The organism is Alteromonas profundi (assembly GCF_010500865.1).
Classification (GTDB): domain Bacteria; phylum Pseudomonadota; class Gammaproteobacteria; order Enterobacterales; family Alteromonadaceae; genus Alteromonas; species Alteromonas profundi.
This window is the reverse complement of sequence record NZ_JAAAWN010000003.1, coordinates 57,672-115,342: the sequence shown is the minus strand read 5'-3', so window position 1 is coordinate 115,342 and position 57,671 is coordinate 57,672. Positions and strand designations below refer to the sequence as shown.

Genomic DNA, 57,671 nt, shown 5'->3' with positions numbered 1-57,671 from the left:
TATTTTGCGCCAAAAGCCCTCCGAACCAAGCTCCAAACATTGCGCCCACGTACGGTACCCATCCATAGATACCAATATCGGTGACGTTCATACCGTACACTTCATTAAGATAGATTGGGATCCAGAACACAAATAACCACCAAATAGGATCGATAGCTGCTGAGGCGATAATCACCCCCCAGCTTTGTTTGTGAGATAAAATTTCGGTAGTAGAAGGGGTATATTCTTCTTCTTCATCTACCTCGTTTTCAGTTACCCGACGTTGGCCGGTAAGTATATATTCACGTTCTGCATCTGTTATCCATGAGTGCATACTCGGCGGAGCCTTTACCAATATAACCCACGGCACCAACCAAAGTAGACCGATGGCACCGACTATTACGAAAACCATCTGCCAACTGAAATGAAGAGTAAGATAAGCAATTATAGGGAAGGCAATAATTCCGCCGATAGCCGCCCCTGAATTAAACAAACCTTGCGCTAAAGCCCGCTCTTTTGTGGGGAACCATTCTGCATTGCCCTTAGTGGCACCCGGCCAGTTACCTGCTTCAGCTATACCGAGTATCCCTCTAAAAATGCTAAAGCTTAATACGCCTTGAGCAAAAGCATGGGCGATAGTGGCAAGAGACCATACACCGATAGAAAGGACAAAACCTACGCGCGTACCTAGCCAGTCAAAAATTTTACCGAAAATGGCCTGACCGAAGGCATACGAGAACACAAAGACAATGGAAATGTTGGCGTAAATCTGTTTACGTTCTAATGCACTTTTATCAGGAAATAAGTCTTCGACAATTGCTGGCCAAAGCACACTAAGTGCCTGACGGTCGATGTAATTAATAATGGTCGCTAGGGCAATTAAGGCAATCACCCACCAACGTAAACCTTGTATTTTCACGATATCACTTCTCTATGTCGTTGTTTACCTTTCGGCTATTTTTTAGTTATGGTGGTGTTGGTACCAATTGAACAGCCAGTTTGTCGAAGCGGGTGAATGGCACAATTGTGACCCATTCTCCTCAAGACAAGCAGGTGTCGTAAACAATAAAAAATAGGGCGTAGATGATATGAGCAGGGCCAGGCGTTACTTGCGTCTTAGGATACTCATATCATCATGATTGTTGTTACTATTTGTTTAGTTTAAGAAAGTAATCGAAAATCTCAGGAACGTTGCCGTTACCCATACCGGCATCAAATGCCGCTTGTAAGTTTGCCGACGACCCTTCTGCAATTTTAGACTCGGTACCAAGATCTTCCACCATCTTCAAAAAGTAACCCAAATCTTTGTTAGCATTGGCAATGGAAAAGCCGAGATCACTTACATTGTCTACTGCATAGTTTTTACAAAATTGCATAAATGGCGAACTAGAGGGGCCGGTAGACATAATGTCGAACAGTTGTTGACGGTCGACACCTGCGCGGTCAGCCACCGCGAAAGCTTGCGACATTGCACACACTGTGGTCATACCCATAAAGTTATTTATAAGCTTGGTAGTATGTCCTGCGCCCAATGCGCCTAGGTGGAATACATTTTCACCTTGGTCTTCAAGTACCCCTTTTACTTTTTCAAATGTGTCTTTGTCGCCTGCGGCCATAATGTTAAGTAGGCCGTCTTTCGCGTGGGCGGGGGTTCTGCCAAGTGGCGCATCAATCATACCCACGCCTTTTTTCGCTAAATCTTCACCAATTTTACGGGTTGAAGAAGGGATAGAGGTACCAAAGTCGATGACCACAGCACCTTCTTTAATGCCAGCCATGATGCCGTCGTCAGCATACATCACCGATTCCACGATAGCGGACGTGGTAAGGCACAACATAACGATATCAACGTTTGATGCTAATTCTTGTGCAGTAGATGCCGACTTTGCGCCGCGATCGACACACGCTTTAACGGCATCTGCGTTTAAGTCCATGACAGTAACGTCGTAACCTTTCTTCTGCAGGTTTTCGACCATGTTGCCGCCCATTAAGCCCAGACCAATGAAACCGATGGTTGGTTTTGACATATCTTTATCCTCAAATACGTGTTGAACATGCTTTAAATGCATGTCGGTTACTTAAACTCACTCAGCACTTTTTGCACGACAAGTGCTTTGTTATTGCCAATTCATAGGTTAAACGGTATTAGTGGCTTGCCAATTTGTCAACCAATTTATGGTTTTTATGCTTACATTTTGTAAATTAAATGTTGTTTGCATGTTTTTTCCGCGTGTTAGTACCGTGTGGGGTGAATAGGTTTTGGCGTTCGTAAGAGAAGTACACACCATAGCGTTGAGTAAAATGACGCAATAAAAGGCATTTTAGTTACAGAAGATTGGGTTTGCGGTAAGCTACTTATTAAGGACACGCATTAATAATAGCGCACTTCGCTTATATCGTCGGTAGGGACACTACGGATAACGGCGGGAGCGAGTTACGGGGACATTGCCGGTCACCTCGCGTTATTTGACAATGTACTTGATACCAAATGAAGACAAGAATGAAGAGAAGAGTATGGCTCAACAGATTGTAATTAGCGGCGTGGGTGTTTGGCATCCTGAAGAAAGTATTACCAATGAAGAGTTGGTTAACAGTTATAACGCCTATGCAGATAACTATAATAACGAAAATGCAGATAAAATTGAGGCAGGTGTACTTACTGCGATGCCGCACTCAAGTGCAGAGTTTATTGAAAAAGCGTCGGGTATTAAAAGCCGGTATATCTATCAAAAAGAAGGGGCTTTAGATATTACACGTATGAAGCCGCAGATAGCGCCGCGTGGTGACGATATGCTTTCTCATCAAGCTGAAATAGCCCTTGAGGCAGCAAAAAAAGCCTTGGTCGCGGCGAACAAAACTGCACAAGATATCGACGCCGTTATCGTTTCATGCGCGTATACACAACGCGCCTACCCTGCTATAGCTATCGAAGTGCAAGAAGCCTTAGGCATAGAAGGGTTTGGCTTTGATATGTTGGTGGCATGTTCTGCTGCTACATTTGGTATGCACCGTGCCTATGAAATGCTTGCTGCGGGAAGCGCCAAGTGTGTATTAGTTATAAACCCCGAGTTAGTTTCGCCACAAATTAACTATACCGACCGAGATAGTCACTTCATCTTCGGGGATGTGGGCACTGCAACCGTATTAGAGCATGCAGAAACTGCCACCAGCGATCATATTTATGATGTGCTTAGCACCAAAGCGGTAACCAAATACTCCAGCAATATTCGCTCGAATTTTGGCTATGTGTCTCGCGCGGAAGACGTTGATCCCTATGGGCCGGATAAACTTTTTCACCAAGCCGGTAGAAAAGTTTTTAAAGAAGTGTGCCCGATGGCGGCTGACCATATTGCTGCTCATCTTGAAAGGCATAATCTTACCCCAGCAGATGTTAAGCGTTGGTGGTTACATCAAGCCAATATCAATATGAACACTTTAATTTGCAAAAGACTTTTAGGAAGAGAGGCGACGAAAGAAGAAGCGCCTATTGTGCTAGATGAATACGCCAATACCGCGTCGGCGGGCTCGGTAATCGCTTTTGGTTTGTATCATCAAGACCTAACATCAGGTGATATAGGTATATTGTGTTCATTTGGGGCCGGTTACTCCATAGGCTCATTAGTGGTACAAAAGCGATAGTAGGTGAAAAACCAATACAACAAGGCGAAGCGGGTGTATCCCTAATAATAATTTATAAGCTGCGGAGAAGGGATGATTTCAGACATAGGCTATGGCCTAAACAGCTTGGCGCACTTTGCGTTACTATTATTACTTTTTACGGTAAGGAAGCCGGGGCTCGCTAAGCATTTGTTAGTGCTCGCTACGGCAACTACTGTGTTTTGGTCTACCAGCATGATATCGGCCCTGTTTGGGCCGATTAGCTTGTCATGGTTACTCACTGTAGATGTGTTAAAGCAATTAGCGTGGCTATTATTTCTCGCCGGGTGTTTGCAAGATAACTTTACTAGCTTACGGCAGGTTTTGATCAGACCCGCTACTTTGGCCATCTTGTTACCCGCCGCCCTGGCGTTGGTCGTGCCTAATATCATATGGATAGATGCATCATGGCGCTACTTAGCGCTTATAGTGTTATCCCTTGAAGTCCTTATTCTATTGGAAGTGCTGTATCGCCAAGCTGATAACGATCAATGGGCTTATAAACCGTTAGTTTTGTACCTAGGCGCCACTCACCTATTTGAATTTGTTACCTATGCCAACGCCACCATGGTGAATCAGGTTGAAGTAGGCTATATAGCGGCGAGAGGTTATATATACTTTTTACTTATCCCTTTCCTTATTGTTTCAATTCGCCGAATAAGCCATTGGGGGGTAGATATCTTTATCTCTCGCGATGTGGTGCTGCATAGTTCACTGTTGCTTGTAGCAGGGGCATACCTTTTCATTATGGCCATCATAGGTTACGCCATTAATTATCTAGGTGGCAGTTGGGGGGCGATGGTGCAAATTATCCTTGTGGCCATGTCGCTAGCCCTTCTTGCGACGGTTTTCTTATCGAACTCCTTTAGAACGAAGTGTAAGGTATTCATCACCAAACATTTTTTTGCTAATCAATTCGACTATCGCGTAGAGTGGGTGAAGCTAACAAAAACGTTATCAAACTCAATGGACTCCCAATCTTCCGTTTATGAATGTGCGTTACAGGGTATTCTAAAAGCAATAAAGTACGATAGTGGTAAATTGTATAAGTGCAGTCAAAACGACCTTGAGCTTATGGCCGAAATACAGCCACTAGCGCAAGAGGATGACAATAACAATGAGCCAGAAATTCTGCGTGCTCTTACCGACTATACAAAATCGCATGCTTGGTTTATTGATATTAATGAATATATGGTAAAGCCATTTAACTACAAAGGCTTAAACCTAAACAGAGAAGCTGTGAAGCAGTGGGGTTATCAATTTTACTTACCTTTGTATAAGCATGATGCGTTATGGGGCTTTGCATTACTTGCCGCTGGGGAGAAAGAAAAAGTACACCTTAACTGGGAGGTGCGCGATTACCTTACTGCAATAACCGAGCAGGTAAGTGTATTTGTGTTTCATCATGAAGCGGCCGAAGCGGTAGCGGAAAATGCGCAATTTGCTGCTTTTAATCGTATGTCGGCATTTGTTGTGCACGACTTAAAAAATGTATTGGCACAAGTGGATTTGATCTTGGCGAATGCAGCACAACACAAGCATAACCCTGAGTTTATCGATGATACCTTTGAAACCCTAACCCATACCAAAGCTCGTATGGACAAGATGTTAAAGCAACTTACTGAGAAGAAGATAGACAATCAGGGCACGCACACTCAATGTAAGTTGTCACAGATAGCAAAAGAGGTTGTTGATAACCGCTGTGCAGGCATTCGCCCCCTTCCAACCATTCACGTTGTTCAAGAGAGTGAAGTGAAAGTTGACAAGGAAAAGGTGTCGAATGTGCTTTATCATTTAATCAGTAATGCGCAACAAGCTACCGAAGAAGGTGGCCGTATTGATATAGTATTAACGCTTGATGCACAGCATAATCAACAATTGGTACTTATTGAAGATTCGGGATGTGGAATGGATACCGACTTCGTAGATAATCGATTATTTAAACCTTTTGATACCACGAAAGGGAATGCGGGTATGGGGATCGGCGCGTATGATGCGAAAACCTATATGGACTCGATAGGCGGAAAACTTAACGTGCAAAGTGAGCCAGGCAAGGGGTCATGTTTTACCCTCGCATTTCCGGTGAATTAGGTTAGCGATAATGTGATTGATTTAGCGTTGGCACACAACAAATGAAGTAAAACAGGATAAGAAGAATGACAGATACCATTTTAGTGGTGGACGACGATTTAGGAATTCAAAAGCAGTTAAAGTGGAGTCTCACCGATTTCAACGTGGTCTTTGCTGACAACTACGACTCTGCAATTGCACAATTACGTCGCCATGAGCCTAAGGTAGTGACACTCGATCTTGGCTTACCCCCCGATCCTGCTAATGCATCTGAAGGTTTAAGAATACTGCAAGATATTATTGCGTTAGCGCCACGTACCAAAGTAATAGTAGTAACGGGCAATAACGAAAAAGAAAACGCGCTAAAAGCAGTGAATTTCGGCGCTTACGACTTTTATCAAAAACCAATTGATTCAGACACCATCAAACTTTTGGTGAACCGCGCACTTAATCTGGCCGAGTTGGAACATGAAAACAGTATACTCGCCAAAACCAGAACCGGCATGAGCCGGATTGTTGGAAATAGTGAGGCAATTCAACAGGTTGTCAAGAAAGCGGAAAAAATAGCGGCAACGGATATAAGTACCTTATTGCTGGGCGAAAGTGGGACGGGAAAAGAAGTGTTTGCGCGCAGTATTCACGAACATAGCCCGCGTAAAGATAAACCCTTTGTTGCTATTAACTGTGCATCTATCCCCGAGAATTTGTTAGAAAGTGAGTTGTTTGGCTACGAGAAGGGCGCGTTTACCGGCGCTAATAAAACCACGTTAGGTAAAATAGAAACCGCGCAAGGCGGCACCCTATTTTTAGACGAGATTGGTGATATGCCTATTGGCCTTCAAGCCAAGATGCTTCGTTTTCTTCAAGAGCGTGTTATAGAACGTGTAGGCGGGCGCAATGAGATACCCGTAGATATTCGGGTTATCTGTGCGACCCACCGCGACCTTCCCGCGATGGTAGCAAACGAAAGTTTCAGGGAAGATTTATACTATAGGGTAGGGGAAATACCTATTTTAATACCGCCGCTACGTGAACGAGATCAAGATATTATTTTACTCGCCCGTACCTTTTTGAATATTTATCGTGACGAGTTTAATGCTAAAGCGAAAAGCTTTTCAGACGCCGCTATCCGAGCAATGCTAGGGCACAAGTGGCCGGGTAATATTCGCGAAATGCAAAATAAACTGAAGTCTGCCGTTATTATGGCAGAAGGCACCGTAATACAGCCTGATGATTTAGGGTTGATGCCCGTTGACGGCGAAAGCGAACCGGAAACCTTAAATTTGCGAGAAGTACGGGAAATTGCTGAGAGTAAAGCGATACGCCGTGCTTATCAGCAATCGGATAAAAATATGTCTAAAACGGCCGAGTTGCTAGGTATTACGCGCCCCACGTTGTATTCGTTGCTGGATAAGTACAATTTAGAAGACTTAAAAAATAACGTCTAAATCTTGCGCTAGGGCAGGTTAAACTGCCCATGGTGTTCACTGAGTACATCGTGGCCGTAATACTTCACTGTTAATTCTACTTCGCCGCCCGCATTTTGAGTAAAAAGTTGCGTGGAGCATAGGTTGCAAAACACCTGTGTTTGGTTAGGGTGAAGCTGAATTTCCCCCAACGCATGTGCAGCGCAATCGATTGAAATATTACGGCGGTGAGTGGTAAGAGTAAGCGATTGGTCGTCGTTACACGATAAGGTCTCAAGGTCTAATGCCTGTTCGCAACACCCTGAAACCTTTATCTGAACTTCCTGGCAACTACAACTGCTGCGGTACATAATTTAGATCTCCTATTCTTCAGATGGCCACACAATACTGGCGACATTGTTAAATGAAGTAGCAATATGAGAGTGGGTGAATTTAAACTTCCTATCAAGGGGCATATCTGAGGATATTTGAGCAGGTTTTGTAGACGCTGATAGCACACCTACCCAACCATTGCGACCGCTTAACTTACTGGCATATAAACAATAATCCACCACCGAAAACGTTTGTTTCCAATTGTCATCAAAAGAAATGTGGTGATCGGGTGGGAGCACACTAAACCCTATGCTGCAGGTGACTTTTATTGGCTCGTCGCTATCTACGTCAAAGGAATGCTGGCTTATTGCTATACGGCAACGCTCTGCAATTTCCGGTAGTTCATTGCGGCTAGATTGCTTACATATCACTACGAATTCTTCACCGCCCCAACGAATAATCAAGTCGCTCTGGCGAAAAACCTCACGCAAAATTTGGGCAAATTTCACCAATACTTTATCGCCCGCCAAGTGCCCGTAAGCATCATTGATACGCTTGAAATGGTCGATATCAATAAGAAAACATAGTAAATCTTGATTAGGCGTTGGATGACCTTTTTGTTTATTGAGGGCGAATTGACTACGTTTAACTTCGCCAGGTAATTGAGATTCCAAATAGTGACGGTTGTACAGCCCTGTGAGTGAATCTCGAAGACTTACTTGCTCAAGCGCTTTGTAAGCGTGCTGCAATTCATTGTTTTTATTTTCTAGTTGCACCGTACGTTGTTTTACTTCTCGTTGCAGCGCAATATTTTGCTCACGTTGTTTTAGTCGGCTCCACACTAAAAAGGCACTTAATAAAGACGCCAAAAGCAGACTCCAGCCTAGCGTATTTCGAAGATTTTCTTGCTCAGCTTGGGCTAGCTCAATAGCTTTGGTTTGCTTCAACATCTGAATAGATTGCGCTTGCCGCTCAACTTCTATACCTGCCTGAAGGCGACTAATGATGGCTTGGTTTTCGGTTTGTAAAATTTGCTCTTTTATCGTTTGGACCAGCGACTGTAAGTCTAACGCTTGCTTAAAATTACCTTTCGCCGCATAAGCATTAACTTGTAGTGTTAGAAAATCTAACTGGCTTCTTACGTTGTGGATCTGCTGGGCGGTTTCGGCGCCTTCCTGCGCAAACTGCAGCGCCTGATCGAAGTTTTTTATTGCCAACATAGCATTAGCAAGCGCAAGTCGCGCTAGATTGATCAATGGGTAGTGCTTACTGCTTTGCGCAAAGCGAAGGCCCTGTTGCAGTAATCCTAACCCCTGTTGCGTATTTCCCATTTTTACGTACGCTTCGCCTAACCATACACCCGCTTGGGTAGACATAAATTTATCGTTATCATGCTCAAAATAATGGATAGCGTCTTTTAAGGACTTTATGGCATCCGCAGTATGCCCTTGTCGTAATAGCAGCGCCCCTTGTTTCATCGTAACAATAGCCGCTAAACGTCTATTGCCGGCTGTGCTCGCCATAGTATAAGCGTCATCGTAGTAGTCTTTTGCCTCGCTAAGCTGTTCAATCGATACATAGATATCACCTATGGTCGCTAAGCTTACGCCTATATCGGACAAGCTTTGTTCGTCACGAAACAAAGTGAGGGCTTTCTTTAACGTTTGAAGGGCAGTTTCTACATGACCCTGTTCTTTTTGAGCAATGCCTAGCTGCATATGAAGCTGCGCCTCAAATGCCGAATTTTCGTACATAGTGGCAATAGTAAGGGCGCGATTAAAGTAATCTGTTGCGGCCTCATAGTTCGCTAAGTTACGCGCGCTTATACCTAAATGCATTAGGGTACGCGCCATTTCTTCCAAAGCGCCCCGCCGTGTATATTTCTCAAGGGCTAAGGCTAAGACTTTTTGTGAGATGCGATATTGTCCAGCCTTTTGAAGCCATATGCCTAACTGCAAAAACTGTCCCGGCGAATAGGTTTCGCCTTGGCGAGCTTTTTCTATTACAAGCAGCGAAAGTTGCTCTGCTTCGTTGTAGGCTTGATTTTTAATATGTTCGTGAATAAGCGAAAAGGGTGCCGCGCCGTCATCGGCTTTCACAGCCACGCTAGCTAAGTACAATAGCCCAGCAAAAAGAATTGGAAACCATGCAAAGTAGCGATGCTTCATGAAATAGCGTTTAACCTTATTTACATATCGTTAGGCACAAAAGCGACACAGACAACAAAAAGAAAGCTGGACACCCACACTTTTTGTGACTGTCTAGTTATTCGTGCTGCTTAGATGGTGTTTGTTACCTTGTGCCATACACCTACCATGTTACTTAAAAAGTAGTCTCACGAATAAGGTATAGGGTATGCAATCTTAGACTAAAGTATAGAACTTCTGGGTTGCGGTGAGAGGCCGCCGTGCAATCGCAAATAACGGTATGTAAAGGGGGAGGCGAAGAAGTAGATATCGGCCCCGACGCAGGGTAAACACAGTAACACTATTATTTTGCGCCAGACTTCACTATCCTTAGCCAGAGTATTTATCTAGAGAAGAGGACAATATGTCAGACAGTCGTTTTACCAGTAAAGAGGGGCAACGTGTACCTAGTGTTTCATTTCAAGTAAGAGAAGGTGAAACTTGGGTTACTAAACGTAGCGACGAAATTTTTAATAACCGCACCGTAGTGGTGTTTTCACTGCCGGGTGCGTTTACACCTACTTGCTCTTCTACTCATCTACCAAGATACAATGCATTGGCGAACGTGTTTAAAAAGCATGGCGTTGACGAAATTGTCTGTCTATCGGTAAATGATACGTTTGTAATGAATGCATGGGGCGCCGATCAGGAAGCACAAAATATCACGTTATTACCTGATGGCAATGGCGAATTTACTGACGGTATGGGCATGCTAGTAGACAAAGCTGAACTTGGGTTTGGCAAGCGTAGTTGGCGTTACTCTATGCTAGTGAAAGATGGCGTGGTGGATAAAATGTTTATCGAGCCTGACGTACCTGGCGACCCTTTTGAAGTATCAGACGCAGACACTATGTTAAGCTATATCGCGCCGGATGAAGAAACAAAAGCACCTGTGTCTATGTTCACTAAACCTAATTGTCCATTCTGTGCAAACGCAAAAGCGCTACTTACAGAAAAAGGTTACGACTTTGAAGAAGTGGTGCTTGGCAAAGGTGTTAGCTTAACCAGTTTAACGGCAATGACCGGAAGAGAAACCGTACCTCAGGTATTTATCGGTGGTAAGTTAATTGGTGGCTCTGATGAGCTAGAAGCCTATTTTGCAGGTTAAAAAATATAGCATTGCAGCGAATTTGAAGATATAGGTGCAATGTCGTTAAGTACAAATTAAGGCCGTGTTATCATGGCCTTTTTTAGTTGTGCTGGTAGTTCCTCACATGCAGTTATGTTCAGGAGAGTGACGGTGGGTCATAAGTTTTTCCTCTATAAGGTTGTTTTACTAGCGCTATGTGTCGCAATGCCGATGCTAAGCCAAGCAGCCCCTCAAAATACTGATCAAGGCTCTGTGTCTCGTGTATCACAGCAATCTGCGTATGCGGATTTTTCTAAGCTGTACAAGGATGAATGGGGTGTACTTACGCCGTGTAAAGAAACCCGTTTAAACCGCAGAAGCGTGTGTTCACCTGTGTTACGCAGTGAGGGCAATGCCCCTTTTATACTTGGCCATGATGAGCCTAGTGAAAAAGTAGCAGTACTTATTCACGGTTTAAGCGATTCACCTTTTTTTATGCGTGAAATAGCCAATATTCTATACCATCAAGGTTTCGATGTGCTGGTTCCGCTACTACCGGGCCATGGGCTAAGAGATGCAAGCGATGATATGACCGATGGCGATTTAGCCGAGCGTTGGCAAGCACATGTCGATGAGATTGTTGCGCTTGCCGATACAATGGGTGACACCTTAGTTGTAGGCGGCTTTTCCACTGGTGGCGCATTAGCGGTAGAACATTACCTTGATGAAGGCAGTAACATTGATGGGATTATGCTTTTTTCTGGCGCTTTAGCCTTATCAGAAAATGCAGAAAGCATGTCACGTATTTGGGGAATAAAATGGGTCGCTAAAGTGATTGATGGAAGTTATGTTACGCACGGCCCAAACCCATATAAGTACCCCCACGTAGCTGGATTTGCGGGCTTAGAGTTGATGGATGTTATTGAACAAATTCGTCAGCAATTGGAAGATAGCAAACAAATAGATATTCCTTTGTTTGCCGCCCACTCCCAAGCGGATAGTACCACCCCCATTCATGGGGTAGAATCCTTGATGGAACATAGCAAGGGGCCAAATACCTTTTTCGTCATCGACGGTTCATATGAGCTATGCCATGCTGATTTAGTGGTAAATACACCCCTGCTTCACCAAATGAAATTTAATGCTAAAATGGTGGATGAAACAGAGTTGTGTGCGGTTCCTAAAGCAAACCCACTGTTTGATACCATGGCAATGATGTTGAAGAGTTATCTACAGCAGTTTTAGCGAGTAGCAACACGGCTTACTTTCTCCATTAATTTATGGGTTATTGATGTGTGCTTTTGTCACAGCCCAGACGTTATAAATAACAAGCGAGTATTATCGACACATGCATTTTGTAGGCAGTAGCATTCACTATACCAGCGTATTGCTGGTAGTGGTGTTTACGATGTTGGTGGGGCAAATTGCGCCGCCGCTTCATGCTATGCCTTTAAAACCTTCGTTAAACGGCAGTAAACAATACGAGGGGAAAGAGGGCGAATCAAACCCAAGCCATCACGCCGCTGTCTTATCGTTGTCTTCCTCAGCGCCTTGTCATACAGCCTTGAGCGCCGACAATGCCTTGAGCGGAAAAACAGCCCTGAGTGCAAAACATGCTGCCGTCACTTCTTCGTTAATATCTGCCGATAAACCCAATCATCATGGGATAATGTCTGCGCTAGATAGCAGCGAAGCTAGCGATTGCTGTGGTACTGATTGTCAGTGCCCAGAGGGCTTATGCACAGTGAGTATCGCACTTATTGAGTCTCGTTCTTCTATAACCTTTGCAACTACCGCCGGCGTTGTTGCCCACCTAAGCCTAGGTATTCCTAGTACGACTATCTTCTTCCAATATCGACCACCTAAAACAACACTTTCATAGGGTAAATCCGTCTGTAGGTAAGTATTTACTTATAGTTTAGGCGCTTATTAGCGTGTAAGTGAAGGTGTTTTATGTTGTTCTCTTTGTGTTTTCTAGCCCAAGCGCGCCGGGCATTAACTAAGGCGTGTATGGTTATTTTTCTTAGTGTGTTGCTAACTACCGAGCTTCTTACCCCAAAGGTAGCGGCCAGTACATTGTCGTTATCTCAAGCGCAAAAACACGCGCTTGAGAACGATCCTGTGTTATCCGCAAGCCGCTTGCGGGAAAAGGCTTTTCATAGTGACGCAGTGGCATTTGATACGTGGGATACGCCAACCTTATCCACCAGTGTACAGAATTTGCCTGTAGACAACTTTTCATTGCAACAAGAGCCAATGACCCAGCTACAAATTGGCATTAAACAAACCTTACCACGAGGCAATACGGCCCAATTAAAAGCAGAGGGTGCTAAAGCCCAGGCCGGTAAGGAGCAGATTAAACGCAGCGGGCGCAAACTCTGGGTTAGTCAGCAAGTCTCAATAGCCTGGTACCAGGGATATTATGCCCAGAAAAAGGCAGCCTTACTAAAGGATAAAGAAGAGGTAGTAAGTCAGTTAATTGAAGCTATGAACGCAGCCTATACCACGGGTGATGTGAACACGCAGCAACAGGACATCGTCGCCCTTGAGCTTGATAAGGTGATGTTACAAGAGGCCCAATATCGCGCAGTTGAAGATATGGAGGTAGCAAAAAGTGTGCTCACGGAATGGCTTAGCGGTGTCGACCTAAGTACTATGAATTGGCCACAATCAACCTCTCTGTCGGTAGTGCAGCAGGCGAGAGACTATGTAGAAAAAATTAACCCCATTGATATATTCTCTCTCATGCACTTTCATCCTGAGGCGCTAGCCTATGAATTTGACGAACAATATGCGCATACACAGTTAGCGATTGCGCAAGAAAGCGAAAAACCACAGTGGGCGCTGCAAGCGAGTTATGGCTATCGGCAGCACGATGTATTAAACCAACACAGAAGCGATTTCATTTCCTTTGGTGTACAGGTCGATTTGCCTTCTTTTTCTTCTACGCGCAATAGTGCCCAAATTTCCAGCAAAACAAACCGTTTAAGCGCTGTGGCCACCGACAGGCGATTGGTGATCTCGCGGTTATCCTCCCAAGCTCAGCAATACCGCACTCGGCTTACCTTTGCCAGTCAGCGCTACCATTTACTAAAAGAAAGGCTATTAACCCAAGCAGAATACGCTCAGGCAACTACACTTCGCAGCTTCGCCCAAGGCGCTCAAAATAATATGTCAAACGCATTGCAGGTGCGTATGGCAATTATCGATGCGAAATTGGCCATGCTTGATATTGAATTGCAGCTGGCTACCAGTTTACAACGCGTTAAATACTACTACCAACCCGCACTCTCTCTTCACGCTAATTACCAACGAGGCAGCTAAATTGAAAACCGTTATTATTGTAATGTTAAGTCTACTGGTGGGTGGCTTCTTGGGGTGGCAGTTAACCACGTTTGAAGGCAGTAAGGGTAATACTGGGAACGCTTTGCCTGCAGGTGCCAGCAATGAGAATAAACCTTTATATTGGGTTGCGCCCATGGATGACAGCTATCGGCGTGATAAACCGGGAAAATCTCCAATGGGGATGGATTTGGTGCCCGTGTACGCCCAAAACTCAGATGCCCCAGGCGATAGCAGTAGTGTTTCTATTGCCCCTCAGGTTCAACAGAACATGGGGGTTAAAACTGCACCGGCTATACTTGGGCAGCTAAACCCTGTGCTTCGCACCATCGGACGTGCCGCCTTTAACGAGGACAAGTTAGTGCACTTGCATCCACGTGTTGAAGGTTGGATAGACACCTTATATGTAAAAGACAACGGACAATAGGTAAATAAAGGTGACCCTATTTATACCCTATATTCGCCGCAGTTGGTCAGCGCCCAAGAAGATTATCTGATTGCTTTGAAGCGCGGTAATAGCCAGCTTATTAAAGGAGCAAGGGAAAGACTTGCCAGTCTTCAGCTAAGCGATGCGCTTATTGAAAAGTTAGCAAAAACGAACGAGGTTGCTCAGTCAGTTACTTTTTACGCTCCCCGTAGCGGCGTAGTTGAAAACCTCAATGTGCGAGAGGGGTATTTTATTGAGCCCGGCATGCAAGTTATTAGTATCGCCCCCTTAGATACCGTGTGGGTCATTGTTGATGTGTTTGAGGCCTATATGAATAAGGTTGCGGTAGGCCAGCATGTTAGCGTGTCTTTTGACGCAGTACCCGGTAAAAAGTGGCACGCGAACATCGAGTTTATTTATCCAAGGTTACACCCTAAAACGGGCACTTTAATGGCGCGTCTTACTTTGGCAAATGACCAAGGAGTATTACGGCCTGATATGTTAGGTGAAGTGATCATTCACACTGCTATGGATAAAGCAAAATCCTTTGTAAAAATACCCCGTGAAGCCGTTATTCGAACGCAGGGAGAAGAAAGAGTTGTGGTGCGTGTGGGTTCTGATCAATATCGCTCTATACCAGTGACGATGGGCCCTCGGGATGAAAACCATGTGGCCATACTTGATGGAATTGCGCCTGGGGATGAGGTAGTTACGTCAGCGCAGTTTCTCATTGACTCAGAATCTTCAAAACGTGCCGCGTTTTCCCGTATGTCTTCCCCAGACCCTCACGCTGACATGAAGCCTTCTGCTGATAACAGTAGTAGCCACCCGCCTGCAAAGTCTATGACGCACGAGCATCATAATATGAAAGGGGCATCTCATGATTGAAGCAATAATTAGATGGTCGGTTCATAATCGGCCTATAGTGCTACTTATCGCGCTGTTATTTACTGTGGGCGGTGTATTATCAGTGCGTTTCACCCCGCTTGATGCTATTCCTGATTTGTCCGATATTCAGGTAATAGTGAAAACCAGTTACCCCGGGCAGTCTCCTCAAGTCGTGGAAGACCAAGTAACCTACCCGTTAACCACAGCGTTAATGTCGGTACCTGGGGCGACAACAGTACGAGGTTTTTCATTTTTCGGTGATTCTTATGTCTACGTTATATTCGACGATGATACCGATCTCTACTGGGCCCGAAGCCGAGTGTTAGAATACGTAAACCAAGTGTCCAGTGAGCTGCCGCAAGGAGTGCAACCCGCGTTAGGGCCTGATGCCACGGGCGTAGGCTGGGTCTACTTGTATGCGCTTACCGATACTAAAGGAACCCACGATTTGGCAGATTTACGGGCCTTACAAGATTGGTTCTTAAAGTATGAATTACAAACGGTTGATGGGGTTGCTGAAGTGGCAAGTTTAGGCGGTATGGTTAAGCAGTATCAAGTGCAATTATCTGCCGACAAATTACGCGCATACCAAATTCCAATCGCCCATGTAAAACGAGCGATTACACGAGGAAACCAGGAGGTAGGCGCGTCTGTTATTGAGTTGGCCGAAGCAGAGTATATGGTTACCGCCACCGGCTATTTAAAAGGTGTTGAAGACATTCGCCAACTCCCCTTAGGGGTATACAGTCAAGGCAGCGCACTCACCATAGGCGATATCGCAACTGTAATAGAAACGCCGCAGATGCGAAGGGGAATTGCAGAGCTTAACGGTAAGGGGGAAGTGGTAGGCGGTATCGTTGTTATGCGTTACGCTGAAAACGCTAAAACTACCATAGATAAAGTGAAACAAAAATTAGCCCAGCTAGAGGCCAGTTTACCAGAGGGGTAACCGTTGTTCCCGTTTACGATCGCTCACAGTTAATCTCAAACGCAGTAAATACCTTGTGGCAAAAAGTCGTTGAAGAATTGCTTGTTGTGGGTTTGGTTTGCTTGGTTTTTTTACTTCATGTTCGCTCAGCGTTAGTGGCAATTATTAGCTTGCCTATAGGTATTCTAATTGCTTTTATAGCGATGAGAATGCAAGGACTAAACGCGAATATCATGTCGCTTGGTGGCATTGCCATTGCCATAGGGGCCATGGTAGATGGTGCAATCGTGGTGGTAGAGAACTTACATAAGCACCTCGAAAAAGAAAACAGTACGGCGTTAACGGCACAACAACGCTGGGCCTTAGTGATGCGCTCAACGTGTGAAGTAGGGCCGGCGCTGTTTTTCTCGCTACTTATCATTACGGTCTCCTTCATTCCTGTTTTTGCTTTACAGGCGCAAGAGGGGCGTCTATTTGCTCCGCTTGCGTTTACTAAAACCTATGCCATGGGAGCGGCGGCACTTCTCGCTATAACTCTAGTTCCTATACTTGCAGGCTATTTGGTTCGAGGGAAAATTCGCACCGAATCACAAAACCCGATTAATAATGTGCTTATTCGCGTTTACAGGCCAGCCCTAAAAGCGGTGCTCAACTACCCCCGCAGCGCACTACTTGCAGCCCTCCTAGCTATTATCTCCACGTGGTGGCCTTTGGCGCATACGGGCAGCGAGTTTATGCCCACGTTGGATGAAGGCGATTTAATGTATATGCCTACTACCTACCCCAGCCTTTCTATAGGTAAAGCACGGCAGCTTTTACAGCAAACCGATAAGTTAATTGCTAGTGTTCCGGAGGTAGCTAGAGTATTTGGGAAGATTGGCCGGGCGGACACTGCAACTGATCCCGCGCCGTTAACGATGATAGAAACCTTTATTCAGCTAAAGCCTAAATCCCAGTGGCGAGCTGGGATGACCACAAAAAAGCTGAAAGAGACGCTGAATCAGCAAATTCAGTTTCCGGGTATTACTAATGCCTGGGTCATGCCGATTAAAACCCGTATCGATATGCTTGCCACAGGTATTAAAACGCCGGTAGGTATTAAGGTAGCAGGGCCCAGTCTTGACGGTATAGAGCAATTAAGTGCAAAGATAGAAGCATTGCTTATGCAACTGCCTAATACCGCGTCTGCATACGCAGAAAGAGTAGCCGGAGGGCGTTATCTTACTATCGATATAGATAGGCAAAAAGCAGCGCGTTACAACCTTAATATTGCAGATGTTCAAGAGGTTATAGCTATTGCGGTGGGCGGAAAGTCGATAGCCGAGTCAAATGAAGGCCGCGAACGCTACGCAATAAGTGTGCGCTTTGATGAAACTTATCGAGATAGCCCTGAGGCCATACGCACCATTCCCCTAATAACCCCTTCAGGCAGGCATATTCCACTGTCTTCGGTAGCCGATATTCGCATTGAAGCTGGGCCCGCCGGCATTAAAAGTGAGAACGCCCGACTAACAGGGTGGGTACTCATTGATATCAACAATAGTGATCTGGCCGGCTATGTAGCAAATGCTAAAACGCACTTAAATCAACATCTCGACATTCCAGCCGGCTATTCACTTAGCTGGGCGGGACAGTTTGAATACCTAGAGCGTGCCCAACAGCGAATGAAAATTGTGGTGCCGTTAACCTTGGTTATTATCATATTGTTATTAGCGTTAAGCTTTCGACGTGCAAAGGACGTGGTACTTATCTTGGCTACGTTACCGCTATCGCTAGTGGGGGGAATATGGCTACTTTGGGTGATGAACTTTCAATTTTCGGTAGCCGTAGCGGTGGGGTTTATTGCGCTGGCAGGCGTGGCTGTGGAAACCGGTGTAATTATGTTGGTGTATCTAAACCAAACGAATAAGGCCTATTTGCAACAAGGCCCTGCAATTACCGAGTGCGGGTTAAAAGCGAGTGTTGTAGAGGGGGCAGTAAGACGGGTAAGGCCCGTAATGATGACATCAGTGTCAATTATAGCTGGGTTATTACCGGTGTTGTTTGCAACGGGCACTGGCGGTGAAATCATGCAGCGCATTGCGGCGCCTATGGTAGGAGGCATGGTTAGTGCGTTAATACTTACCTTGTTTATTTTACCTTCAACCTATTATCTGCTGGCCCGCAGACCTTTAGTTACTGGCAAGGCATAGTGTCTTGCCAGTGAGCTTACATGCCATAGCTGCGTAACAATCTAAGGGAGCTAAAAATAGCAGACAACACGCGCTGCTATTTAACCGCTGCCCTTAGAAATTTCGCAACTAGCCAAGGGGAAAACGCCCGTTGACTAAGCGCTGTGCTTAGCTGCGTAATCTTCAACCTGTTGCCACACGCGTAATAAATTACCGCTGAGTATTTTTTCAATATCTTGGCGGCTATAGCCTCTGTCTAATAGGCCCTGTACAAGATTCGGGAAGCTAGCTACATCTTTAAGGCCAATAGGAAGCGAGTCGCCTACACCGTCGTAATCCGACCCAATGCCCACGTGTTCAATACCAATCAGCTCTACTACGTGGTCAATGTGATCAAGTACCTGATCTAATGTAGAGTAGGGGTAAGGAACTTTTTCACGATACGTCGCTTCAAAATTTTCCAAATTAGGGCTGTCTTCGCCTTCTTCTGCAATAAGGGCTTTACGTGCAGCGGTTAGTCCCTTGCGCCATTGTCCTGCCGCTTTATCAACAAAGCTTGAGCCAAAGTTAATCATAATAACACCCCCATTTTCACCTAGGGCCTTTATCATGTCGTCGTTCATATTACGCTCAAACCCCGGGGTAAATTTACGTAGTGAAGAGTGCGAAGCGATTACTGGAACCTTTGTGATTTCAACAACTTGATAAAAAGCATCATCCGAAACATGAGAGATGTCCAACATAATGCCAATATTGTTCATTTCAGTAACTAATTGCTTGCCAAAGGGGCTTAAACCTTTCCATTTTCTACGTAAATCGTAAGAGGAATCAGAAATATGGTTTGCTTGGCTATGGGCCAAGGTAATGTATCGAATCCCGCGCTGGTAAAATGCCTTTAAGTTATCAAGGCTCCCTTGAATGGGAGAGCCATTTTCCATTCCCATTGGAAGTGAAATTAGCCCAGCTTCAAATTGTGCTTTCACATCACTGGGGCTTTTGGCAATTGCAAACTTATCGGGTGCGCGGGCCACAATCGCTTCTACTGAATCAATAAGCTGGTGGGCTAATTGCGTTGATTCAGGAGAATTGTCTAAACTGGCGGGTACATAAATTGACATGAAAGGGGCATTCAGGCCGCCTTTTACCGCCCGGGGGTAATCGAAGTCGCCATCTTCTGTGGCCTTAGTGACATCTACCCACCGATTTTTTACGCGATAAGGCACATCAATGTGGCCGTCAACGATAATTGTTTCTTGTGCAATCCTGTTCGCCTGCTCCGAGGCGGTGTAGGTCTTTGCGAATACCGCCGTGGAAGTGAAAAGCGCAGCAATGGTTAATGCGCAAACATTAAGAGGAAATCGCCTTGTCATGTGGTGTTCCTTATTGTTGTTGTGTAAGTAGCACGAATCCGTCGTTATTAAAGGTTCTGCGTTTTGGTTTTTTTTTGATCCCCTAAAATGCCCAAATAGCAGCGGGGGTTAAAAGACTAAGTGAAAACCGAGAAGGCCACAATGGCTGACGTTTGAAGAGAAGAATTTTTATCGCGTTTGTGCGGTGAACCACCGTTTTTAGTGATATTGCTTGTTTTTTCGCCGCTTGATGCAATTTACTTTAAGTTTACATTGCAATAAAAATTTAAAACTTGTTATTGTGATGGCGCGTGACTTCACCTCGTGAATGCGGGATACTCCCAAGCGCCTCGCCGAAGAAGGGTGACGATAAGTTCATCCGCGCGGCCTACGTAATTTTTGTGGTTACCCTCACTTTTCAGTTTTTTTAAACGGGGCCACAGCAGACAAGTATGAGAAAGAAATATGGCTATTAATTTTGTACCGCTAGATAAAGAAAAACACAAAGACCTTAAAGTCGCGGTAAGCAACTCTTTTGCATTTGCGAAAAATACGCACCTTGCAGCAGCGACCATTCGCGAATTTGCCCAGTTGGCAGCAACTATGCCTCTAGTCTTCATCGAAGACCCTCAGTCTAAGCGTCACCACGTTGTGGCTATGCTGGGTATGGAGCAAAACCAGAACTTATTCCTTACCGGTGAAAGCTGGCAGGGGCCTCACGTTCCTATGAACATTCTTCGTTACCCTTTCGATGTGCGTCCAGATGGCGACAAGCTAGGCGTGTACATTGATGAGAATAGCGACCTTATTAGTGAAGAAGGACAGCCGCTATTTACTGAAGCGGGCGAACCATCTGAGTTCCTAGATAACCGTCAGAAGTTTCTATCTGACCTTGCAAATAGCGAAATGGCGACACAGCGTTTCGTTAAAGAGGTTGTTGATCTTGACTTGCTTGACCCAATTCAAATTCGTCTAACCTACCAAAGTGGCCAGCAACGTAATGTTACTGGTATGCTTAGCATTAACGAGAAGAAGCTACTAGAACTTCCGGAAGAGAAAGTACTAGAGCTACACAAATCTGGCTTCTTAGGTGCTATGTATGCGGTAATGATGTCTGTAGGTCAGTTGAACCGTCTTGTTGAACTGTCAAATAGTACTGAAAACCCAATTCGCAATATGCAACTTTCTGTTGCAAAAGTGGAAGAAGAAGCCGCTAGCGAAGCATAATTGAATGGGCGGGGAACGAACCCGCCGCATTAAGACAAAAAAGCCCCTAGTTCAGCTAGGGGCTTTTTTATTCCACATTATTTTAGACTTTTTATTTCGCTAGATTTTCTCCTAGCGGTAAATTCCCCGTCTTTTTTTCACGCCTTATCAGCTACTTTGAAAAAACGCTGTATATACAAACAGTTCTAGCCCAGAGCTCACCTCACTTTAACTCTACTTTTTCCCTTGACAGTGGGGATCAATGATACCTAAACTGTCAACTAGTGGGTAAAAGTGGCAAATAGTGGATCGACTTATCATCGTTTTGCAGTTCAGTACTCAAAAAACAAGAAATCTAAGAGCAAAATATAAAAGGCTAGGGGAATGTTCCGCGGCGCTAATGCGATCAATCTGGACACAAAAGGCAGACTTGCGATACCTACGCGTTATCGTCAGTCGCTGCTGGATGATTGTAACGGACAACTGGTCTGCACGGTTGATAACCAACAAAGCTGTTTGTTGCTTTACCCACTTCCCGAATGGGAAGAAATTGAACTTAAGTTAATTAAGTTATCCAGTATGATCCCCGCCGAGCGCCGTATGCAGCGCTTGTTGCTAGGACACGCTGCCGAAGGTGAAATGGATAAGAGCGGACGCATTCTAATTCCTACACCGTTACGTCATCACGCTAAGTTATCAAAAGAAGTCATGTTGGTTGGTCAGCTTAATAAGTTTGAAATTTGGGATGCCGATGTTTGGGCACAACAGATAGAAGACGACATAGACACCGAACGCAAAGGCGAATTTGAACTCACCGAACGTTTACAGGACTTCTCCTTATGAGCGACACCCAACAATTCAAACACGTTTCTGTGCTGCTTGAAGAGTGCATAGAGGCCCTTGCGATTAAACCTGATGGTATTTACGTAGACGCCACCTTTGGTCGTGGCGGCCATTCTGCACGCATTCTTGAGAGCTTAGGCGAAAACGGGCGTTTAATTGCCTTTGACCGTGATCCTCAGGCAATTGAGGCAGCCAAACGATTCGCTAACGATGAACGTTTTTCTATTATTCATGCTCCCTTTGGCGACATGGCCACAGAGCTAACCGATTTAGGTTTAGCGGGTAATATTGATGGCGTATTAATGGACTTAGGTGTGTCCTCGCCACAACTCGATGATGCTGAAAGAGGCTTTAGCTTTTTACGTGACGGGCCATTAGACATGCGTATGGACACGTCTAAAGGAGAAAGCGCCGCCGATTGGTTAGCCAAAGCGGAAGAACAAGATATCACCCAGGTGATTAAAGAGTTTGGCGAAGAAAAGTTTGGCAAGCGTATTGCCCATGCCATTGTTAATACCCGTGTTGAAACGCCCATTACCCGCACCGCTCAACTGGCTAAAATTATTGATGAAGCTGTACCGGTTAAAGATAAGTTTAAGCACCCTGCAACCCGCGCTTTTCAGGGAATTCGCATTTATATTAATGCAGAGCTCGAACAACTTCGTGTGGGATTAAAAGCGGCTACAGAAGTGCTGGCTCAGCAAGGACGGCTGGCGGTTATCTCGTTCCATTCGTTAGAAGATCGCCTTGTTAAACGCTTCATTAAAGAACAAAGTCGCGGCAAAGTGGTGCCCCATAATCTGCCTATTACGCAAGCAGAGATAGATCAAGATAAAGTATTAAAAGCGCTGGGTAAGGCAATAAAACCCTCGCAACTGGAAATAGAAAATAATGTTCGTTCGCGCAGTTCTGTACTCAGGGTAGCCGAAAAGTTATGACTACAACTGCGCCAGGTAAGGCGAATACGAACTTCAGATTACTCCTGATAATCGTCTCCGATTTGACCCGCAACAAGTTGCGGGTTTTGTTGTATTTAGCGGTTATCGCCAGCGCTATGGCAGTTATTCTTGGTAGTCATCACAATCGCCAACAAGTTATCGCTCTAGAAAACTTAATGGAAGAAAAAGATAAGCTTGATGTTGAGTGGCGCAATCTTGTTCTAGAACAGCGCGCGCTTACCGAGCACAACCGTATTGAAACCATGGTTGAAAAGCAGTTAGACATGTATCGGCCTACGGCAGACGACGAAGTGGTGGTGAAAATAAAATGAGTACATCAGCCGTGAAACGCAATAAAAAGGTTAAAGGAGCGAAGCAAAACGTCGCCCCTAGCCTTGTGCATTGGCGTTTCGTGGTTGTGTTGTTGGTGGTTGTTTCAGTGTTTGCTGTACTGGCAGCAAGAGCTGCCTACATTCAGGTTATTGAGCCAGACGAGCTAATACAGCAAGGCGATAGCCGTACGCTACGCACCCGAAATATGCCCACTTATCGGGGCTTGGTAACCGATAGAAACGGTGTAGAACTTGCCGTGAGTGTGCCGGTACGAGCAATTTATGCCGACCCTAAAGTGATCCATGAAAATGACGGATTTCTTGAGCCTCGCCGCTGGCAGGCCTTAGCGGATGTGCTAGGCCAAGACGTAGAAAGTTTAAAACAGAAGATGGGCAATCCTAAACGCCGCTTCGTTTATCTACAGCGCCAAGTTTCACCTGCCATGGCAGAGTATGTTGATAAACTTGATATTCCCGGTATTTATTTACGCCGTGAAAGCCGCCGTTATTACCCAACGGGTGAAGTATCGGCCCAACTAATCGGTATGACCGATGTAGATGATACCGGGGTAGAAGGGTTAGAGCGAATGTATGATGAGTGGCTTACTGGTACGCCTGGCTCTCGAAAAATACGTCGCGATGCCAAAGGGCGTCAGGTTGAGATACTTGAAACTACCTCGGGAGAGGAAGCCGGTAACCTGCAATTAACTATCGACCAGCGCATTCAAGCCCTAGCCTATAAAGAAATAAAAGAGGCGATGATTTATTACCAGTCAAGTTCCGCCTCGGCCATTGTAATTGATGTGAAAACCGGCGATGTGTTGGCAATGGTCAATGCCCCCTCATTTAACCCTAATGATCGAAGTGATATCTCTGCTCATCGCATGAGAAATCGGGTTATCACAGACGCGTTTGAACCGGGTTCAGCGCTTAAACCTATGGCCGTACTTACTGCGTTAGAGTTTGGTGAAGTAGAGCCAGAAGACACGGTGGATACCAACCCAGGTTGGATGCGCTTAGGCGGTAGCTTAGTGAAAGACGCTCGCAACTATGGCGAATTAACGCTAGAGGAAATCATCCAGCATTCAAGCAACATGGGGACGTCTAAATTGGCCCTTTCGGTGCCTAAGCCATTCTTACTCGACACCTATTACAACATGGGGTTGATGTCTGATACAGGTTTGAATATGGCTGGCGAAAGCAGCGGTATTTTCCATGAGCGTAGCCGTTGGTCCGAGTTTGAATTGGCGACCTTGTCGTTTGGCTATGGTATTTCAGTTACTACCGCACAGCTAGGTCGCCTGTATGCCACTATTGCCAATGGTGGTATTAAGCAGCCGCTTAATATAATCAAATCGCCTAAGCAAACTGGCTGGCAGCCGCAGTCTGAGCGTGTGGTTAGTGAAGAAAATGCAAAGGCAATAGTACAAATGATGGAAAGTGTTACACAGCGAGGAGGTACCGCTAAAAAAGCGGCCATTCCCGGTTATCGCGTAGCAGGTAAAACCGGAACCAGTAGAAAAGCTGTGGCAGGTGGCTATGGTGAAGAGTATGTGAACATTTTCGCAGGTATTGCACCGGTATCTGATCCGCGCTTGGTTACCATTGTATTAATTAACGAACCCGGCGGTGACTTGTATCATGCTGGCGACACCGCAGCCCCCGTATTTTCTTCTATTATGGGCGGTGCACTTCACATGTTAAATGTTGCCCCAGATGACAAACAGGTAACCTCAAGTTCTTGGTTAAGAGGAGGCCAAAGTGGTAGCTAGTGCCTTTGCCCAAAGCATTCAACCGTTGCTGAAAACTTTCGGTATTGATGCCCCAGATATTCGTGTTGACGGACTAACCTTAGATAGCCGCGAAGTGAATACCCGATTAGCGTTTGCTGCATTAAAAGGCCATGCGCGGGACGGACGCGACTTTATCCCTCAAGCTATTAGCTTGGGCGCGCGGGTTATATTGGCGCAAACCGACGACAGTCATTCCCATGGTCACATGGAAATGCGCGACCATTCTGTGATTATCTCTTTTTATCAACTACCGCAAATGTTATCTGCGTTGGCTGCGGCTTTTTACAATGAACCTGCCACTAAGATGACCACGGTGGCTGTAACAGGGACTAATGGAAAAACCTCTACAGTTCAAATGCTTACGCAGCTAAAGGATGCGTTAGGAACACGTAGCGCAAGTATCGGGACACTAGGTAGCAGCGTGTATGAGGGCAGTGAAACACAATGGTTAACTACACCAGCGGCGAATACAACCCCAGATCCAATTCGTATTCAGTCCTTGTTGGCAAACTTTGTGCTTAGTGACGTTCGACATACTGCGTTTGAAGCAAGTTCTCATGCCTTAGTGCAAGGGCGTCTGTCAAAAGTAAATACTGATATAGCAGTATTTACCAACCTAAGTCGCGATCACTTAGATTATCACGGCACCATGGAGGCCTACGCAGAAGCGAAGCGTAAACTGCTTACACAACCGGGATTATCCACCGTGGTATTGAATGCCTGTGATGAGCAAAGCAAGCAGTGGGCAAAAGAGGCACAAAATCATTTAGAGGTTGTTTGGGTAGGTGTAGATAACAGCAACCCACTTCATAAACCACCACAGGATCGCCATTGTTTCGCCACAAATGTTTCCTACCATGACGCGGGGTGTAATTTTACGCTGTCCACGTCGTGGGGAGATGCGCCGATATCTCTGCCCCTTTTTGGACAGTTTAATATCTTCAATGTGCTTAGCGCGGTGGCCTGCTTGCTTACGCAGAATGAAGCCTTCGACGCCGTAGTGAAATGTGTTAATGACATTCAACCTGTCCCAGGTCGAATGGAAGTATTCACGTTCACAGGTGCAGCCAACGTGGTAGTTGACTACGCCCATACGCCTGATGCGTTAGAAAAGGTGTTGTTGAGTGCGCGAGTGCACGCTAAAGGCAAAGTATGGTGTGTATTTGGCTGCGGCGGCGATCGCGATAAAGGCAAGCGACCGTTAATGGGTAAGGCGGCTGAGCGGGGCGCTGATGTTGTGGTAATCACCACAGACAATAGCCGCAGTGAAACGCCTCAAAGTATCGCAGATGATGTAATAGCAGGGCTAGATAACCCTCGCATAGCGGTGTCAGAACCTGACCGCGAGAAAGCAATACGCTATTGCTTAGATAATGCCAATGACAGCGACATCATTATTGTAGCGGGCAAAGGCCACGAAGATTATCAAATCATCGGAACACAACAAATAGAGTATAACGAACGGGTAGTAGTGGCGCGACTACAGCAGGAGTACAGCAAATGATAACAACAACGCTGTCTTGGATAGCCAGTCAGATAGACGGCGAACTAATAGGGCAGGATGTTAGCGTAAATTCGGTAAGCACCGATACGCGCGCAATAGAAGCGGGTGCGGTGTATTTAGCGCTTAAAGGCAACAACTTTAATGGCCATGATTTCATTGAACAAGCAGTAGCAGCTGGGGCCAGCGCCATTATAGCCAGCGAAAATGTTGACGCTAAGGTGCCGGTGATTGCAGTACCAGATACCAAGATAGCGTTAGGGCGTCTTGGTGCGGCCGTAAAGCGTCATGTTGCGCCTAAAACAATTGCCATTACCGGCAGTAGCGGAAAAACCACAGTGAAAGAGATGTGCGCCGCTATTTTAGCCTGTAAAGGCGCTGTACTGGCCACAAAAGGCAACTTTAATAACGATATCGGCGTGCCGCTTACGCTACTGCGATTAGCGTCGCATCATGAGTATGCGGTGCTGGAATTAGGCGCTAATCACGCAGGTGAAATCGCTTATACAACGCATTTGGTAAAACCAGATGTTGCCACAATTGTAAATGCTGCAGCCTCTCACCTTGAAGGGTTTGGCAGTGTGCAAGGCGTGGCCCGTGCGAAGTGCGAAATATTTGAGGGGCTGGGAGAGACGGGGACTGCCATCGTTAATATCGACAGCCCGTTTGCCGAACTTTGGTTAAGCGAGCTAAAAGATACGTCTACGCTGACCTTTTCACCCGAGCAAAAAAATAACGCTGACTACCATGCCGAAAATATCACTATTGATGATCAAGGTTGCGCTGAATTTGTGCTTTGCACACCCCAAGAGAAGCAAGCTGTAAAGCTTACTATTCCAGGCCTTCATAATGTTGGAAATGCATTGGTTGCCGCAGCGTTGACCGTGCAGGTTGGAGCATCATTAGACAATGTTCGCGAAGGCTTATTGAGTATGCAACAAGTGAGTGGCCGGTTAACCGTGAAGCCACTGACAAATAATGTGCGTTTACTCGATGACTCTTACAACGCGAATGTGGCCTCGGTAACCGCCGCAATCGATACCTTAAATAGCTTCTCAGGTATTACCATCTTGATATTGGGTGATATGAAAGAACTAGGTGAGCAGTCTTATCATTACCATCAGCAGGTGGGTAACTACGCAAAGCAAAAATCAATTGATTACATGTATACCATGGGCGAGTTAAGTGGCGCTGCCAGTGAGGCGTTTGCCGGCAAAGGTGGACATTTCAAACATGTAGAAACCCTTGTACGCGCAATCGAGGGTGAAGCATTCCCTGCGCAGCAACAGGTTTCAATCTTAGTTAAAGGTTCGCGCAGTTCGCACATGGAACGCGTGGTAGAGGCGATAGAGGCCTCTTCTTTGGGAAAGTTCAATAGCCGTCGGGAGCGCATTGCATGTTAATTTGGCTAGCCGACTGGCTTACACAATTTGATTCAGGGTTTAACGTATTTTCATACCTAACCTTACGGGCTATTTTAAGCACACTTACGGCGTTGCTTATCGCAATTTTCATTGGCCCCAAAATGATCCGCTATCTACAGCGCATGCAGATAGGGCAGACGGTACGAGATGATGGCCCGCAAAGCCATCTTTCAAAATCGGGTACGCCCACTATGGGGGGCCTGCTCATACTTGCCGCTATCATTATTAGTATATTGCTGTGGGCAGACCTATCAAATCGCTATGTACTGGTTACCCTCACCGTGGTTATTGCGTATGGAATTATTGGCTTTGTGGATGACTATCGCAAAGTTATTCGCAAAGACTCGAAGGGGCTGATCGCACGGTGGAAGTATTTTTGGCAATCTGTCGTTGCAATAGGGGTCGCGTTTTATCTCTATAGTAGTGCATCGTTAAGTGCAGAAACCTCGTTGCTGGTACCGTTTTTTAAAGAGGTTTTCCCTCAACTGGGTATTTTCTTTATCTTAATTACCTATTTTGCCATTGTGGGCACCAGCAACGCGGTAAACCTAACAGATGGCTTAGATGGCTTAGCCATTGTGCCTACCATATTAGTGGCCGGGGCCTTTGCTATTTTTGCCTATGTTACTGGCAATGCGAATTTCGCAAGCTACCTCAACATTCCCCATATTCCTCTTACCAGCGAACTGGTTATTGTGTGTACCGCCATGGTGGGCGCAGGGTTAGGTTTCTTATGGTTTAACACCTATCCGGCACAGGTTTTTATGGGGGATGTAGGTTCATTGGCCTTAGGGGGAACCTTAGGTGTATTAGCCGTATTAGTAAGACAGGAAATTGTACTTATTATTATGGGGGGAGTGTTTGTAATGGAAACGGTTTCGGTGATATTGCAGGTGGGGTCGTACAAGTTACGCGGTCAGCGCATATTCCGTATGGCACCTATTCACCATCATTACGAGCTAAAGGGCTGGCCAGAGCCACGGGTTATCGTGCGCTTTTGGATCATTTCTATCATTTTAGTATTGGTTGGCCTTGCCACCCTTAAACTTAGATAACGAGTTAATCGACCCATGAGTTACAACGTTCGCACACATACTTACATCGTTGCCGGCCTAGGTCTTACCGGGCAGGCATGTGTGCGTTTCTTATTAGAACAGGGAGCGAAAGTGAAAGCCTTTGATACGCGAGAAAACGTATCACTTGCCCCTGAACTTGATGCTATAGGGTATGAAGTAGAGATCGCTCACGGCAAACTCACCCCCGATTACTTTAAAGGGGTCGATACCCTGGTATTAAGCCCGGGCCTTTCACCCAATATTGAGCAGGTGCAACAGGCGAAGCGTGAAGGTATAGAAGTAATTGGCGATGTCGAGTTATTTGCACGGCTAAACCGTACCCCTGTCATTGGTATTACTGGCTCAAATGGCAAAACTACTGTTACTAAACTTACTGAGCACTTGTTAAACGCCTGTGGCTTAAACGCAGTAGCCGCAGGTAACGTGGGGTTGCCCGTTTTAGCTACTTTAGCAAATCAGTACGATGTTATTGTGCTTGAGCTGTCGAGTTTTCAACTAGAAACCACCTCAAGCTTACAATTGCACGGGGCCTGTATTCTCAATATCACTGAAGATCACCTTGATAGACATGGTAGCCTTACGCAATACATCGCTGCAAAGCAGCGAATTTTTCAGCATTGCCGTTACGCAGTAGTGGGGCGAGGTGAAAAATATTGCCAGCCCAATAGCCCTGTTGAAGCCACTATAGACTATGGCTTATCTGAAACCGAACAAGGGTTTGGCGTTAGCGAAGGGGTTATTACCCTAAATGGCGACGCCTTACTCAATACCGATGATATAACCTTGGCAGGCATGCACAACGTGCTAAACGTGATGGCAGCGCTTGCGCTTTGTTACAGCTTAAAAACGTTGGTTGATATTGATATTGCCTATCTTGCTCGCCAAGTAAGCACCTTTATTTCTGCCCCTCATCGGTGTATCGAAATAGCTCAAGTCAATGGTGTGCGTTGGATAGATGATTCTAAAGCCACGAATGTCGGCGCCACCATAGCCGCATTAGAAGGGTTAGCGCCAACCACGGGTGGGAATATTTTGTTAATTGCTGGCGGCGATGCGAAAGGGGCAGATCTTTCGCCGCTGAAAGCGGCCATGAAAGAAACCGTATCGCAGGTATTTGCACTAGGTAAAGATGCCGATAAGTTTGTCCCTTTATTTGCCAATACGCGCGTTGTAGCCACCATGGATGAGGCAGTGAGCGCAGCGTATTGTGCCGCTAAACCCAATGATGTAGTGCTACTATCGCCCGCGTGCGCAAGTATCGATATGTTCGATAACTATATTCATCGTGCTCAGGTATTTGCCGAAGCTATTACCCGGCGGAGGGCATCATGAATAGCACTGCTACCAGTTTAAGTGCGTTATTTGCAGCACGCCACGATGAGCAACGCCCTCAAGCGCCTTATGACACCTTACTTATTCTGGTGGCTATTGCGCTGATGAGCATCGGCATTATCATTGTTACGTCTGCCTCTATGCCAGTGGCCGATAGGTTACACGATAACCCCTTTTATTTTGCTATCCGCCACGGTATTTACATTATATTGGCGATGGTTGCGGCGATGGGCGTATTACAGCTACCCATGCAATTTTGGCGTACCTTTAATCCTTATTTACTGCTTGTAGCCTTGGGGCTGTTAATAGCCGTGCTCATAGTGGGGCGCTCAGTGAATGGCAGTACGCGTTGGCTTGCTATCGGCCCTATTACAATTCAAGCTGCCGAACCCGCTAAGTTGTTTTTCTTCACTTATTTGGCCGGTTATTTGGTACGTCGCTATGAAGAAGTTACCGAGAACTTAAAAGGCTTTATCAAGCCATTGGCGGTCTTTTTCATGCTAGCTATGTTGCTACTTATTCAACCCGACTTGGGAACGGTAGTTGTTATGTTTGCCACTACCATAGGTTTACTTTTCTTAGCGGGCGCTCGTCTGTGGCAATTCTTTGCACTGGTTTTCGCTGGGCTCATGGCTGTAGTTGCGTTAATTGTATTTGAAGAGTACCGCCTTAAACGGGTGACGTCCTTCCTCGACCCTTGGGCCGATCCTTTTGGTGCCGGTTATCAGTTAACCCAGTCGCTAATGGCTTACGGACGAGGTAATTGGTTTGGGCAGGGGCTCGGTAACAGCTTACAAAAACTAGAGTTCCTTCCTGAAGCACATACCGATTTTGTAATGGCGATATTAGCCGAAGAATTAGGCTTTGTAGGCGTGCTAAGCGTACTTGGTCTTATCTTATGTATGGTCATCAAAGCACTTAAAATAGGCAATCGGGCCCTTGAACACTCGCGCCCTTTTGAGGGCTATTTGGCTTATAGCATAGGCATTTGGTTTAGCTTTCAAACTGCAGTGAATATTGGTGCTAGCGCGGGCATATTGCCCACAAAAGGGCTCACACTGCCGCTGGTGAGTTATGGCGGTTCGTCACTTATTGTTATGTCAGTGGCGGTAGCCATTTTGCTACGCATCGATTTCGAATTAAGAGTCGATGGAGTGCAGGCGATAGGGCGTAGTGATCATAACAAGACAAAAAAAGCGTCAGCATCCACTAAACCAAAAGCATCTACCAAGCGTATAGCGGATGATGAGGAGTCTGCGCGTAACCGTAACCAAGATGAAGCATCAAATACCTCTGATAGCGACGGTAAAGCAGGAATAAAAGCTATACTCGCGCGTGTTGCCAAGGAGGCTGATAATGACTAAGCGATGCCTTATTATGGCCGGCGGCACCGGTGGCCACGTTTTTCCAGGGTTAGCAGTAGCCCATGCCCTCACACATATTGGTTGGCATATAGAATGGCTTGGTACAGCAGAGCGAATGGAAGCTGAGGTTGTGCCTAAGCACGGTATCCCCATTCACTTTATCCCCGTACGTGGCATACGCGGCAAAGGCATTAAAGCCAAAATCACAGGTGTAGTGGCGCTGGTTAAAAGCTTATTTTCAGCACGACGCATTATCAAACGTATTAACCCAGATTTAGTCATTGGATTTGGTGGCTATGCCAGCGGCCCCGGCGGGGTTGCGGCAAAATCTCTCGGTATAAAGCTGGTTATCCACGAACAAAACGCTGCGGCAGGCATGACCAATAAACTGTTGGCGCGTATCGCTAACTTGGTGTTGCTGGGCTTCGAGGATGCTAAGGATCAATTTTCAATACCGAGCAGTAAGCTTCACACAGTGGGAAATCCTGTTCGAGATGAGATCTGGGCTGTCCCCCCGACCTCAGACATTGCTAAGCGAACATTACGTATGTTAGTGGTAGGCGGCAGCTTAGGCGCGAAAGTACTAAACGATACGGTACCCCAGGCGGTGTCAGGTTTAATGGACATTCAAATTCGTCATCAATGTGGAAAGGGGAATAGCCAAGCAGTACAAGGGGCTTATCGGGAAGTAGGCGTTGATGCTGAGGTAAGCGACTTTATCGACGATATGGCACAGGCCTATACATGGGCCGACTTTGTGGTATGCCGTGCGGGTGCGTTAACCGTAGCCGAAGTTGCCGCTGCGGGACGCGCCGCCATTTTTGTCCCCCTGCCTCATGCGGTTGATGATCACCAAACGAAGAATGCACAATCACTGGTTAAGCACAATGCTGCGGTCATGATTGCGCAATCACAACTCACAAACAATTTAGGGCCGGCAATTAAACATTGGGTAACCCACCCATCCGATTGCGTTGAAATGGGTGAGATTGCGCGTAAGTACGCAGGTCACCAGGCCACTGAAAAAGTCGTTAACCACTGTAAAACAGTGGTAGGAGAAGGGGAGTAATGGTTTTTAAAACTCCATTTGAGAGCCCGCAAATGCGTCGGGTCAGTAACATATTTTTTATCGGCATCGGCGGTGCTGGTATGGGCGGTATTGCTGAAGTATTGCTTAACGAAGGCTATCAGATTTCAGGGTCTGACATTCAACAAGGCGCCATGACTGAACGGCTATCCAGCCTAGGTGCAACGGTGAAAATTGGCCATCGTGCAGAAAATGTTGAAGGCATGGACGTTATCGTAGTATCGAGCGCGATAAACGAGGCCAACCCAGAAATTATTACCGCCCGTGAACAACGTATACCGATTATCCGTCGGGCAGAAATGTTAGCCGAGCTCATGCGTTTTAGGCATGGCATTGCGGTGGCCGGAACCCATGGCAAAACGACCACTACCAGCCTAATTGCGACTATTTTTGCTCAGGCAGAGTATGACCCAACCTTCGTTATAGGGGGGTTGCTCAATAGTGCTGGTACAAATGCCAGGCTGGGTACAAGTCGTTATCTTATTGCTGAAGCCGATGAAAGTGATGCGTCATTTTTACACCTACAGCCCATGGTCTCGGTTGTAACAAATATTGAAGCTGATCATATGGATACCTACGGAGGGGATTTTTCAAAAGTAAAAGACACCTTCGTTGATTTTCTGTCCAATCTGCCCTTTTATGGGCAGGCCATTGTTTGCGGCGACGACACTAATATTCAGGAAATTCGACCGCGTATAGGGCGTAACATCATTACCTATGGGTTTGAGCAGAATAACGATTATCGTGCAGAAAATATCACTTTGTCCTTTGGCAAAGCGAATTTTACAGTTATCAGGCCGCATCTTGCTCCGCTTGATATTACCTTGAATCTTACCGGTAATCACAATGTATTAAACGCGTTGGCAGCTATTGCCGTTGCCACCGATGAAGGTATTGAAGATGCTGCTATTGTAAAAGCACTGGCTAGCTTTGGCGGTATCGGCCGCAGGTTTGAACAGCTAGGTAGCTTTTCAACTTCTTGTGGTGAGGTGTGTTTGGTCGATGACTATGGACACCACCCTACCGAAGTAAGGGCCACCATAGCGGCGGCCCGGGCAAACTGGCCTGATAAGCGCTTAGTTATGGTCTATCAACCCCACCGCTACACGCGAACCCGAGACCTGTATGAAGATTTTGTTGATGTGTTATCCAGTGTTGATACTTTGCTGCTGCTTGATGTATATGCAGCAAGCGAACAGCCAATTGAAGGCGTAGACAGTAAATCTTTGTGTCGGTCTATACGTCAACGGGGGCAAATTGAGCCGGTTTACGTAGGCGATAAAGCGGCGCTTCCAGGTATTCTTGCCAATATTTTACAAGATGGCGATATTGTGATGACTCAAGGGGCGGGGAACATTGGTCAAATTGCCAAGCTACTTGCCGACACTAATATGGAACCAGCGACCTTACTTAAGGTGGGTGATAAGTGAATACGTTTAAAGCAAAAACTACATATTCGCCCGACACCTTCGGCAAAGTGGCGGTGATGTTCGGCGGCGATTCGGCTGAGCGAGAGGTGTCACTTAAATCTGGCACAACGGTTCTCAATGCCCTGTTACGTCAAGGGGTAGATGCTATACCTTTTGACCCAGCCACGCGACCTCTTACCGATTTGCTGAGCGAAAAAATCGACCGTGTACTCATTATGCTGCATGGAAGAGGGGGAGAAGATGGTTCAATGCAAGGCGCCTTACAGCTACTTAACATTCCCTATACGGGGAGTCGCGTATTGGGCTCCGCTTTGGCTATGGATAAAATACATACAAAGCAAGTGTGGCAAAGCCTTGGGCTACCAACAGCAAAATATGAAATTGCCGACAAAAGGCACTTTGAAGCTGGTAAGTCCAGCGCTATAATGGATAAATTGGGGAATGAGGTCATGGTAAAACCGGCCCGAGAAGGGTCGAGTATTGGCATGGCGAGAGTGACAAGCGCGAAACAACTCGATATTGCTGTGCAGAACGCATTTAAGTATGACAATCAAGTTCTGCTAGAGCAATACATAGATGGTCCTGAATTTACTGTGTCAGTTATTCAAGGCCAAGCACTTCCGTCTATCCGGATGTCTACCCCGCATACATTCTACGATTACGCTGCAAAGTACCAAGACGATACTACTGAGTATTTTTGTCCTAGTGGTCTTACTGATCAGCAAGAGCAAGCGTTGGCATTATTATCAACCCGAGCTTTTGACGGTATTTCAGGGTCAGGATGGGGGCGTATTGACGTAATGCAAAATAGCGATGGGCAGTTTTATTTGCTCGAAGCTAACACGGTGCCCGGTATGACGGAAAAGAGTTTGGTGCCTAAAGCAGCCAAAGTGGCTGGTCTCTCGTTTGACGAGTTGGTGATGGCTATTTTGGCCACCAGTTTAGACCACCCTGTTTCCTTAGATGATACCCCTGTAGGTGAGGAGTAGCGCGGTGTCAAAAGACGTTAATACAGTAAACAAGCCAGCGAAAAGCCGCACAGCCCTAATAGGTGGTGTATCTTTCCTACTTGTAGTGTTAGCGTCATTGGTGTTTGGTGCTATTAAAGCCAACCAGTATTTACAGGATGAACAACAAATGCCGGTGCAAGTCATTGATTTTTCAGGTGACTACCAGCATATTGATATAGCTAAGTTAGAACGACTTATTCGTAAGGCGCAGCCGGGCAGCTTTTTTGCCCTTGATGTTAACGATGTTTTTCAGTTAGTTGAAGCGCAGCCATGGGTGTATCGGGCCTCGGTACGTAAAAAATGGCCGAATACGTTGAAGATTTATTTGGTTGAACAACAACCTGTGGCTAGGTGGAATGAAGACCTATTGCTTAACCCCTACGGTGAAACCTTTAGTGCCGAAGGGAAAACACTCGCGTTACCGCGTTTGTATGGCCCAGGGGGCAGCGAAAAGACCGCGCTAGAAGGCTTTAATGCAATGCACGCCTTGTTAGCAACCACGAATATGGATATCAAAGAATTATCCTTAAGTGAACGGTTTGCGTGGCATGTTCAGCTACAAAGCGGCATAGAATTGAATTTAGGGCGTCAGGAGTTTATCGACCGATTACAGCGATTTATCGATGTGTATCCGTTACTGGCGCAACAAGAGAAGGCGGTAAAGTATGTCGACCTTCGCTATGACACTGGTGTTGCCGTAGGCTGGGTAGATCCCGCCAGCAACACGGAAAATAAAGAGAGTTAAGGAAACCATGTCAAAACCTGCTGAACGCAATTTGATTGTAGGCTTAGATATCGGCACCAGCCAAGTAAAGGCCGTGGTGGGTGAATTGCTAGATGATGATCAAATCAGCATCGTTGGTGTGGGCACGCATGCCGCTAAAGGTATGGATAAAGGCGGCGTTAACGATTTAAATTTGGTTGTAAAATCAGTGCAACGCGCTGTAAACGAAATGGAGTTGATGGCAGATTGCCGTGTATCCTCTGTATTTATGTCTATATCGGGGCGCCACGTTAAATGCCAGAACGAAAATGGTATGGTGCCTATTAACAACCAAGAAGTAACGCAAGAAGATGTAGACAATGTAATTCATGCTGCGCGCAGTGTGCCTATTGCCGCAGAACGACGCTTACTTCATGTGTTACCGCAAGAGTTTACTATCGACGTTCAAGAGGGGATAAAAAACCCTATTGGCATGTCAGGCGTGCGGATGGAAGCTGACGCACATATTATTACGTGTGCCGATGATATGGCAAAAAACATGGTGAAGTGTGTTGAGCGCTGCGAACTAAATGCAGATCAACTTATCTTCTCGGCGCTTGCCTCAAGTTACGCTGTGCTTACCGATGATGAACGTGAACTGGGTGTATGCGTGGTTGATATCGGTGGCGGCACTATGGATATGGTGATTTATACCGATGGCGCTATCCGCCACACCGCAGTTATTCCTGTGGCCGGTAATCAAATTACCAGCGACATCGCGAAGATATTTCGTACCCCTATTAGTAATGCAGAAGAGATTAAAGTTAATTACGCTTGTGCATTAAAAGATATGGTGAGTATGGAAGACAGTATTGAGGTGCCAAGTGTAGGCGGGCGTCCTGCCCGTGTCATGTCGCGCCATACGTTAGCCGAGGTTATTGAGCCTCGTTATCAAGAACTTTTTGAACTGGTACACGATGAAATACGTGCCAGTGGTTTGGAAGAGCAAATTGCCGCGGGGTTAGTACTTACCGGTGGCACCGCCAAAATGGAAGGCGCAGTTGAGTTTGCCGAGGAAATTTTCCAAATGCCCGTGCGAGTGGGCAGCCCCATCAACATGAAAGGGTTATCCGAGTATGTTGATGATGCCGGATTTGCAACAGTCGTAGGGCTTTTGCAGTACGGCAAGATGCAAGCAGATAATAAGAAGTCCAGTAAGCAAAAAACCGGTGAAAGCTTATTTCACCGCGTGCAAAGCTGGTTTAAAGGCGAATTTTAAATTTTTTGGGGGCGCTGCGGCTAAAACACTTCGGTGAGCAGGAAGCAGAAAGCCAAAATAGCGTGTTTTAGTGTAGTGTTTGAAGACGTACAACCGGAGAGTAAGTATGTTTGAATTAATGGATAGTCACGGCGAAGAAGCCGTAATAAAAGTCATCGGTGTTGGTGGCGGTGGTGGTAATGCCGTTGAACACATGGTGTCACAAAGTATTGAAGGCGTAGAGTTTATTGCGGTAAATACCGATGCACAGGTACTACGTAGTTCAAGTGCCGATGTTACCTTACAAATTGGCTCTAGTGTTACCAAAGGGCTAGGCGCTGGCGCCGATCCGAATATCGGACGCGATGCTGCACAAGAAGACAGAGAAACCATCCGCCAGGCGCTTGATGGAGCCGACATGGTATTTATCACCGCAGGCATGGGTGGCGGTACAGGTACAGGTGCTGCACCAGAAGTGGCTAAGATTGCCCGTGAAATGGGTATTTTGACAGTGGCTGTGGTGACTAAGCCTTTCCCATTTGAGGGTAAAAAGCGTACCACATTCGCGGAACAAGGCATTGTTGAGTTAGCAAATAATGTGGACTCACTCATTACTATTCCTAACGAAAAGCTATTAAAAGTAATGGGTCCAGGAACGCCGCTGTTGCAAGCGTTTAGTGCGGCAAACGATGTATTGCGTGGCGCGGTGCAGGGTATCGCAGAACTTATTACACGCCCTGGTCTAATTAACGTGGATTTCGCGGACGTACGTACAGTGATGTCTGAAATGGGTAAAGCTATGATGGGTAGCGGTGCTGCAAGCGGCCCAGATAGAGCTGAAGAGGCGGCAGAGTCAGCCATTGCCAGCCCACTACTAGAAGATATTGATTTGTCAGGTGCCCGGGGCATTTTGGTGAACATTACCGCGGGTCCTGATTTTGCTATCGATGAGTTTGAAACGGTAGGTAATGCCGTAAAAGCGTTCGCATCTGAAAACGCAACTGTGGTAGTAGGTACGGTCATCGACATGGAAATGACGGAAGAGCTGCGGGTTACTGTAGTGGCGACAGGTATTGGTGCTGAACGTAAGCCTGATATCTCTTTGGTTAACACCGAAAGTTCACGATTAACGACTCCAGCGAAAGAGTATGGTAGCAGTTCTTCGTCTGAGCAGCGTCCAGCGGTGGGTGGAACCGAAGGAAATCAAGCGTTGAAAGCTGAAGACAATGCCCAGCCGGATAACGATCTTGAGTACTTAGATATACCTGCATTTTTACGCAAGCAAGCGGATTAATTCATATTTTTGATGAAAATATGAACATTTGGTGAATTTTGTTGTCGTAAGACAATGGAAGGGGCTGTGCACTGTAAATGATTGCAAAGATTATGAATTTGCTATCGTTTCAGTGTAAAAATGTATAGCGAAGGTGGACTATTTCTGTGCTTTTTTAGGCGCAGGCTGCATACTTTTTGACAAGTAAGTGATAACTCACTATAATTCGCCACCGCTTTTTTTGACAGGTGAAAGCTAAAGCAGATGATTAGACAACGTACAATCAAGCACCCAGTACAAGAAACTGGAATTGGGCTTCATAAAGGGGAAAAGGTCACAATGACTCTCCGGCCTGCGCCTGCGAACACGGGAATTGTGTTTCGGCGTGTAGACCTTGAACCTCATGTTGATATTCCATCGCGTGCAAACGCTGTGGGTAATACCATGCTGTGTACGTGTTTAAATAATGAAGACGGTGTGACAATTCAAACCGTTGAGCATTTAGCTTCTGCGTTAGCTGGATTAGGCATCGACAATCTTATTGTTGAGGTTGATAGCAACGAGCTGCCTATTATGGATGGTAGTGCCAGCCCATTCGTATTTTTGCTACAATCTGCAGGAATTGAAGAGCTAAACACGCCTAAACGCTTTATCCGTATTAAAAAGCCGGTTCGCGTTGAAGATGGTGATAAGTGGGCCGAACTTGTGCCTTACGATGGCTTCCGTGTCGATTTCAAAATTGATTTCGACCACCCTGTAATCAGTCAAACGCGCCAGCATATGACTATGGACTTCGATTCATGCTCGTATGTTAACGAAGTAAGCCGAGCCAGAACCTTTGGTTTTATGCGCGATTTAGAATACATGAACGCGAACAACCTAGCGTTAGGTGGCAGCATGGAAAATGCGGTTGCGTTAGATGAATTCCGCGTGCTTAACCCTGAAGGACTTCGTTATGATGACGAATTCCTCAAGCATAAAATCCTTGATGCGATTGGTGATTTATACCTGGGCGGTCACAGCCTTATTGGTGAACTGCGTGCGTATAAAACTGGCCATGGCTTGAACAACAAGCTGTTAAACGCTGTGCTAGAACAGAAAGATTGTTGGGAATACGTTACTTACGATTCTCAGGAAAATGCACCTATTCGCTACGCGCAACCCGTGTTAGCGTAACCAATTGTATGAAGCCGCCAAAAGGGCGGCTTTTTTACAGTTAGCATTTAGTCTAAATAGTGGTACAGTAGCCTTATAATTACATAAAAAAGACGTTCCGCCAGTTTTCATTGCCTAGCTTCCTTTTTGGTTGTGGGTGTTTATAGTGATTTAGCTGTGTGCGTTCGTTACCAACATCCTTATTCGTGGTATGAAGCTAACAATAACTCTAACAGGCAAAAATAAGCGATATCGCCATAGCATCAGCGTGCGTACTCTTGTCAGTGCCACTGTGCTATCTTCTATTTTTATGCTTGTGTCTAGCCGTTCCACAGAATCTGTGTCTGAAGATATTGCCCGAGTACGCCTTGCGCAATCAGAAGTGAATGAGACTAAGCAAGAAGTCGAAGCACTCAAACAACAGACCACCAATAAATTACACGCCTTACTTTCTCGCGTCGCTGAACTTTCAGCGCAAGCCACGCTGCTTGACGAGAAGGGTAAGCAAATAGCAATAGAATTAGGTATGACAGCGACTGACCTGGACGCTTTTGTACCCGTATCGATACCGGATAACCTCCACGGTGACCCCTTACTCAGTGAGATTGCTGAGCTACAGCAATCTCTCGATGTAAAATCTCAACAACTTTCCATGCTTGAAAGTTTGGTGCGGGGACACCATATCCACGAACAGAGCCAATTATCTGGTCGTCCGATTGAGTCGGGATGGTTGTCTTCTTATTATGGTATGCGCGCCGACCCCTTTACTGGTGAACCTGCAATGCACAAAGGTTTAGACTTTGCTGGTAAGGCGGGAGATAACGTAGTGGCCACTGCAGCAGGTATTGTTACCTGGGCTGGCGAACGTTATGGCTATGGCCATTTAGTAGAAATTGATCACGGTGACGGGTACATTTCCCGTTACGGGCATAACGATACCCTCACTGTTTCAGTGGGCGATGTGGTGACTAAAGGTCAACCCATTGCTCAGATGGGAAATACAGGGCGTTCCACTGGTGTTCATGTTCACTACGAAGTAATAAGAAACGGTAAGCAAATCGATCCTCTACCTTTTGTGTATAAAAAATAAACGAAGGTAGCAGCCAGGTAAGTAAGCAATCCGCTTACGCGCTAGAAATCGCTCGGTAATACCCTTAAAGTATTGCTATAAAGTTTAAAATCAGCTGTGCTTACTGTGCGGCGTCTCGACAAGTAGTGGAATAAAAAAGCTAATGTTCTCAAGCATCCTTAGAAAAGTATTCGGTAGCCGAAATGACCGTCTATTAAAAAAATTACGCAAAAACGTAGATGCCATCAATGCACTGGAAGCAGAATACGAAAAGCTTTCTGATGAGGCGTTAAAGGCCAAAACCGAAGAATTTAAGTCTCGTATTGAGAAAGGTGAGAGCTTAGATAGCCTGTTAAACGAAGCGTTTGCGACGGTTCGAGAAGCCAGTAAGCGAGTATACGGCATGCGTCACTTCGACGTGCAAATGCTGGGTGGCCAAGTGCTTCACGAAGGTAAAATTTCAGAAATGCGTACCGGTGAAGGTAAAACCCTTACAGCTACCTTGCCTACCTACTTAAATGCGCTTTCAGGCAAAGGGGTTCACGTAATTACCGTGAACGATTACCTTGCTAGCCGAGATGCTCAGTGGAGCAGCCAGTTGTTTTCATTTCTTGGCATGCGCGTTGGGTGTAATATTCCCGGGCTATCCTCAGAACAAAAGCGCGAAGCCTATCAAGCTGATATCACCTATGGTACTAATAACGAATTTGGTTTTGATTACCTTAGAGATAACATGGCATTTAGCCCGCAAGATCGGGTGCAACGCGAACTTAATTTTGCGGTTGTCGATGAAGTAGACTCTATCTTAATTGATGAGGCCCGTACGCCACTGATTATTTCAGGGCAAGCCGAAGACAGTTCAGAACTGTATCGTCGCATTAATGAAGTCATTCCTAAGCTGGTTCAGCAAGAAAAAGAAGACGAAGAAGGGCAAGAGGGCGACGGTGATTTCACTATTGACCTTAAAGCCAAGCAAATTCACCTTACCGAGCGTGGACAGTTACACGTAGAGGAAATTCTTCAACAAGAAGGCATTTTACCTGAAGGTGAATCGTTATTCGCCGCCGGTAACATATCGTTATTGCATCATATTAATGCAGCACTACGCGCGCATAAGCTGTTTACGAAAGACGTAGACTACATTATTAAAGACGACCAAGTGGTTATTGTTGATGAGCATACCGGCCGAACAATGGAAGGACGTCGCTGGTCTGAAGGCCTACACCAAGCGGTGGAAGCAAAAGAAGGCGTACGTATTCAAAACGAAAACCAAACCCTTGCGTCTATTACGTTCCAAAACTATTTCCGTTTGTACAATAAACTTTCAGGTATGACGGGTACTGCTGATACAGAAGCATTCGAGTTTCAGCATATTTATGGTTTAGAAACCGTGGTTATTCCTACTAATAAGCCGATGCAACGTAAGGATAAAGCCGATCTTATTTATCTAACGGCAGAAGAAAAGTACGAAGCCATCGTTGAAGATATTAAAGATTGCGTTAAGCGTGGTCAGCCTACCTTGGTGGGTACAGTCTCTATCGAGAATTCTGAACTTATTTCTCGTATTCTTAAAAAAGCGAAAATCCCTCATAAGGTGTTAAACGCAAAATTCCATGAACACGAAGCAGATATCGTAGCGCAGGCAGGTAAGCCTAGCGCGGTTACCATTGCAACAAACATGGCCGGGCGTGGTACAGATATTGTGCTTGGGGGTAACTGGCAAGCAGAATTAGAGAAAATTGAAAACCCTACTCAGGCGCAGATTGATAAGGTTAAGGCCGAATGGCAAAAGCGTCACGATGAAGTATTAGAGGCAGGTGGTTTACACATCATTGGTACCGAGCGTCATGAATCTCGCCGTATCGATAACCAGTTACGTGGGCGCTCTGGTCGTCAGGGCGACCCAGGTTCAAGCCGCTTCTATCTATCGCTAGACGATGCACTTATGCGTATATTTGCCTCTGAAAAGATGGGCAATATGATGAAGCGTCTGGGTATGGAGCGCGGTGAAGCTATAGAGCACCCTTGGGTTACCCGCGCTATCGAAAACGCGCAACGTAAAGTAGAAGGTCGCAACTTTGATATTCGTAAGCAGTTGCTTGAGTATGACGATGTGGCGAACGACCAACGTAAAGTTATCTACGAACAGCGTAATGAATTGTTAGATGAAGGGGATATCAGTGAAACCATTGCTGCTATTCGTGAAGACGTCATTACCCGGGTGGTAGATGAGTATGTGCCACCACAATCTCTTGAAGATATGTGGGATGTGAATGGGCTTGAAGAGCGTTTGAAAGCCGATTTTGCCGTTGATCTACCGATAAAAACGTGGTTAGAAAACGACGATAAGTTATACGAAGAAAAGCTGCGTGAGCGTATTCACGGTGAAGTGGTTGATGCTTACAAAGCGAAAGAAGCGGTTGTGGGCTCGGAAGTGCTACGTCAGTTCGAGAAAGCGGTAATGCTACAAAATCTAGACAGCCATTGGAAAGAACATTTGGCTGCTATGGATCACTTGCGTCAGGGGATTCACTTACGTGGTTACGCACAGAAAAACCCTAAGCAAGAATATAAGCGTGAGTCGTTTGCCCTATTCTCAGAGATGCTAGAAGCCTTAAAGGTAGAGGTGATCACGATATTGTCGCGGGTTAAAGTTCAGGCTGAAGAAGATGTTCAGAAAGTGGAAGAACAACGTCGTCAAGCGGATAACGTACCTAAAAACTACGAGCATGAAGACACCTCTGCTGCGCCAGAAGAAAAAAGCGACAAGGTACGCACCGAAATGCGTAACGGGCCAAAAGTAGGCCGCAACGACCCTTGCCCTTGTGGTTCGGGTAAAAAGTATAAGCAGTGCCACGGTAAGTTAAGCTAATGACCTTGGTACATGTCGCCGTAGGCGTGATTGCCCGCGGCGATAACGTGTTTATTACTTTGCGCGCAAACGATGCTCACCAGGGCGGAAAGTGGGAATTTCCCGGTGGCAAAGTAGAAGCAGGGGAAACCGTTAGCGACGCGCTTACCCGCGAATTAGCAGAGGAAGTAGGTATTAAGGTTCTTACATGCCAACCGCTAACGATTATTGAGCATGATTACGGTGATAAGCACGTTAAGCTTGATGTACATAGGGTAATAGCCTTTGAAGGCGAGCCTCATGGTAAAGAAGGTCAGCGCTTTAAATGGCAAGCCGTAAGTACCCTTAACGCAGAAGACTTTCCGGCGGCAAATCGCGCTATTATTAGTGCACTGAAAAGCACGTAAACCAACGGGTAGCCGTTATTTACACACAAAAAAACGGTCTTTGATGACCGTTTTTTTATTTCTGCATTTAACGTGTAACTGGCGTGGTTACAGCATAACCCTATCGGCAGTGGCAAAGGCCACGTCTAATTTATGGTATGCAGCCTCGTTGATAAAGTGAGGGTATGTTTCCTTGTCTCCCTGCCAATTTATATCTTTACCGTCGAAGGTTCGAAACATAGGCATACCTGGCAGTAAGGGGGCAAAATCAGCATCTTGTAGCCCATGATGTATCATGGCTGTACGCTCTCCCGCGTCGTTTAGGGGAAACGATACGTTCTCGCCTAATCGAAAGGCCTCGCACTCACTGTACTCGCCGAGTTCATTGGCGTTATAAGCCATACAAAAGTCGAGCAGTACTTCCGCCATGGTTTGAGTCAGTAGATAGACATCTTCACGTAAAACGCCCTGAGGCTGGCTACCTACCTCAATCATTACACCGCGCTTGCCGGTGGTACACAAATAGCCATGATCAAGGTACGGTTTTTCGTCTTCTACCAGAATGTTCGCTTCTGGCATGTGGTGTTTTACATAGCGCGCAAGCTGCGTATGAAACTCATCTACGGCTAAGATAATTAAGGTGGCGCCCATAGCACTTGTGGTGTTATGAATATCGATGACTAAATCGGTAGACGAATTACCTTTTGGGCCTAATTGCTCATTGATTGCCTTAGCCAGTTCATGCTCTTGCGATGAAGTTTCAGCGCTAAGGTTAGATAAGATAAATTGGCGGTTTAAGTCTTCTTCTATAAACCTTACGTTAGCAGCAATAGCGGCTGGGTTCGCCTTATAAAGGGTAATGTCTAAATTGCTGAAGCGTTCAGGGGTGCCTTGTGACTCCCAATTTTGTATAAGTTGTATTCCACTCATTTCGTTACCGTGAGTGCCGCCAACTACTGCAATGCTGTTAATCATTGTCATCCTTTAATGTTTAAAGAAGTCGTCAGATTGCTGCGCTAACATGGCTTCAATCTCTTCTATGTCAATATCCTTTGGGGTGTCATCTTCTGCTGGCTTGGCGGCTATTGTGCGCTCTTCACTGGCCCACTCACCTAAATCGATAAGTTGGCACTTTTTGCTGCAAAAGGGACGATAAGTACTCTGGTCATTCCATGGCACGAGTTTTGAATAAATAGGACAGGTTACTTCCATCGCGTGCTCCTAGTAAACGTTAGCTGTAAGCTAGTTTAACAGGCTGCCAGCATAAACTGTATATCTGTTTCCACTGACGACGCTTGATTTTCGCTAGGTGCAAACCATAGAAAGCGCAAAGCATAGCGATATTTATTTCCACTTAGGGTAGGGTAGTAACCTTCATCTATTCGACAGCGAATACGTATAAGTTCATTCTTATCTTCGGCCACACCCTGATAAAAGCCATTCTCCGCAGTAGTGGTTTTAAACTGTCCGCGCTCACGTATAAACGACAAGCTAACGGCTAGGGTGTCATCAAGAACCGCAAGGGTATCTAACCATGCGGCGATTTCAGCTTGGCGTGTAGCCGCCGGTTGCTGTACCCAAAAGTGTAGGTTAGGTAGATCGAAGCTGCACGCGCCTCCTGGAATGGCAAAGCGCTGACGAATACTGCTCAGTAACTTGTCTTCTTTTAACTCGCTCCCAAACCGACGTTCGGTTTTTAGCTTACGTTTAAGTGAAAGAATGGTTTTTAGCGCTTGATCCAGTGCTGTGCTATCAATTTTAGGATGCTGTGACCAATAAACTAAATTTTTCTCATGGGCATCGAGGTCTTTGTTCATATCTGAGCGTAAATCTAACCGCTCAATTAAATCTAATAGCTCAAACAACTGCTCGAAAAACACCAGCTGTAAATGAGTGTCGTCATGTTTCGAGGTCGCTTTTAACTGCCCAAGAAGCTGCTCAACGCGCAGATAGTTACGCACTTTTTCCTTCAACGGAAATTCGAATACAGCTTCGCTCATGGATATCCTTTAAAACACAATTACTTAGCGGTAAAGCCTAATGCATGTATAGATGTAAGCCAAGTCTACATAGGCGTTGATTTAAAGATTTGGACAAATAAACAGCAAAAAAGTTGCGGTTGTAGCTTTTTTACTCGTTTAAACAGAAGATTTCAAGGTAGTGTTGATGTAATGCGCTAACTTGCTTGTGTAGATTCTCAAGTGAACCGGTATTATGTAGCACATCGTCGGCCGCAGCTAACCGCGTTTCCCTGCTTGCCTGCGATGCCATGATATTAGCAATGGTTTGTTTCGAACTGCCATCTCTTGTCATCGCCCGTGCCATTTGCGTACTTTCAGGGCAGTCGACAACAATAACGCGCTTACACATCGCCGTCATATTGTTTTCCACTAAAAGGGGGACGGACAAAATACAATAACCACTCGTAGACGAGGCAATTAATGCAAGCATTCGAGCGCGTATCATAGGGTGGAGTAGGTTATTCAACCACTGTTTTTCATCTTCATGCTGAAAGACGTGCTCTCGCAGCGCGGCTCTATCAAGTTCGCCGGATGCTAATAAGATATTGCTGCCAAAATGAGCGGCAATTTGGGTTAACCCCTCACTTCCTTTTGCTACTACATCTCTTGCCACTTGATCGGCATCTATAATATCAATGCCTAACTGCGCAAATGCGTCGGTAGCAGCGCTCTTGCCACTGCCAATGCCCCCCGTTAACCCTACTACAATTGCATTACTCATTATCCCATTATCCAACTAATATAGGTGTCTGTAATGCTATCTTTGTACAGTAAGGTAATCCAACCTGCAACGGCAAGATAGGGGCCAAAGGGAATAGCTAATGACTTGCCTTTATTTTGAACTACCATAATAGCCAGGCCTGCAAGAGCACCTACGACCGAAGACAGTAATATGATAATAGGTAAGCCCTGCCACCCAGTAAAGGCTCCAAGCGCCGCCAATAGCTTGAAATCGCCATAACCCATACCGTCCTTGCCGGTAAGCAACTTAAATAGCCAGTATACGCTCCATAGGGTCATATACCCGGCGGCGGCACCAATAATGGAAGACTGCATATCAACAAAGATACTTTGGGTACTTAGTAATAAACCTAACCATAACAAAGGCAAGGTAAGTTGGTCAGGTAACAACATTTTGTCTAAATCAATGAATAACAACGCCACTAATAGGTAGGTAAACACTATGGCCCATAATGCCGCGGGCGTAGGGCCATAGAATACGGCGACAAAGGTGCTCACTATGGCGGTAAAAAGCTCAACAAGGGGGTATCGAATAGAGATGGGCGCTTTGCAATTTGCGCATTTGCCTTTGAGAAAAAGGTAGCTAAACACAGGAATATTTTCCCACGCACGTATACGATGGCCACATTGTGGGCAGGTGCTATCAGGTTTTATTAAGTTGTACGGCGTTGTTTGGGCAGGGCTATGCTCTTTATTAAAATAGCTGGCGTATTCCTCCTTCCAGCTATTTTCCATCATAATAGGAAGACGATGAATAACCACATTTAAAAAGCTTCCAATCATCAAACTAATAATGAAAACGAGGCAATAGAAAAAAGAAGGGTAAAGCTGGCTTACTGAAATAACCGCTTCCATAGGATAAGAGTCTCTTTATTTTTTATTTATGATGTCAAAATCACGCTAGCGCGTGCAACTGTATTTTATCAGCCCGTAGTTTACAAAAGCTTTGGTGTGTTACACCACATTACCCATCTGAAATATAGGGAGGTACATAGCAACAATGAGCCCACCGATTACCACCCCGAGAACCGCCATGATCATAGGCTCTAATAGGCTAGTAAGCCCGTCTACCATATCGTCTACTTCGGCTTCGTAAATGGTGGCTATTTTACTTAGCATTTCATCCACCGCGCCAGACTCTTCACCAATGGCTATCATTTGCGTCACCATATCCGGAAATACGTTTGTTGCACGCATGGCTACATGCATGGGCATACCGCCTGCTACCTCTTTGCGCATAAATAATATGGCATCTCGATATACTGCATTGCCAGAGGCTCCCGCCGCCGATTCCAGCGCGCCAATAAGAGGCACCCCCGCAGCAAAGGTGGTAGCCAGTGTGCGCGTAAAGCGAGCAATACTGGCTTTTTTTAGAATTTCACCTACTACCGGGGTTTTTAAAATATTCTTATCAACGTTGTCCCGAAGCTTCTGGCTTTTCTTATGTGCTCGAATAAATAACATAGCCGCAGCGGTGGCGCCTATGGCGATAAACACGCCAAAGTCTTGAACAAACCGAGAGATTGCCAATACAAATTGTGTAAAGGCGGGAAGTTCAGCGCCAAAGCTACTGAATATTTCTTCAAACTGAGGAACCACAAACACCAACAAAATAGTGGTAACAATAAAGGCCACTACCACCACGGCAATCGGGTAGAACATGGCCTTTTTTATTTTCGACTTTAGGGCTTCGGCTTTTTCTTTGTAAGTGGCGATCCTATCGTAGATAGTTTCAAGCGCTCCGGATTGTTCGCCTGTGTAAACTAAATCGCAATAGAGATCGTCAAAATAATCGGGGTGTTTTCTTAAGGCGCTTGATAGTGGGTTCCCAGACTTAACTTCGTCGGTTATTTCATGAAGTAATTTACGCATTGTGGCCTTAGCATGGCCTTGCGCTATCATATCTAGCGATTGTATAAGGGTAACGCCGGCCGCTAACATGGTGGCAATTTGGCGTGACATGACTGAAATGTCGGCAGCGACAATTTTTTGGCCCCCACGGCCAAACAGAGGTGTGCTTAGTTTTTTAACTTTATTGGCCGATATTCCCTGCCGACGAAGTAGGTTTTTCGCTTCAGCGAGGGTTACTGCGGAAATTTCCCCTTTTCTGCTATTTCCTTGGCGATCTTTTCCTTGCCAAGTAAATGTGGTTGCTGCCTTCGCCATTACTGCGCTACTCCGTAAATTGCATACACCTAGTGTAGAGACAACAAAGCCCAGTGAAAACTGGGCTTTGGTTCAAATTGGGTGTTCGTTTAGCAAAGTGTAGTTGGGGTACAAGCAGTAGCCCATGTAACACGGCCATTAGCAAGGGTTGGTGTTAGTTTATATGTGGCGGCATTTGTACCATCAGTAATGCCTGAGTCGCCTGATGCCGTGGCAGTAATAACGCCGTCAACAGTTTTTAGGCCCACTAAGCTGGTATCGCTTGAGTTGTCAATATCTGCGGGTACACCACTTGCGCCACCGTCACATGAAGTCAACGCTCCTGTGGTTTGTGCACAAATTTCTACCGCTGTTTTTGCCGCTGCTGTTGCATTGGTCACTTCAGTAAACTTAGCTTTTTCTGTGTAGTTTTGGTACGCAGGTAGTGCGATTGCCGCAAGAATACCGATGATTGCAACAACAATCATTAATTCGATTAGGGTAAAACCTTGTTGGTTCTTAGTGTTCATGTTTTTCATTGTTTTCTCCGGGACGTGTATATCACGCAAAATTAAAGTCGTGTTCAAGTTAACGTTTATACCTGAGTCGTCGGTGAACGGCCCCGGTACTTGGTTATCAGTATAGAATGCAATCGCAAACTGACAAGTATCAGAAATTATACCGGTGTCTTGTTTTTCGAGCATGACCCTATTAGATATGGCTAGGTATACGCAAGCCATTGAACTTTCGTATACTTATACAAACCCTATTGAGCTTTTAGGCCCATAAATATGCTTTGTCGAGGGGGATAACACAGAAGGTGAGGGATGGGGTATCCCTCAATAAAGTAGACTAGTTATTATCATTCATACTTATTCGAAGTGATAAATCAATGGCGTGCACATGCTTGGTGAGCGCGCCAGAAGAGATGTAGTCCACCCCTAATCCCGCTAACGAAGCAAGTCGCTCATCGGTAATATTTCCTGACACTTCAAGTTTACTGCGCTTGTTTGTTATGGCTACTGCCTGTTGGATCTGTTCGTTGGTAAAATTATCTAACATGATAATGTCAGCGCCTGCATCAAGTGCTAACGTAAGCTCATCCATGTTTTCTACTTCTACTTCAACCGGCGTGCCCGGCATCATTGCTTTAGCACGGGTAATGGCTTTATTAATGCCACCACAGGAGAAAATATGGTTTTCTTTAATTAAAAAGGCATCGAATAAGCCAATACGATGATTTTGCCCGCCGCCGCAGCGTACGGCATACTTTTGTGCCAACCTTAGCCCCGGTAGTGTTTTCCGGGTATCCAGAATTTTAGTTTCACTGCCCGCTAATAAGTTGGCGTAAAACGCAGTTGTGGTAGCCGTACCTGAAAGGGTTTGAAGGAAGTTTAATGCTGTACGTTCGGCAGTTAAAATGGCCCGGGCGGAACCCGATAAGCTCACCAATAATGTATCCGCTTTGCAGTGCTGCCCATCTTGTACGTGCCAGGTAAGCGATACCGAAGGGTCAATTATCGCAAACGCCTGATTTACCCAAGCAACACCACACACCACACACGCTTCACGGGTGAGAATTGTCGCCTTGGCGCTCGCGTCTTCATCGATAAGGTTAGCGGTAATATCGTTTGTGGCGTTTAATTCGCCACCTAAATCTTCAATAAGCGCCTGCGAAACCTGTTCGCGAATGGCCTGAATGTCCGGTGATGTCATCTTTATCGCAGTCTTTATTTAAAGGGTACGCAATATTAACCATTCTCCGCGCTGAGTAAACTCTAATTGTTTTAAAACACTCATTCCAAGCAGAATATGGTCATCTTGCATACCGGGGTTAAGGTTAGCTTTTACATTATTGATGACGATGTCGCCAATACGTAACGTGTTAATACGCGATTCGGCTACCCGTACAAGGCCATTTGCGGTACTTGCCATGCCTTGACGACCAGGGGTTAGGTTTAGCCGTGTTGCTAAGTGGGCCGGTACAGCCACATCGGTGGCACCTGTGTCTACCAGAAACACGACTTCTTCGCCGTTAATGAAGCCACTGGTTACATAGTGCCCTTGTCGGTTTTGCTTTAGCCGTACTTCCGTTTGCGAGCCTATTCGTTTAGATTGCGGTTCGCTATTAGGGTTTACCTGTTTTTCTAATAAATCAGAGAATACAAACACCAGCAGCGACAAACCACAGACCCATGCTAGTACCACCATCCACTTTCCGGCTGAACCGGTATGTACGTCACCTTTATCCATTTTTATTTTTGCTCGCCTTGCTTGAGTTTGTTGGAATTAATCACCGTAAGGCGGCTATTTTGGTTTCTGCCTTGCCTTGTGCCGCAATCTAACCAGTGTCACACTAGTATAAATGAAGACAAATCATAGAAAAATCAATAACCATGGTGTTATACGAAAAAGCGAAACAAATTGATTGCCCGCATTTTGATGCTAGACCCGACGAAAGCGATATTGATTTGCTGGTTATTCACAACATCTCGTTACCGCCAAAACAATTTGGTAGCAGTGATATCCGTAAGTTTTTCACCGGTAAATTAGACCCTAACGCCCATCCATTTTATCAGCATATTGCCCATATCAGGGTGTCAGCCCATTGTGTTATTTACCGTAGCGGTGAAGTAGAGCAATTTGTTCCATTTAATCAACGGGCTTGGCATGCAGGGGTTTCCACTTTTCAAGGTAGACATAGATGTAACGATTTTTCTATCGGTATAGAGTTAGAGGGTACAGACGATTTGGCCTATACACAGGAACAATATCAGGCTCTTACCGATGTTACCCGTTTTATACGCCAACGCTATCCTCGGATCTCTTTAGGGCGTATTGTAGGTCATAATGATATTGCGCCTGGAAGAAAGTCCGATCCGGGCGTGGCGTTTGATTGGGCACGATACAGAACGGCAATTAATGCTTAACCACTAATTTATAAGATGCGGCGGCTAAATCTCCGTTTCTTATAGGCAAGGAAAGTGAATATGATTTTAATGAGTTTGTTGCTGGTATTAAGTTTAGAGCGCGTGGTGGGTAAATCGCCGCAGTGGCATATTGAATACTACGCAGCCCAGTATCGTGAGTGGGCAGCATCAAAAGATTGGTTAAAAAGCGATGGGTCTTCAATTACGTTGTACCTATTGTTAATCGCCCCTGCGTTGATTCTTGGCCTTATTGAATACTATTTATTAGGCGCCTTTTTTACGTTTATTGAGCAAAGTTTAGTGTTATTTGTGTGTATTGGTTGTCCCACACTTCGTAGCATCTATAAGCGATTCTTAAACGCAGCAGAGCGAGGAGACCTGCAAGCCTGTAGTATGTATACCGATCAACTAGGCCACTGCAATAGTGTACCCAAAAGTGATGGTACAGCGCTTGGCGAAGGGCAAAGTTTTGGTCAGCATCTTACGTGGCTAAACTACCAGCACTATGCCGCAGTAATACTCTGGTTTATTGCTTTTGGCGCCCCAGGAGCGTTGTTTTACTGTTTAAGCCGCAGTGCCACCGACGCGTTTTGCGCTACGCAACACCCTCAAGCTGAGAATGCTGCGCGACTTATGTTCGCACTCGATTTTATTCCCGTGAGAATTACCGCCTTTGGTATGTTAATGATGGGGCACTTCTCCCGAGCTTTACCCCAGTGGCTTAAAGGCGCGTTCGCCCTTGATGTAGCAGCTTACGATTTTCTTACGACAGTTTCAGCTAACGCCGAAATGCTTTCTCCTGAAGAGCATAAAAAACAAGCAGAAAACGCAGGTGTAGAGCCCAGCGTACTGGTAAAATTAGCTAAAAGAAATGTCATTTTTCTTGTCGTGGTAACATCATTTCTAACGCTTTTAGGCACCTTAGCGTAAGGTTTTTATTAACAACTTTTTAAGCATCTACACTTGGTCTATAATTTTTTTACTTATAGATCAGGTGTTTCTTTCGTTAAGTAAACTTAATTCCCCTCATCAGACCAGTGTGAAATCATTCACTTTTTGCAACAAATTCAACAATAAAGCTTAACATCATGCAAGCCTGTATAACTTTGCTATGCTTGAGAGTATTTACCTGACTTTCAACATGGCTTAAACTGTATAGGTAAAATGGTATTACCAATTTAACTGGCAAGCCCTTTTTTATATACCTTTACGTATTAGTTACCGCACTTTGAAGATTTAAGGACGTGAATTACGCATGCGTCAGCAGCGAAAAAAATTGGCCGACGTTATAACCGAGCAGTTAGAGTCCATGATTTTAGATGGCACCTTACTGGCAGGACAAAAGCTGCCTCCAGAGCGAGAACTCGCTTTGCAGTTCGATGTTTCACGCCCTTCGTTGCGAGAAGCAATAGGTAATTTACAAGCACGTGGGCTGGTAGAGCGCAAACAAGGCGGTGGTACTTTTGTCAGTCGCGATTTGAATTCGGCAATGACAGACCCGCTAATGGCGATGATAAGTAAGCGTCCTGAAACCCAATTTGATTTACTTGAGTTTCGTCACGCACTTGAAGGTATGGCAGCATACTATGCCGCGTTACGTGGGCAACCGGAAGACTATGACGCGTTAAAGCGGGCATTAAACGAGCTTCCTTCTCCTAATCCACAGGAGAGTAAACGGGCGCAAGCAGAAGCATTGGGCAAGTTTTATATCATTATGGCGCGAGCATCACACAACATGGTGCTGCTACACGTAATGAGCACCATGCAAAGTATGCTGGTGGATAATATTGAACGAAATTTTGACATGCTGGCAGTGAACCCAGAGGCGGTAGAAGATATCGCAAAGCAACGTCGTGAAATTGTAGAAGCAATAGCCTCACGCGACCCTGAGGCTGCACGCCAGGCATGTAATACCCATTTAGCGTTTATAGAAAAAACGCTACTAACCATTAATCAACGTGACACTCGTGTACAGCGTGCGTTGCGTCGGTTAGAGATTTAACCGTCAGATTTAATCTGGCGGTTATTCATTCGCAGCGGCCGGTCAGGTTTTTACCTGTGCCAATGCAAAAGCAGGTGAGCCAGATTGGGTCACTGTGAGTACAACGTAAATTAGTTTTCTTTCTTTTAGCGCTTGTAAGATTACAAGCAATGCTAAGGGAGGATTTTCTATATAAGCAAAAATAGGATGGCACCATGACTGATATGATGCACCAAGATGTGGATCCTCAAGAAACCAAAGAGTGGCTCGACGCCCTCGAGTCTGTGTTTGAAGAGGAAGGTGTAGAACGCGCCCATTATTTACTCGAGAAACTTATTGATAAGGCTCGTCGCAGCGGAGCGCATCTACCGTACGATGCCACTACCGCATACATCAATACAATACCAGCAGCACAAGAGCCGAAAATGCCGGGCGACCTTACCATTGAAGCTCGTATTCGTGCAGCAATTCGCTGGAATGCTTTGATGATTGTATTGCGTGCGTCTAAAAAAGACCTTGAACTTGGTGGTCATATTGGTAGTTTCGCGTCATCGGCAATGCTTTACGATGTGGGCTTTAACCACTTCTTCAAAGCACCCACTGATAAAAATGGCGGCGACTTTATTTTTGCCCAAGGCCATATTTCACCAGGTATTTATGCCCGCTCGTTCATCGAGGGTAACCTTACCGAAGAACAGCTAAACAACTTCCGTCAAGAATGTGCAGGTGACGGTCTGTCTTCATACCCGCACCCTCACTTGATGAAAGATTACTGGCAGTTCCCTACGGTATCTATGGGCCTAGGTCCACTTCAAGCCATTTATACCGCTCGCTTCCTTAAGTACCTTACTAACCGCGGTATTAAAGACTGTTCTGAGCAACGTGTATACTGCTACATGGGCGACGGTGAGTGTGATGAGCCAGAAAGCTTGGGTGCAATTGGTCTTGCTTCACGGGAAGGCTTAGATAACCTGACTTTTGTAATTAACTGTAACCTGCAGCGCCTCGACGGCCCTGTACGTGGTAACGGTAAAATCATTCAAGAACTTGAAGGCACATTCCGTGGCGCAGGCTGGGAAGTGGTTAAAGTTATTTGGGGTAGCTACTGGGATGAGCTCCTTGCTCGTGATAAATCAGGCAAGCTTATTCAGCTTATGGGCGAAACAGTAGACGGTGAATACCAAAACTGTAAAGCCAAAGGCGGTAAGTATACGCGGGAAAACTTCTTTAATAAGTACCCAGAAACCGCCGCCCTTGTTGCTAACATGTCAGATGAAGATATTTGGCGCCTTAACCGTGGTGGTCACGATCCGGTTAAAGTATTCGCGGCATACCAAAAAGCGATGGACACCAAAGGTCGTCCAACCGTTATCTTAGCAAAAACCGTTAAAGGGTTTGGTTTAGGTGCGTCGGGTGAAGCACAAAACGTTGCGCACAACGTGAAGAAAATGGACGTGGAATCAATTAAGAAATTCCGTGACCGTTTCAATATCCCTGTTGCTGACGAAAAAATTGAAGAACTGCCTTACTACAAGTTCCCTGAAGACAGTGAAGAGCTTAAGTACCTTAAAGCACGTCGTGAAGCATTAGGGGGTTACCTTCCTTCTCGTAGACAGCAGGCAGATGAACAACTAGAAGTTCCAGAGCTAAGCGCGTTTGATGCCGTACTTAAAGGTTCAGGCGATCGCCAAGTGTCATCTACTATGACATTTGTACGTGTGCTTAACGCGTTGTTGAAAGATAAGAAGATTGGTAAGCGTATTGTGCCAATTATTCCTGATGAAGCCCGTACCTTCGGTATGGAAGGCTTGTTCCGTCAGGTAGGTATTTACGCCAACGAAGGCCAAAAATATGTACCGCAAGATGCAGACCAAGTAGCTTACTATCGTGAAGATAAGAAAGGTCAGGTACTACAAGAAGGAATTAACGAGCTAGGTGCAATGGCATCGTGGGTAGCGTCAGGTACGTCTTACTCAACGTGTAATGCCACCACTATTCCGTTCTACATTTACTACTCAATGTTTGGGTTCCAACGTGTTGGTGACCTTGCATGGGCAGCGGGCGATAGCCAAGCACGTGGTTTCCTATTAGGTGCAACAGCAGGTAGAACGACACTTAACGGTGAAGGTCTGCAGCACCAAGACGGACATTCACACGTTCAAGCTAACCTAATTCCTAACTGTATTACGTACGATCCAACATACGGTTACGAAGTGGCTGTTATCGTACAAGACGGTCTACGTCGTATGTACGGTAACAACGAGAACGTGTTCTATTACCTAACACTGATGAACGAGAACTACCAGCACCCTGCAATGCCAGAAGGTGATGATGTTGCTGAGCAAATCATTAAAGGTATTTATAAGCTAGAACGTATTGAAAGCGGCAAATCTAAGCTTAACGTTCAGCTAATGGGCTCAGGTACTATCTTAAATGAAGTACGTAAAGCAGCGAAGATTCTATGTGACGACTACAACGTTTCTTCAGACGTGTACTCAGTAACTTCGTTTAATGAGTTAGCGCGCGAAGGTCAAGACGTTGCACGTTACAACATGCTTAACCCAGAAGCAGAACAAAAAGTGCCTTACATTGGTCAGGTTATTACGAAAGATGCAGGCCCTGCTATTTCTGCCACTGACTATGTTAAGAACTACTCAGATCAAGTACGTGCGTTTATCGACACTGAATACCGTTGCCTAGGTACAGACGGATTTGGACGCAGCGACAGCCGTGAAAACTTGCGTACGCACTTTGAAGTTAATGCGTCATACATTGTGGTTGCATCACTTTATGAGCTTGCTCAACGCGGTGATGTTGAGAAGAAAGTGGTAGCAGAAGCGATTAAGCGTTTTGATATTAACGCTGAAAAACTTAATCCACTTTACGCGTAGCCAAAAAAGGTATTTTACATATGTCAGATATTCAAAAGATTATCGTACCCGATGTAGGCGGTGACGAAGTTGAAGTTATCGAGCTATGTGTTGCCGTAGGCGACACCATTGAGGCTGAAGAAGGCGTTGTTACTGTAGAAAGTGACAAAGCGTCTATGGACATCCCGGCGCCATTTGAAGGTGAAATCGTTAGCTTGTCTGTTGCTGTAGGCGACAAGATTAAAGAAGGCGATGTTATCGGTGAAATGAAGAAAGCCGGGGGCGACGATGCGTCTTCTGACGAGTCAGCTGAAGAAGCGCAAGAAGAAGCGCCTAAAGAAGACGCGCCAGCACAAGAAGAAGCACCTAAAGAAGAAAGTAAATCAGACGCTGCGCCAGCGTCATCAACTAGCAGCGAAGTCATCGAAGTTAAGGTGCCTGATATCGGTAGCGACGAGGAAGTGGATGTTATCGACGTTCTTGTTTCAGTAGGTGACACCATCGAGAAAGAAGATGGTTTGATTACGCTAGAAACTGATAAAGCCACTATGGATGTACCTTCAACGCACGCTGGTACGGTGAAAGAAGTCTTCATCGAAACTGGCGATAAGGTGAAAGAAGGCACGCTGGTTATTAAACTAGAAACTGGCGATGCAGGCAGCGCGGCTGAATCTGATTCAGCATCTACAACAGAGTCAGACGCAGAGCCAGCGACGACGTCATCTAGCGATAGTGCGGCGTCTTCAAGCGCAAGTGCAAGCGAAGAGATTGAAGTTGAAGTGCCTGATATTGGTAGCGAAGATGAAGTTGACGTTATCGATGTATTGGTTTCAAAAGGCGATAAGGTAGAGAAAGAAGATGGCCTTATTACCCTAGAGACTGACAAAGCCACTATGGATGTACCTTCAACGCACGCCGGTACGGTGAAAGAAGTTTTCATTAAAACCGGTGATAAAGTTAAACAAGGTACATTGGTTGTTAAATTAGAAACCAGTGGTGGCGAAACGTCTGCGCCAGCTAAGGCAGAATCTGCTCCAGCAGCTGAAAAGCCAGCAGAACAGAAAAAAGAGCAAGCGCCTGCGGCTAAGAAGCCTGCGCCAGCGCCTGCAGCAGCGTCAACACCGTCAAACGGCGGCAAAGCTCATGC

Annotated in this window: 47 protein-coding genes and 2 pseudogenes (2 of these 49 cut by a window edge); 35 read left to right on the top strand and 14 right to left on the bottom strand. The window is 45.7% G+C overall.

Going from position 1 to position 57,671, the window contains the following annotated elements; all coding sequences use genetic code 11:
- Together GTH32_RS03250 and GTH32_RS03245 are read right to left on the bottom strand one after the other, a co-directional pair.
- Positions 1 to 898, bottom strand: partial view of an MFS transporter gene (locus GTH32_RS03250; RefSeq protein WP_163083805.1) — the 5' portion only. 401 nt of this gene lie to the left of the window's left edge; only the first 898 of its 1,299 coding nucleotides appear in the window; the start codon lies at positions 896 to 898; the stop codon falls past the left edge of the window.
- A gap of 229 nt (positions 899 to 1,127) precedes the next feature.
- Positions 1,128 to 2,048: an NAD(P)-dependent oxidoreductase gene (locus tag GTH32_RS03245; protein WP_163083804.1), complete on the bottom strand. Its 921-nt coding sequence runs from the start codon at positions 2,046 to 2,048 to the stop codon at positions 1,128 to 1,130.
- 445 nt (positions 2,049 to 2,493) lie between these two features.
- Here GTH32_RS03245 and GTH32_RS03240 point away from each other — a divergent pair, with 445 nt between their 5' ends.
- From GTH32_RS03240 to prsR, 3 genes are all read left to right on the top strand, one after another.
- Positions 2,494 to 3,618, top strand: coding sequence for a beta-ketoacyl-ACP synthase III (locus GTH32_RS03240; RefSeq protein WP_163083803.1), 1,125 nt, complete (start codon positions 2,494 to 2,496; stop codon positions 3,616 to 3,618).
- Positions 3,619 to 3,690: 72 nt separating this feature from the next.
- Positions 3,691 to 5,727 carry an XrtA/PEP-CTERM system histidine kinase PrsK gene (gene prsK, locus GTH32_RS03235; protein WP_163083802.1) on the top strand — a complete coding sequence of 679 codons (2,037 nt, stop codon included), beginning with the start codon at positions 3,691 to 3,693 and terminating at the stop codon, positions 5,725 to 5,727.
- A gap of 65 nt (positions 5,728 to 5,792) precedes the next feature.
- On the top strand, positions 5,793 to 7,154 hold the full coding sequence (gene prsR, locus GTH32_RS03230) for a PEP-CTERM-box response regulator transcription factor (protein WP_163083801.1): 1,362 nt from the start codon (positions 5,793 to 5,795) through the stop codon (positions 7,152 to 7,154).
- 8 nt (positions 7,155 to 7,162) lie between these two features.
- Here prsR and GTH32_RS03225 read toward each other — a convergent pair whose 3' ends face one another.
- Together GTH32_RS03225 and GTH32_RS03220 are read right to left on the bottom strand one after the other, a co-directional pair.
- Positions 7,163 to 7,483, bottom strand: a complete 321-nt coding sequence (locus GTH32_RS03225; RefSeq protein ID WP_163083800.1) for a hypothetical protein — start codon at positions 7,481 to 7,483, stop codon at positions 7,163 to 7,165.
- A gap of 12 nt (positions 7,484 to 7,495) precedes the next feature.
- Positions 7,496 to 9,613: a diguanylate cyclase gene (locus GTH32_RS03220; RefSeq protein ID WP_163083799.1), complete on the bottom strand. Its 2,118-nt coding sequence runs from the start codon at positions 9,611 to 9,613 to the stop codon at positions 7,496 to 7,498.
- A 382-nt stretch (positions 9,614 to 9,995) separates the two neighbouring features.
- On the opposite strand from GTH32_RS03220, the gene GTH32_RS03215 reads away from it, so the two are divergent.
- The 7 genes and pseudogenes from GTH32_RS03215 (at position 9,996) to GTH32_RS03185 (ending at position 18,477) form a co-directional block, all read left to right on the top strand.
- Complete coding sequence (locus GTH32_RS03215) at positions 9,996 to 10,739, top strand: glutathione peroxidase (protein ID WP_163083798.1); 744 nt, start codon at positions 9,996 to 9,998, stop codon at positions 10,737 to 10,739.
- Positions 10,740 to 10,871: 132 nt separating this feature from the next.
- Positions 10,872 to 11,945: an alpha/beta hydrolase gene (locus tag GTH32_RS03210; protein ID WP_343033381.1), complete on the top strand. Its 1,074-nt coding sequence runs from the start codon at positions 10,872 to 10,874 to the stop codon at positions 11,943 to 11,945.
- A 103-nt stretch (positions 11,946 to 12,048) separates the two neighbouring features.
- Positions 12,049 to 12,582: a hypothetical protein gene (locus GTH32_RS03205; protein WP_163083797.1), complete on the top strand. Its 534-nt coding sequence runs from the start codon at positions 12,049 to 12,051 to the stop codon at positions 12,580 to 12,582.
- 71 nt (positions 12,583 to 12,653) lie between these two features.
- The gene (locus GTH32_RS03200; protein WP_163083796.1) at positions 12,654 to 14,024 is read left to right on the top strand and encodes a TolC family protein; all 1,371 of its coding nucleotides are present in this window, start codon (positions 12,654 to 12,656) and stop codon (positions 14,022 to 14,024) included.
- Between the two features lies 1 nt (position 14,025).
- Positions 14,026 to 14,469, top strand: coding sequence for a heavy metal-binding domain-containing protein (locus tag GTH32_RS03195; RefSeq protein ID WP_163083795.1), 444 nt, complete (start codon positions 14,026 to 14,028; stop codon positions 14,467 to 14,469).
- A gap of 12 nt (positions 14,470 to 14,481) precedes the next feature.
- Positions 14,482 to 15,357: pseudogene (locus tag GTH32_RS03190) on the top strand (efflux RND transporter periplasmic adaptor subunit); the annotation flags it as partial.
- A pseudogene (locus GTH32_RS03185) lies at positions 15,350 to 18,477 on the top strand (efflux RND transporter permease subunit). The pseudogenes GTH32_RS03190 and GTH32_RS03185, both read left to right, overlap by 8 nt.
- A 134-nt stretch (positions 18,478 to 18,611) precedes the next feature.
- Here GTH32_RS03185 and GTH32_RS03180 read toward each other — a convergent pair.
- Complete coding sequence (locus tag GTH32_RS03180; protein WP_163083793.1) at positions 18,612 to 19,826, bottom strand: dipeptidase; 1,215 nt, start codon at positions 19,824 to 19,826, stop codon at positions 18,612 to 18,614.
- 444 nt (positions 19,827 to 20,270) lie between these two features.
- Here GTH32_RS03180 and GTH32_RS03175 point away from each other — a divergent pair, with 444 nt between their 5' ends.
- From GTH32_RS03175 to mutT, 20 genes are all read left to right on the top strand, one after another.
- A complete protein-coding gene (locus tag GTH32_RS03175) occupies positions 20,271 to 21,032 on the top strand; it encodes a SapC family protein (protein WP_163083792.1) in 762 nt (253 codons plus the stop codon).
- A gap of 363 nt (positions 21,033 to 21,395) precedes the next feature.
- Entirely contained in the window at positions 21,396 to 21,854 is a 459-nt protein-coding gene (mraZ, locus tag GTH32_RS03170; protein WP_163083791.1) for a division/cell wall cluster transcriptional repressor MraZ, read from the top strand.
- Positions 21,851 to 22,792: a 16S rRNA (cytosine(1402)-N(4))-methyltransferase RsmH gene (gene rsmH / locus GTH32_RS03165; protein WP_163083790.1), complete on the top strand. Its 942-nt coding sequence runs from the start codon at positions 21,851 to 21,853 to the stop codon at positions 22,790 to 22,792. The genes mraZ and rsmH overlap by 4 nt, the downstream gene beginning before the upstream one ends.
- On the top strand, positions 22,789 to 23,124 hold the full coding sequence (ftsL, locus tag GTH32_RS03160; protein WP_163083789.1) for a cell division protein FtsL: 336 nt from the start codon (positions 22,789 to 22,791) through the stop codon (positions 23,122 to 23,124). Before rsmH ends, ftsL begins: the two co-directional genes overlap by 4 nt.
- Positions 23,121 to 24,896 carry a penicillin-binding transpeptidase domain-containing protein gene (locus GTH32_RS03155; protein ID WP_163083788.1) on the top strand — a complete coding sequence of 592 codons (1,776 nt, stop codon included), beginning with the start codon at positions 23,121 to 23,123 and terminating at the stop codon, positions 24,894 to 24,896. The genes ftsL and GTH32_RS03155 overlap by 4 nt, the downstream gene beginning before the upstream one ends.
- Entirely contained in the window at positions 24,886 to 26,421 is a 1,536-nt protein-coding gene (locus GTH32_RS03150; RefSeq protein WP_163083787.1) for a UDP-N-acetylmuramoyl-L-alanyl-D-glutamate--2,6-diaminopimelate ligase, read from the top strand. Before GTH32_RS03155 ends, GTH32_RS03150 begins: the two co-directional genes overlap by 11 nt.
- Positions 26,418 to 27,821 carry a UDP-N-acetylmuramoyl-tripeptide--D-alanyl-D-alanine ligase gene (locus GTH32_RS03145; protein WP_163083786.1) on the top strand — a complete coding sequence of 468 codons (1,404 nt, stop codon included), beginning with the start codon at positions 26,418 to 26,420 and terminating at the stop codon, positions 27,819 to 27,821. Before GTH32_RS03150 ends, GTH32_RS03145 begins: the two co-directional genes overlap by 4 nt.
- Positions 27,815 to 28,897: a phospho-N-acetylmuramoyl-pentapeptide-transferase gene (gene mraY, locus GTH32_RS03140; protein WP_163083785.1), complete on the top strand. Its 1,083-nt coding sequence runs from the start codon at positions 27,815 to 27,817 to the stop codon at positions 28,895 to 28,897. Before GTH32_RS03145 ends, mraY begins: the two co-directional genes overlap by 7 nt.
- 15 nt (positions 28,898 to 28,912) lie before the next feature.
- Complete coding sequence (gene murD / locus GTH32_RS03135; RefSeq protein ID WP_163083784.1) at positions 28,913 to 30,250, top strand: UDP-N-acetylmuramoyl-L-alanine--D-glutamate ligase; 1,338 nt, start codon at positions 28,913 to 28,915, stop codon at positions 30,248 to 30,250.
- Positions 30,247 to 31,614, top strand: coding sequence for a cell division protein FtsW (gene ftsW / locus GTH32_RS03130; protein ID WP_163083783.1), 1,368 nt, complete (start codon positions 30,247 to 30,249; stop codon positions 31,612 to 31,614). Before murD ends, ftsW begins: the two co-directional genes overlap by 4 nt.
- The gene (murG, locus tag GTH32_RS03125) at positions 31,607 to 32,683 is read left to right on the top strand and encodes an undecaprenyldiphospho-muramoylpentapeptide beta-N-acetylglucosaminyltransferase (RefSeq protein WP_163083782.1); all 1,077 of its coding nucleotides are present in this window, start codon (positions 31,607 to 31,609) and stop codon (positions 32,681 to 32,683) included. The genes ftsW and murG overlap by 8 nt, the downstream gene beginning before the upstream one ends.
- Positions 32,683 to 34,131 carry a UDP-N-acetylmuramate--L-alanine ligase gene (murC, locus tag GTH32_RS03120; RefSeq protein WP_163083781.1) on the top strand — a complete coding sequence of 483 codons (1,449 nt, stop codon included), beginning with the start codon at positions 32,683 to 32,685 and terminating at the stop codon, positions 34,129 to 34,131. The genes murG and murC overlap by 1 nt, the downstream gene beginning before the upstream one ends.
- On the top strand, positions 34,128 to 35,120 hold the full coding sequence (locus GTH32_RS03115; protein WP_343033380.1) for a D-alanine--D-alanine ligase: 993 nt from the start codon (positions 34,128 to 34,130) through the stop codon (positions 35,118 to 35,120). The genes murC and GTH32_RS03115 overlap by 4 nt, the downstream gene beginning before the upstream one ends.
- Positions 35,121 to 35,124: 4 nt before the next feature.
- Positions 35,125 to 35,886 (top strand): cell division protein FtsQ/DivIB, encoded by a 762-nt coding sequence (locus tag GTH32_RS03110; RefSeq protein WP_343033379.1) that lies wholly within the window; start codon positions 35,125 to 35,127, stop codon positions 35,884 to 35,886.
- Positions 35,887 to 35,893: 7 nt separating this feature from the next.
- On the top strand, positions 35,894 to 37,123 hold the full coding sequence (gene ftsA, locus GTH32_RS03105; RefSeq protein WP_163083779.1) for a cell division protein FtsA: 1,230 nt from the start codon (positions 35,894 to 35,896) through the stop codon (positions 37,121 to 37,123).
- Between the two features lie 106 nt (positions 37,124 to 37,229).
- Positions 37,230 to 38,396: a cell division protein FtsZ gene (ftsZ, locus tag GTH32_RS03100; protein ID WP_163083778.1), complete on the top strand. Its 1,167-nt coding sequence runs from the start codon at positions 37,230 to 37,232 to the stop codon at positions 38,394 to 38,396.
- Positions 38,397 to 38,639: 243 nt separating this feature from the next.
- Positions 38,640 to 39,551, top strand: a complete 912-nt coding sequence (gene lpxC, locus GTH32_RS03095) for a UDP-3-O-acyl-N-acetylglucosamine deacetylase (protein WP_163083777.1) — start codon at positions 38,640 to 38,642, stop codon at positions 39,549 to 39,551.
- A 190-nt stretch (positions 39,552 to 39,741) separates the two neighbouring features.
- A complete protein-coding gene (locus GTH32_RS03090; protein WP_163083776.1) occupies positions 39,742 to 40,620 on the top strand; it encodes a M23 family metallopeptidase in 879 nt (292 codons plus the stop codon).
- Positions 40,621 to 40,762: 142 nt separating this feature from the next.
- On the top strand, positions 40,763 to 43,471 hold the full coding sequence (gene secA, locus GTH32_RS03085; protein ID WP_163083775.1) for a preprotein translocase subunit SecA: 2,709 nt from the start codon (positions 40,763 to 40,765) through the stop codon (positions 43,469 to 43,471).
- The gene (gene mutT, locus GTH32_RS03080) at positions 43,471 to 43,857 is read left to right on the top strand and encodes an 8-oxo-dGTP diphosphatase MutT (protein WP_163083774.1); all 387 of its coding nucleotides are present in this window, start codon (positions 43,471 to 43,473) and stop codon (positions 43,855 to 43,857) included. Before secA ends, mutT begins: the two co-directional genes overlap by 1 nt.
- Positions 43,858 to 43,944: 87 nt before the next feature.
- Here the strand turns inward: mutT and GTH32_RS03075 are convergent, their stop codons facing one another.
- The 9 genes from GTH32_RS03075 to GTH32_RS03035 all read right to left on the bottom strand — a co-directional run bounded on the left by GTH32_RS03075 (position 43,945) and on the right by GTH32_RS03035 (position 50,996).
- Entirely contained in the window at positions 43,945 to 44,811 is an 867-nt protein-coding gene (locus GTH32_RS03075) for an aspartoacylase (protein ID WP_163083773.1), read from the bottom strand.
- 9 nt (positions 44,812 to 44,820) lie between these two features.
- Positions 44,821 to 45,048 carry a DNA gyrase inhibitor YacG gene (yacG, locus tag GTH32_RS03070; RefSeq protein ID WP_163083772.1) on the bottom strand — a complete coding sequence of 76 codons (228 nt, stop codon included), beginning with the start codon at positions 45,046 to 45,048 and terminating at the stop codon, positions 44,821 to 44,823.
- 35 nt (positions 45,049 to 45,083) lie between these two features.
- The gene (gene zapD / locus GTH32_RS03065) at positions 45,084 to 45,836 is read right to left on the bottom strand and encodes a cell division protein ZapD (RefSeq protein ID WP_163083771.1); all 753 of its coding nucleotides are present in this window, start codon (positions 45,834 to 45,836) and stop codon (positions 45,084 to 45,086) included.
- Positions 45,837 to 45,966: 130 nt separating this feature from the next.
- Positions 45,967 to 46,578 (bottom strand): dephospho-CoA kinase, encoded by a 612-nt coding sequence (gene coaE, locus GTH32_RS03060; RefSeq protein ID WP_163083770.1) that lies wholly within the window; start codon positions 46,576 to 46,578, stop codon positions 45,967 to 45,969.
- The gene (locus GTH32_RS03055; RefSeq protein ID WP_163083769.1) at positions 46,578 to 47,453 is read right to left on the bottom strand and encodes a prepilin peptidase; all 876 of its coding nucleotides are present in this window, start codon (positions 47,451 to 47,453) and stop codon (positions 46,578 to 46,580) included. Before GTH32_RS03055 ends, coaE begins: the two co-directional genes overlap by 1 nt.
- Before the next feature lie 99 nt (positions 47,454 to 47,552).
- Positions 47,553 to 48,764: a type II secretion system F family protein gene (locus GTH32_RS03050; protein ID WP_163083768.1), complete on the bottom strand. Its 1,212-nt coding sequence runs from the start codon at positions 48,762 to 48,764 to the stop codon at positions 47,553 to 47,555.
- Between the two features lie 89 nt (positions 48,765 to 48,853).
- Positions 48,854 to 49,282, bottom strand: coding sequence for a pilin (locus tag GTH32_RS03045; RefSeq protein WP_281360011.1), 429 nt, complete (start codon positions 49,280 to 49,282; stop codon positions 48,854 to 48,856).
- A gap of 313 nt (positions 49,283 to 49,595) precedes the next feature.
- On the bottom strand, positions 49,596 to 50,459 hold the full coding sequence (gene nadC, locus GTH32_RS03040; protein WP_163083767.1) for a carboxylating nicotinate-nucleotide diphosphorylase: 864 nt from the start codon (positions 50,457 to 50,459) through the stop codon (positions 49,596 to 49,598).
- 18 nt (positions 50,460 to 50,477) lie between these two features.
- Entirely contained in the window at positions 50,478 to 50,996 is a 519-nt protein-coding gene (locus GTH32_RS03035; RefSeq protein ID WP_163083766.1) for a retropepsin-like aspartic protease family protein, read from the bottom strand.
- 143 nt (positions 50,997 to 51,139) lie between these two features.
- Here GTH32_RS03035 and ampD point away from each other — a divergent pair, with 143 nt between their 5' ends.
- From ampD to aceF, 5 genes are all read left to right on the top strand, one after another.
- Positions 51,140 to 51,673, top strand: a complete 534-nt coding sequence (ampD, locus tag GTH32_RS03030) for a 1,6-anhydro-N-acetylmuramyl-L-alanine amidase AmpD (protein WP_163083765.1) — start codon at positions 51,140 to 51,142, stop codon at positions 51,671 to 51,673.
- A gap of 60 nt (positions 51,674 to 51,733) precedes the next feature.
- Entirely contained in the window at positions 51,734 to 52,603 is an 870-nt protein-coding gene (gene ampE, locus GTH32_RS03025) for a beta-lactamase regulator AmpE (protein WP_163083764.1), read from the top strand.
- 325 nt (positions 52,604 to 52,928) lie between these two features.
- Complete coding sequence (locus tag GTH32_RS03020) at positions 52,929 to 53,675, top strand: FCD domain-containing protein (RefSeq protein WP_163083763.1); 747 nt, start codon at positions 52,929 to 52,931, stop codon at positions 53,673 to 53,675.
- Between the two features lie 194 nt (positions 53,676 to 53,869).
- On the top strand, positions 53,870 to 56,545 hold the full coding sequence (gene aceE / locus GTH32_RS03015) for a pyruvate dehydrogenase (acetyl-transferring), homodimeric type (RefSeq protein WP_163083762.1): 2,676 nt from the start codon (positions 53,870 to 53,872) through the stop codon (positions 56,543 to 56,545).
- Between the two features lie 20 nt (positions 56,546 to 56,565).
- On the top strand, positions 56,566 to 57,671 hold the 5' portion of the coding sequence (aceF, locus tag GTH32_RS03010) for a pyruvate dehydrogenase complex dihydrolipoyllysine-residue acetyltransferase (RefSeq protein WP_163083761.1). It continues 913 nt past the right edge of the window; only the first 1,106 of its 2,019 coding nucleotides appear in the window; its start codon is at positions 56,566 to 56,568; its stop codon lies off the right edge, out of view.

Bases quoted from the DNA above. Each gene is read 5' to 3' on its own strand.
- ftsA (WP_163083779.1), top strand. From the start codon at position 35,894: ATGTCAAAACCTGCTGAACGCAATTTGATTGTAGGCTTAGATATCGGC.
- murC (WP_163083781.1), top strand. From the start codon at position 32,683: ATGGTTTTTAAAACTCCATTTGAGAGCCCGCAAATGCGTCGGGTCAGT.
- GTH32_RS03020 (WP_163083763.1), top strand. From the start codon at position 52,929: ATGCGTCAGCAGCGAAAAAAATTGGCCGACGTTATAACCGAGCAGTTA.
- GTH32_RS03215 (WP_163083798.1), top strand. From the start codon at position 9,996: ATGTCAGACAGTCGTTTTACCAGTAAAGAGGGGCAACGTGTACCTAGT.
- GTH32_RS03075 (WP_163083773.1), bottom strand. From the start codon at position 44,811: ATGATTAACAGCATTGCAGTAGTTGGCGGCACTCACGGTAACGAAATG.
- ftsW (WP_163083783.1), top strand. From the start codon at position 30,247: ATGAATAGCACTGCTACCAGTTTAAGTGCGTTATTTGCAGCACGCCAC.
- rsmH (WP_163083790.1), top strand. From the start codon at position 21,851: ATGAGCGACACCCAACAATTCAAACACGTTTCTGTGCTGCTTGAAGAG.
- aceE (WP_163083762.1), top strand. From the start codon at position 53,870: ATGACTGATATGATGCACCAAGATGTGGATCCTCAAGAAACCAAAGAG.
- coaE (WP_163083770.1), bottom strand. From the start codon at position 46,578: ATGAGTAATGCAATTGTAGTAGGGTTAACGGGGGGCATTGGCAGTGGC.
- mraY (WP_163083785.1), top strand. From the start codon at position 27,815: ATGTTAATTTGGCTAGCCGACTGGCTTACACAATTTGATTCAGGGTTT.
- nadC (WP_163083767.1), bottom strand. From the start codon at position 50,459: ATGACATCACCGGACATTCAGGCCATTCGCGAACAGGTTTCGCAGGCG.
- prsK (WP_163083802.1), top strand. From the start codon at position 3,691: ATGATTTCAGACATAGGCTATGGCCTAAACAGCTTGGCGCACTTTGCG.
- GTH32_RS03050 (WP_163083768.1), bottom strand. From the start codon at position 48,764: ATGGCGAAGGCAGCAACCACATTTACTTGGCAAGGAAAAGATCGCCAA.
- secA (WP_163083775.1), top strand. From the start codon at position 40,763: ATGTTCTCAAGCATCCTTAGAAAAGTATTCGGTAGCCGAAATGACCGT.
- GTH32_RS03240 (WP_163083803.1), top strand. From the start codon at position 2,494: ATGGCTCAACAGATTGTAATTAGCGGCGTGGGTGTTTGGCATCCTGAA.
- mutT (WP_163083774.1), top strand. From the start codon at position 43,471: ATGACCTTGGTACATGTCGCCGTAGGCGTGATTGCCCGCGGCGATAAC.
- ampE (WP_163083764.1), top strand. From the start codon at position 51,734: ATGATTTTAATGAGTTTGTTGCTGGTATTAAGTTTAGAGCGCGTGGTG.
- GTH32_RS03055 (WP_163083769.1), bottom strand. From the start codon at position 47,453: ATGGAAGCGGTTATTTCAGTAAGCCAGCTTTACCCTTCTTTTTTCTAT.
- murG (WP_163083782.1), top strand. From the start codon at position 31,607: ATGACTAAGCGATGCCTTATTATGGCCGGCGGCACCGGTGGCCACGTT.
- zapD (WP_163083771.1), bottom strand. From the start codon at position 45,836: ATGAGCGAAGCTGTATTCGAATTTCCGTTGAAGGAAAAAGTGCGTAAC.
- ftsL (WP_163083789.1), top strand. From the start codon at position 22,789: ATGACTACAACTGCGCCAGGTAAGGCGAATACGAACTTCAGATTACTC.
- mraZ (WP_163083791.1), top strand. From the start codon at position 21,396: ATGTTCCGCGGCGCTAATGCGATCAATCTGGACACAAAAGGCAGACTT.
- prsR (WP_163083801.1), top strand. From the start codon at position 5,793: ATGACAGATACCATTTTAGTGGTGGACGACGATTTAGGAATTCAAAAG.
- GTH32_RS03090 (WP_163083776.1), top strand. From the start codon at position 39,742: ATGAAGCTAACAATAACTCTAACAGGCAAAAATAAGCGATATCGCCAT.
- ftsZ (WP_163083778.1), top strand. From the start codon at position 37,230: ATGTTTGAATTAATGGATAGTCACGGCGAAGAAGCCGTAATAAAAGTC.
- GTH32_RS03225 (WP_163083800.1), bottom strand. From the start codon at position 7,483: ATGTACCGCAGCAGTTGTAGTTGCCAGGAAGTTCAGATAAAGGTTTCA.
- GTH32_RS03035 (WP_163083766.1), bottom strand. From the start codon at position 50,996: ATGGATAAAGGTGACGTACATACCGGTTCAGCCGGAAAGTGGATGGTG.
- GTH32_RS03145 (WP_163083786.1), top strand. From the start codon at position 26,418: ATGATAACAACAACGCTGTCTTGGATAGCCAGTCAGATAGACGGCGAA.
- GTH32_RS03245 (WP_163083804.1), bottom strand. From the start codon at position 2,048: ATGCATTTAAAGCATGTTCAACACGTATTTGAGGATAAAGATATGTCA.
- GTH32_RS03175 (WP_163083792.1), top strand. From the start codon at position 20,271: ATGGCTATTAATTTTGTACCGCTAGATAAAGAAAAACACAAAGACCTT.
- yacG (WP_163083772.1), bottom strand. From the start codon at position 45,048: ATGGAAGTAACCTGTCCTATTTATTCAAAACTCGTGCCATGGAATGAC.
- GTH32_RS03045 (WP_281360011.1), bottom strand. From the start codon at position 49,282: ATGAAAAACATGAACACTAAGAACCAACAAGGTTTTACCCTAATCGAA.
- GTH32_RS03205 (WP_163083797.1), top strand. From the start codon at position 12,049: ATGCATTTTGTAGGCAGTAGCATTCACTATACCAGCGTATTGCTGGTA.
- GTH32_RS03200 (WP_163083796.1), top strand. From the start codon at position 12,654: ATGTTGTTCTCTTTGTGTTTTCTAGCCCAAGCGCGCCGGGCATTAACT.
- GTH32_RS03220 (WP_163083799.1), bottom strand. From the start codon at position 9,613: ATGAAGCATCGCTACTTTGCATGGTTTCCAATTCTTTTTGCTGGGCTA.
- GTH32_RS03155 (WP_163083788.1), top strand. From the start codon at position 23,121: ATGAGTACATCAGCCGTGAAACGCAATAAAAAGGTTAAAGGAGCGAAG.
- murD (WP_163083784.1), top strand. From the start codon at position 28,913: ATGAGTTACAACGTTCGCACACATACTTACATCGTTGCCGGCCTAGGT.
- ampD (WP_163083765.1), top strand. From the start codon at position 51,140: ATGGTGTTATACGAAAAAGCGAAACAAATTGATTGCCCGCATTTTGAT.
- GTH32_RS03180 (WP_163083793.1), bottom strand. From the start codon at position 19,826: ATGACAAGGCGATTTCCTCTTAATGTTTGCGCATTAACCATTGCTGCG.
- lpxC (WP_163083777.1), top strand. From the start codon at position 38,640: ATGATTAGACAACGTACAATCAAGCACCCAGTACAAGAAACTGGAATT.